The organism is Pseudomonas sp. 86_A (assembly GCF_017491705.1).
Lineage (GTDB): Bacteria > Pseudomonadota > Gammaproteobacteria > Pseudomonadales > Pseudomonadaceae > Aquipseudomonas > Aquipseudomonas koreensis.
This window is the reverse complement of sequence record NZ_JAFGYS010000002.1, coordinates 228,975-284,929: the sequence shown is the minus strand read 5'-3', so window position 1 is coordinate 284,929 and position 55,955 is coordinate 228,975. Positions and strand designations below refer to the sequence as shown.

Below are 55,955 nucleotides of genomic sequence, written 5' to 3'. Positions count from 1 at the left end.
CAGTCGAGGCGCAGGCCGATCTGATCCTGGTGCATCACGGCTATTTCTGGAAGGGCGAGAACCCGTGCATCACCGGCATGAAGCAGCGTCGCCTCAAGACCTTGCTCAAGCACGACATCAGTCTGCTCGCCTACCACTTGCCGCTGGACCTGCATCCGGAGGTCGGCAACAACGTGCAACTGGCGCGGCAGCTCGACATCACCGTCGAAGGGCCGCTGGATCCGGACAACCTGAAGATTGTCGGCTTGGTCGGCTCGTTGAACGAGCCCATGACGCCGCGTGATTTCGCCCGCAAGGTGCAAGACGTCATGGGTCGCGAACCGCTGCTGGTCGAGGGCAGCGCGATGATCCGCCGCGTGGGCTGGTGCACCGGCGGCGGCCAGGGCTATATCGATCAGGGCGTGGCGGCGGGGGTCGATCTGTTCCTCAGCGGTGAAGCTTCCGAGCAGACCTTCCACAGCGCCCGGGAAAACGACATCAGCTTCATCGCCGCCGGCCACCACGCCACCGAGCGCTACGGCGTGCAGGCACTGGGCGATTATCTGGCGAAGCGCTTCGCCCTCGAGCACATCTTTATCGATTGCCCGAATCCGATCTGAATCCACCGCATTTCACCTGTAGGAGTGAGCCTGCTCGCGATAGCTTTGTCACATTCAACATAGCGGTGACTGATACACCGCTATCGCGAGCAGGCTCACTCCTACACGGGGTGGGCGCCCAAACGGGTGGGCATATTCATATGCCCTTTCGATCTAGTAGGCGTCCTGATTAGAAGAGAGCGCTGTGCTAGGATTCCCCGCTCGAACACGGCCCGCTGGCCGTTCATAAGAAAGCTTTCGTGAGTAGCCATGGTCGACAAACTGACGCATCTGAAACAGCTGGAGGCGGAAAGCATCCACATCATCCGCGAGGTGGCCGCCGAGTTCGACAACCCGGTGATGCTGTACTCCATCGGTAAAGACTCCGCCGTGATGCTGCACCTGGCACGCAAGGCGTTCTTCCCGGGCAAACTGCCGTTTCCGGTGATGCACGTCGACACCCGCTGGAAATTCCAGGAGATGTACAAGTTCCGCGATAAGATGGTCGAGGAACTGGGGCTGGACCTGATCACCCACATCAATCCCGATGGCGTGGCGCAGAACATCAACCCGTTCACCCACGGCAGCGCCAAGCACACCGACATCATGAAGACCGAGGGCCTGAAGCAGGCACTCGACAAGCATGGTTTCGACGCAGCATTCGGCGGCGCCCGTCGCGATGAAGAAAAGTCCCGTGCCAAAGAGCGCGTGTACTCGTTCCGCGACAGCAAACACCGCTGGGACCCGAAAAACCAGCGTCCGGAGCTGTGGAACGTCTACAACGGCAAGGTCAACAAGGGCGAATCCATTCGTGTGTTCCCGTTGTCGAACTGGACCGAGCTGGACATCTGGCAGTACATCTACCTCGAAGGCATCCCGATTGTGCCGCTGTACTTCGCCGCCGAGCGTGAAGTGATCGAGAAGAACGGCACGCTGATCATGATCGACGACGAGCGCATCCTCGAACACCTGTCCGACGAGGACAAGGCACGCATCGTCAAAAAGAAAGTGCGTTTCCGTACCCTTGGCTGCTACCCGTTGACGGGCGCGGTGGAGTCCGAGGCCGAAAGCCTCACGGACATCATTCAGGAAATGCTCCTGACGCGAACTTCCGAGCGCCAGGGCCGAGTCATCGACCACGATGGCGCAGGCTCGATGGAAGACAAAAAACGTCAAGGCTATTTCTAAGGGGTTGTCATGTCGCACGCATCTGATTTGATCAGCGAGGACATCCTCGCCTACCTGGGCCAGCACGAACGTAAAGAGCTGCTGCGCTTTTTGACCTGCGGTAACGTCGATGACGGCAAGAGCACCCTGATCGGGCGCCTGCTGCACGACTCCAAGATGATCTACGAAGATCACCTGGAAGCCATCACCCGCGATTCGAAGAAAGTCGGCACCACCGGTGACGACATCGACCTGGCGTTGCTGGTCGACGGCCTGCAGGCCGAGCGTGAGCAGGGCATCACCATCGATGTCGCTTACCGCTATTTCTCCACCGCCAAACGCAAATTCATCATCGCCGACACCCCCGGCCATGAGCAGTACACCCGCAACATGGCCACCGGTGCGTCTACCTGTGACCTGGCGATCATTTTGGTCGATGCCCGTTACGGCGTGCAGACCCAGACCCGTCGCCACAGCTTCATCGCCTCGCTGCTGGGCATCAAGCACATCGTCGTCGCCATCAACAAGATGGACTTGAAGGACTTCGATCAGGGTGTGTTCGAGTCGATCAAGGCCGACTACCTGAAGTTCGCTGAAGGCTTGAAGATGAAGCCGACCAGCATGCACTTCGTGCCGATGTCCGCCCTCAAGGGCGACAACGTGGTGAACAAGTCCGAGCGCTCGCCGTGGTACACCGGCCAGTCGCTGATGGAAATTCTCGAGACCGTGGAAGTGGCGGGCGACCGCAACTTCACCGATCTGCGTTTCCCGGTGCAGTACGTCAACCGTCCGAACCTGAACTTCCGCGGTTTCGCCGGCACCCTCGCCAGCGGCATCGTCAAGAAGGGCGACGAAGTCGTGGTGCTGCCGTCGGGCAAGAGCAGCCGCGTGAAGTCCATCGTCACTTTCGAAGGTGAGCTGGAGCACGCAGGTCCCGGTCAAGCGGTGACGCTGACCATGGAAGACGAGATCGATATCTCCCGTGGCGACCTGCTGGTGCATGCCGACAACGTGCCGCCGGTCACCGACACCTTCGAAGCGATGCTGGTGTGGATGGCTGAAGAGCCGATGCTCCCGGGCAAGAAATACGACATCAAGCGCGCCACCAGTTACGTGCCGGGCTCGATCGCCAGCATCGTCAACAAGGTCGATGTGAACACCCTCGAAGAAGGCCCGGCGAGCGCGTTGCAGCTCAACGAAATCGGCAAGGTGAAGATCGCGCTCGACGCGCCGATCGCCCTCGACGGTTACGACAGCAACCGCACCACCGGCGCGTTCATCATCATCGATCGTTTGACCAACGGCACTGTCGGCGCCGGCATGATCGTCGCTCAGCCGCTGGCTCACGGCACGGCTTCGCACCACGGCAAACTGGCTCATGTCGCCACTGAAGAACGTGCCCAGCGCTTCGGCCAGCAACCGGCCACCGTGCTGTTCAGCGGTCTGTCGGGCGCGGGCAAGAGCACGCTGGCCTACGCGGTTGAACGCAAGCTGTTCGACATGGGCCGTGCGGTGTTTGTGCTCGATGGTCAGAACCTGCGTCATGACTTGAACAAAGGTCTGCCACAGGATCGCGCCGGCCGCACCGAGAACTGGCGTCGTGCCGCGCACGTGGCGCGTCAGTTCAACGAAGCGGGCCTGCTGACCCTGGCAGCGTTCGTTGCACCAAGCGCTGAAGGTCGCGAGCAGGCCAAGGACCTGATCGGCAAGGATCGTCTGCTGACCGTTTATGTGCAGGCCTCGCCGGCCGTGTGCGCCGAACGTGATCCGCAAGGTCTGTATGCCGCCGGTGGCGACAACATCCCGGGCGAATCCTTCCCGTACGACGTGCCGCTGAACGCCGATCTGGTGATCGACACCCAGTCGCTGTCGCTGGAAGAAAGCGTCAAGCAAGTGCTGGATCTGCTGCGCAAGCGTGGCGCGATCTAAGCGTTAGCTGCAAACCAAAAAGCCCGCCGATGAGTGATCATCGGCGGGCTTTTTATTTCGGGCCAACTCGGTCAACTGTAGGAGTGAGCCTGCTCGCGATAGCGGTGTGCCATTCAACATTGAGAGTGGCTGATCCACCGCAATCGCGAGCAGGCTCACTCCTACAGGGGATTAGCGCTTGGCTGGATAATCGCGGTGCATCTGTTCCAGCAACGCATCCTTGTCCTGCCACAGCTGATTGATCCAGCCCTGAAACTGCAGGCGATACTCGCCGTCCTGGTCGTAGTTCTTGCCGATGAATGCCGGCGGAATCTGCAGCTCTTCAAAGTGCACCACCACGTCCCGCACATTGCCGCACAACAGGTCCCAGAAGCCCGGACGCCCACCCGGATAGTGGATGGTCACGTTGACGATCGACTCCAGCTGTTCACCCATCGCATCCAGCACAAACGCGATGCCACCGGCCTTGGGTTTGAGCAGGTATTTGAATGGAGATTGCTGCTGCGCATGCTTGCCTTCGGTGAAACGCGTGCCTTCGACGAAGTTGAAGATCCCCACCGGGTTGTTGCGGAATTTCGCGCAGGTCTTGCGTGTGGTTTCCAGGTCTTTGCCTTTCTTTTCCGGGTGCTTTTCCAGGTAGGCCTTGGAATAACGCTTCATGAACGGGAAGCCCAGCGCCCACCACGCCAGTCCGATCACCGGGACCCAGATCAGCTCCTGCTTGAGGAAGAATTTCAGCGGTTGAATACGCCGGTTGAGCACGTATTGCAGCACCAGGATATCGACCCAGCTCTGGTGGTTGCTGGTGATCAGGTACGAGTGTTGGTAGTCCAGGCCTTGCAGGCCGCTGATGTGCCAGCGCGTGCGGCGCACCAGGTTCATCCAGGCCTTGTTGTTGCTGATCCACGCTTCGTGGGTGTGGCTCATCAGCCACAGCGAGGCGCGGCGGGCGAGGTCGAACGGCAGCACTTTGATCAGCGCCACGCAGAACAGGAACGAGCACAGCAGAATCGTATTGAGCGCCAACAACAGCGAGGCAATCACGCCGCGCAGCGGTGCAGGGAGAAAATCCAGCATTTACACATCCATAGGTCGGTTGGCGGCTTGAATCGCGGTCAAGGCAATGGTGTAGACGATGTCGTCGACCTGCGCGCCGCGCGGCAGATCATTCACCGGTTTGCGCAGGCCTTGCAGCATCGGGCCGAGGCTGACGCAGTCGGCGCTGCGCTGCACGGCTTTGTGGGTGGTGTTGCCGGTGTTCAGGTCGGGGAACACGAACACCGTGGCGCGACCGGCCACCTGGCTGTTCGGCGCCAGTTGCCGGGCGACTTCCGCGTTGGCGGCGGCATCGTATTGCAGCGGACCGTCGATCAGCAGCGAATGCTGTTGCTCGTGGGCGAGCAGGGTGGCCTCGCGCACCTTCTCGACTTCCTCGCCGCTGGCGGATTCGCCGCTGGAGTAGCTGATCATCGCCACCCGTGGGGTGATGCCGAATGCGGCTGCCGAGTCAGCGCTTTGCAGGGCGATCTCGGCCAGTTCCGCAGCACTCGGGTGCGGGTTCATCACGCAGTCGCCGTAGACCAGCACTTCCTCGGGAAACAGCATGAAAAACACCGACGACACCAGCGTGCAGCCCGGTGCCGTTTTAATCAGTTGCAGGGCCGGGCGGATCGTATTGGCAGTGGTGTTGATCACGCCGGAGACCAGTCCGTCGACTTCATCGAGGGCGAGCATCATGGTGCCGATTACCACGGTGTCTTCCAGTTGCTGTTCGGCCATCGGCGCGTTGAGGCTTTTGCTCTTGCGCAGGGCGACCATCGGCTCGATATAGCGCTCGCGGATCAGGTCCGGATCGAGAATCTCCAGCCCCGGCGGCAACTCGATGCCCTGAGCGCGGGCCACGGCTTCGACGTCCTCGGGTTTGGCCAGCAACACGCAACGGGCGATCCCGCGTTCCTGGCAGATCGCCGCCGCTTGCACGGTGAGCGGTTCGCTGCCTTCGGGCAGGACGATGCGTTTGTTCGCCGACTGCGCGCGTTGAATCAGTTGATAACGGAACACCGCTGGCGAGAGGCGCATTTCCCGTGGTGTACCGCAGCGCTGGTGCAGCCATTTGGCGTCGAGATGGCTGGCGACGAAATCGGTGATGATCTCCGCGCGTTCGCGGTCATCGATGGGGATTTCCTTGTTCAGGCCATTGAGCAGGTTGGCGGTGTCGTAGGAGCCGGTGCTCACCGACAACACCGGCAAACCGGCCTGCAACGCGCCACGGCACAAGTCCATGATGCGCGGATCGGGCAGGGTGTCGCTGGTCAACAGCAGGCCGGCCAGCGGTACGCCATTGAGTGCCGCGAGGCTGACCGCGAGGATGATGTCGTCACGGTCGCCCGGGGTCACCACCAGCACACCGGGCTTGAGCAACTCCACGGTGTTGCGCATGGTGCGCGCGCAAATGATGATTTTGGTCATGCGCCGGGTTTCGTAGTCGCCGGCGTTGAGCACCTGCGCGCCCATCAGGTCAGCGACGTCGCGGGTTCGCGGCGCGTTGAGTTCCGGCTGGAACGGAATGCAGCCGAGCAGGCGGAAATCCCCGCTGCGCAACAACGGCGAATGTTCCTTCAGTCGCGTGGCGAAGGCGTCCATGCTCTCGTCGGTCTTGACCTTGTTGAGGATCACGCCCAGGACCTTCGGATCTTTCGGGCCGCCAAACAACTGCGCCTGCAGTTCCACGCGACCGGAGAGTTCGGCGAGCACTTCGTTTTCCGGGGCCGAGACCAGAATCACTTCGGCATCCAGGCTCTTCGCCAGGTGCAGGTTGACCCGCGCGGCGTAGCTGGCGCTGCGGGTCGGCACCATGCCTTCGACCACCAGCACGTCTTTGCCAATGGCGGCTTGCTGATAAAGGGCGATGATTTCTTCGAGCAGTTCGTCGAGCTGACCGTCGCCAAGCATCCGCTCGACGTGGGCCAGGCCCAAGGGTTGCGGTGGTTTCAGACCATGGGTGCGCGCCACCAGTTCGGTGGAGCGCTCAGGGCCGGTGTCGCCCGGATGCGGTTGGGCGATCGGCTTGAAGAAGCCGACTTTCAGTCCGGCCCGCTCCAGGGTACGCACCAGCCCGAGGCTGATGGAGGTCAGACCCACGCCAAAATCGGTGGGCGCGATAAAAAAAGTTTGCATGCGAATTCTCTAAGGGTGCATGGCAATGGTGGCGATCTATACGTGACCGCCTACCGAAATTCAGTCGCCAAGGTTATCGCTAACCGAGCCTTGTGCGCACCAACCGCAGGCAAAGGGTTGGCCTATTTTTTCAATACGTTGCGCCGGGTCAAGGACCCAGGCGCGCGATTGCCATGGTGGCTGATGACGCAAGTGTTGAGTATGGCCACAGGAAAGCTCGGCCACCCAGTGACCGTCCTCGTCCTGATGGAAACCGGTGATCGTCGAATCCCGTTTGTCCGGGTTGTGTTCGCTTTCGCGCGATTGCTTCGCTAAACTTGGTCTTTCTATATTCTTCTGCAAAAGGTCTCGCCCCATGCTGATCGCCGCCAATAAGGCTGTCTCCATCGACTATACCCTGACCAACGACGCTGGTGAGGTCATCGACAGCTCCGCCGGCGGCGCTCCGCTGGTCTACCTGCAAGGCGCAGGCAACATCATCCCGGGCCTGGAAAAAGCTCTGGAAGGCAAGGCTGTTGGTGACGAGCTGGAAGTTTCCGTTGAGCCGGAAGACGCTTACGGCGAATACGCTGCCGAACTGGTCAGCACCCTGAGCCGCAGCATGTTCGAAGGCGTTGACGAGCTGGAAGTCGGCATGCAGTTCCACGCTTCGGCGCCGGACGGCCAGATGCAGATCGTGACCATCCGTGACCTGGACGGCGACGACGTCACCGTTGACGGTAACCACCCACTGGCCGGTCAGCGCCTGAACTTCAAAGTGAAGGTCGTTGATATCCGTGACGCCAGCCAGGAAGAAGTCGCTCATGGCCACGTCCATGGCGAAGGTGGCCATCACCACTGATTTTCTGCGCTAAGCTTCGAGTACTGGAGAGGCGCCTGCGGGCGCCTTTTTAGTCCGCGGCTGTCCTTGGTGCTCTCGCCAAGTGGCTGTTTCGAGTAGAACACGGGAATCCTGGAGTACGTCATGAGTGCTTTTCACGACCTTAAGTTGACAGCCCTGGATGGTCAGGAGCTACCGCTGGCGCCTTTCAAGGGCCAAGTCGTGCTGGTGGTCAACGTCGCCTCCAAATGCGGCTTGACCCCACAGTACGCAGCGCTGGAAAACCTCTATCAGCAATTCAAGGACAAAGGTTTCAGTGTGCTGGGCCTGCCGTGCAACCAGTTTGCCGGGCAGGAGCCAGGCAGCGAACAGGAAATCCAGGAATTCTGCAGCCTCAACTATGGCGTGACATTTCCGTTGTCGAGCAAGCTCGAAGTCAACGGGCATGATCGTCATCAGCTCTACCGCTTGTTGGCGGGCGAGGGCGCGGAGTTTCCCGGGGATATCACCTGGAACTTCGAGAAGTTTCTGCTCGGCAAGGACGGCCGGGTGCTGGCGCGGTTCTCGCCGCGCACCGCGCCGGATGATCCGACCATCGTTCATGCGATTGAAAAAGCGCTGAGCTGAAACAAAAAAATCGCAGCCATCGAGCTGCGATTTTTTTCGCCTGCCTTTTGAGCCTTAATCATTCTTATCAATAGTGCTATCGCGTGAGAACGGAGCTGCATATTATCGCCGTCATATAGATTGATGCCTGTCGATAACTTTTCGTGGAGCCTCCCGATGCCCGTTCAAGCCTTGTTCAAACCCTTCCACCTCGGTGCCCTCGAACTGCCGACCCGTGTGGTCATGGCGCCGATGACCCGCTCGTTTTCCCCGGGTGGCGTACCCAACTCCAAAGTCATCGAGTACTACCGTCGTCGTGCTGCCGCCGGCGTCGGCCTGATCATCACCGAAGGCACCACCGTTGGCCACGTAGCCTCCAATGGCTACCCTAATGTGCCCCAGTTCTTCGGCGAAGCCCCGTTGGCTGGCTGGAAAAAAGTCGTCGACGCGGTGCATGCCGAGGGCGGCAAAATCGTTCCGCAACTGTGGCACGTGGGCAGCGTACGCCGCATCGGCACCGAGCCGGACGCCAGCGTGCCGGGTTACGGCCCGTCGGAAAAACTCAAGGACGGTCAGGTCGTGGTGCACGGCATGGCCCGGCAGGACATCCAGGATGTGATCGCTGCGTTCGCCCAGGCCGCCAAGGATGCGCAAAGTATCGGCATGGACGGCGTGGAAATCCACGGTGCTCACGGCTACCTGATCGACCAGTTCTTCTGGGAAGGCAGCAACCAACGCACCGACGAATACGGCGGCAGCCTTGCCAACCGTTCGCGTTTCGCCATCGAATTGATCCAGGCGGTGCGTGCCGCGGTCGGCGAAGGGTTCCCGATCATCTTCCGTTTCTCCCAGTGGAAGCAGCAGGACTACACCGCGCGTCTGGTGCAAACCCCGGAAGCGCTGGGTGAATTCCTCAAGCCGCTGTCTGACGCGGGTGTGGACATTTTCCACTGCTCGACGCGGCGTTTCTGGGAGCCTGAGTTCGACGGTTCCGAGCTGAACCTGGCCGGCTGGACACGCAAGCTGACCGGCAAGCCGACCATCACCGTGGGCAGCGTCGGCCTGGACGGCGAGTTCCTGCAATTCATGGTCAACACCGACAAGGTCGCGCAACCGGCGAGCCTGGAGAAACTGCTGGAGCGTCTGAACAACGACGAGTTCGATCTGGTGGCGGTGGGCCGTGCGCTGCTGGTGGACCCGGACTGGGCGCTGAAAGTGCGTGAAGGGCGTGAACAGGACATTCTGCCGTTCAGCCGCGAGGCGTTGATGACGCTGGTTTAAGCGCTGTCAGTACCGACGCCATCGCGAGCAGGCTCACTCCTACACTGGAATGCGTTCCAAATTGTAGGAGTGAGCCTGCTCGCGATGGCTGTTTCAAAATCTGCAGAAACCTAAGGCAATGTCTGCGCATCCGGCAACACCTGCTCCCGTACACACGCCCCCCGCAAATGCTTTTCAAACTGCTCGATGATCGCCGCCCAGCCCTGACGACTGGCATGCTGGCGCGCATTCAGGCGCACGCAACGCAACGTCTCGTCCTCTTCCAACAACCACGCCGCCGCATCGCAGAACGCCTGTTCATCACCGGGCATCGCCAACACGCCGTTGTAGCCATGGCGGATGTGCTGCGCCGCTGCAGCCTGATCGTACGCCACCACCCCCAGACCGGAGGCCAAGGCTTCGAGCACCACATTGCCGAAGGTTTCCGTCATGCTCGGAAACAGAAAAAGGTCCCCGGAGGCATAGTGCGCCGCCAGCGCTTCGCCGCGTTGTGAACCGCAGAAGATCGCCTGCGGCAGCTCCTTTTCCAGCGCGAGCCGTTGCGGTCCGTCACCGACCACGATCAGCTTCAGGTTGCGCTGTGGGTACGTGCTGCACAGTTTGTCGAAGCAGCGCCTGAGCAGGCCCAGATTCTTCTCCGGGGCCAGGCGTCCTACGTGAATCACCGCAATGTCCTGCTCGCTCAGTCCCCATTGTTCACGCAATCCGTTCAGCCGCTTGGCCGGGTGAAACAACTGGCTGTCCACGCCTCGAGAGAGCAGGGCGAGGCGGTCGAAGTGCCGGCGCTCCAGTTCCAGACGTTGACTGACACTCGGCACCAGGGTCATCGCCGAACGGTTGTGGAACCAGCGCAGATAGTGGGTCAGCAAGCGCGTGAGCAAGCCCAGCCCGTATTGGTTGGTGTACTGCTGGAAATTGGTGTGAAAGCCGCTGACCACCGAGATCCCCAGCCGTCGTGCTGCGCGCAGGGCCGACAAGCCGAGCGGGCCTTCGGTGGCGATGTACAGCACGTCCGGCCGCTGGCGTTTCCAGCGCCGCAGCAGCTTGTGCATCGACGACTGTCCCCATTGCAGCCCCGGATACCCAGGCAGCGGCCAGCCCCGACACAGCAACAGCGCGTCATCCTCGGCGCGCTGCGGATCGCCGGCCTGGCGTGGCCGTACCAGTTCCACCTGATGCCCACGCGCGCGCAAGCCATCGCACAAGCGGCCAAGGGTATTGGCCACCCCGTTGATTTCCGGTGGGAAGGTTTCGCTGATCAGGGTGATATGCAGAGCTGTCGTCATGACCTCAGTGTCGGCTGAGGCCATGTCGTGCTTGTGACGTTCAGATGATGGATTTGTGACGCGATCTCAGCGTTGTGTCACCAGATTCTCGGCACCGCGCTCACGCACCCAGAACAAGGTCGCCCCGGCCACCGCCGCCGGCATCATCAGAATGTTAACCACCGGAATCAGCAGCACCAGATAGACGATGCCGCCGAAACTCATGCTCTGCCAGCGCTTCTGCCGCAGCCAGGCGAGCATTTCGTTCCAGCCCAGTTTGTGGTTGTCCGCCGGGTAGTCGATGTACTGGATCGCCATCATCCATACGCCGAACAGCAGCCACAGCGGCGCGGCGACGATGTTCACCACCGGGATGAACGAGAGGATGAACAGGCCGATCGCTCGCGGCAGGAAGTAGCCGAGCTTGCGCATTTCCCGGGCGAGGGTGCGCGGGATCATCGCGATCAGTTCGCCCCAGCTGAACGCCGGGAAATCATCCGTGCCGCGTACCACCACTTCGACTTTTTCCGCGAGAAAGCCGTTGAACGGCGCGGCGATCACGTTGGCGAGCATGGTGAAGGTGAAGAACACCATCAGCGCCACCAGCAGCACGAACAGTGGCCAGAGGATGTAGCTGAGGAAACTCAGCCAGTCGGGCAGTGACGGCATCAGGCTGTCGACCCACAGGCTGAACTGATGGCCGGCCAGATAGATCAATCCGACGAACAGCACCAGGTTGATTGCCAGCGGCAACAACACGAACAGGCGCAGGCTGGGGCTGAGGACCAGTTTGAGGCCTTCGCGCAGGTATTGCGGGCCGGACAGAACAGGGGCGGGCATAAGGTGCTCCGAGCAAGGGAAAACGCGCCGACCTTACCGACTTTGCACTACGCGGGAAAGCGCGGCAGAGCGATCGACATTCACTGTAACAAAGACGTTCATCTCGTCAGTGTCTGCGCATAGAGACCACCTATGAGCTGGATTGTTAAACCGTATTTCCTTAATCTTGCCCCCCTCGATACGCTGCACCCAACTTTTTACAGGACTGTCGAGTTCATGCCTTCCCCAAGGTTATCCACAGTCCTTTTTTATTCCCGCCGGCAGTCCGGCGTTCCGCGCCAGTCTTTCGGCGCGGTCAACAGGAGCAGGTCATGTCTGAAGTCCGTCATTCGCGAGTGATTATTCTCGGTTCCGGCCCTGCCGGTTACAGCGCTGCGGTCTACGCCGCCCGCGCCAACCTCAAGCCGCTGCTGATCACCGGCATGCAGGCCGGCGGTCAACTGACCACCACCACCGAAGTCGACAACTGGCCGGGCGACGTGCACGGTCTGACCGGTCCGGCACTGATGGAGCGGATGCGCGAGCACGCCGAGCGTTTTGAAACCGAGATCGTTTTCGATCACATCAACGCTGTGGACTTCGCCGCCAAGCCGTACACCCTGACCGGCGACAGCGCGACCTACACCTGCGACGCCCTGATCATCGCTACCGGTGCCAGCGCTCGCTACCTGGGCCTGCCGTCGGAAGAAGCGTTCATGGGCAAAGGCGTTTCCGCCTGCGCGACCTGCGACGGTTTCTTCTACCGCAACAAGCCAGTGGCTGTGGTCGGCGGCGGCAACACCGCGGTTGAAGAAGCGCTGTACCTGGCCAACATCGCCAGCACCGTGACCCTGATCCACCGTCGCGAAACCTTCCGCGCCGAGAAAATCCTGATCGACAAGCTCAACGCCCGTGTGGCCGAAGGCAAGATCATCCTCAAGTTGAACGCCAACCTCGACGAAGTGCTGGGCGACAACATGGGCGTGACCGGTGCGCGCCTGAAGAACAACGACGGCAGCTTCGACGAAATCAAAGTCGACGGCGTGTTCATCGCCATCGGCCACACCCCGAACACTTCGCTGTTCGAAGGCCAGTTGACCCTGAAAGACGGTTATCTGGTGGTGCAGGGCGGCCGTGACGGCAACGCGACGGCGACCAGCGTCGAAGGCATCTTCGCCGCCGGTGACGTGGCTGACCACGTTTACCGTCAGGCCATCACCTCGGCCGGCGCCGGCTGCATGGCGGCACTGGACACCGAGCGTTACCTGGACGGTCTGCAGAACGCTTCGTTCTAAATCGCAGACACAAAAAAAAACCGGCCAATCAGGCCGGTTTTTTTATGAGAATCAAAAGATCGCAGCCTCCGGCAGCTCCTACGGAGATCGGTGTAGGAGCTGCCGGAGGCTGCGATCTTTTGATCTTGAATCAGCGGCGGGTCAGCGGCTGTGATTCGAACTTCACACCGTCCAGACCATGCTTGATCAGCGCACGAATATTACCGTGGTCGCTGCCCTCAGGCGTCGCCACCACCGAGCGGTAATGCTCGCCGAACGCCAGCAGCGCCTCTTCATCGCTCAAGCCTTCCAGCAGTGCCAGACCCAATGTCTTGCACGAACCTTCGTTTTGCCCGGCAGCGTTTTCCACGCCACCGTTGTTGAACGCCTGAGGCTGGTAGTCGTAACCGGCGGCGATGAAGGCCAGGGTGTCGGCGAAAAGATGTTCGCCGCTCTTGAGGCTGGCGCGCAGGGTGTTCAGATCACTCATTGGATTTTCCTTTGGCGAACGCCGCCTGTTGTTCGGCGCTGGCTTCTTGCTGGTATTGGGCTTTCCACTCGGCGTAAGGCATGCCGTACACCACTTCACGGGCGTCGTCGAGGCTGACCTCGATCTGACGGTCGTCGGCGGCGGCCTTGTACCACTTGGACAGGCAGTTGCGGCAGAACCCGGCAAGGTTCATCAGGTCGATGTTCTGCACGTCCTTGCGGCTGTCCAGATGGGCGACCAGCCGGCGGAAGGCGGCGGCTTCGAGTTCGAGGCGTTGTTGCTCGGTCATGATGGGCTCTGTGCAGTCTATTCGTGGCGCGGATGATAAAAGTCTGGCGAGCAATGCGCCAGACACGCTCAGCGGCTGGCGGCGAGGGTGATCGACACCGATTCGGCAAACCGCAGCGCATGCGGCTTGTCGACTTCGACTTCGGCATACAGCACGGCGCTATTGCTCATCACCAGATCCAGCAATTCCTGGGTCAGGCGTTCGAGCAGCGCAAAACGGTTGCCCTCGACGTGGGCGATGATCGCCTTGGTGATGGTGCGGTAGTTCAGCGCGTGATCGATGTCGTTGTCGCGCACCGCTTCCTGCGCGGCATACAGGATGGTCAGGTTGATCAGCACATCCTGCTTGTTGAGGATCTCGTCCTCGTTGATTCCGATAAAGGTGCGCAAGCGCAGATCCTTGACCCGGATGCGCGCCATTCCCGGTTGAAGTTGTGACATTTACTTGCTCCGTCCAATCAATTGCAGGAACTCCTGACGGGTGTTGCTCGAGTCGCGAAAGGCGCCGAGCATGACCGAGGTGTTCATGGTCGAATTCTGTTTTTCGACACCGCGCATCATCATGCACATGTGCCGGGCCTCGATGACCACCGCGACGCCGGCGGCATCGGTGACTTGCTGCACCGCATCGGCAATCTGCCGGGTGAGGTTTTCCTGAATCTGCAGGCGCCGGGCGAACATGTCCACCAGCCGCGCAATCTTCGACAGCCCCAGCACCTTCCCCGTCGGAATATAAGCCACATGGGCCTTGCCGATGAAGGGCAGCAGGTGATGTTCGCACAACGAGTACAGCTCGATGTCGGCGACGATGATCATCTCGTCGCTGTCGGAGGCGAACAGTGCGCCGTTGACGATCTCATCCACACGCTGTTCGTAGCCGTGACACAGGTATTGCATGGCTTTGGCTGCGCGCACCGGGGTGTCGAGCAGGCCTTCGCGGTCAGGGTCTTCACCCAGGCCGATGAGGATCTCGCGGTAATTCTCGGGCAGGGTACGGCTCATGGGCGATCCTCGCGCAGCAGCTTATTTGACGTGCCGTCCGCCGTTGACGGTCAGGGTCGTGCCGGTGACATAGGGGTTGTCGAGCAGATAGCGCAGGCTCTGGTAGATCACTTCGCTGCCGGGCTCGATGCCCAGCGCAGATTTGGCCAAAGCCTTGGCGCGGTACGCCGCGTCGTCGTCGGGATTGAACAATAGCAGGGCTGGCGCGATGCCGTTGACCTTGATCGCCGGCGCGTAACGCGCAGCGAACGACAGGGTCAGGCTGTCGAGCCCGGCCTTGCTGGCGCAATAGCCGATGTGCTTGCTGCTGCCCTTGCGGGTGACGTCGTCACTGATGTGAATGATGTCCGCCGGGGTCGAGCGCTTGAGCAGCTCGGCGCAGTGCAGGTTGATCAGGTACGGCGCGAGCATGTGCACGTTGATCATGCGCACGAACGCGTCGGCGTCGTTGTCCGGGGTTTCCGCCAGCCATTCGGAGGCGTTGTGGACGATGGCGCGCAGGCGGTCGGTGTGGCTTTTCAATGCTTCGATGAAGGCGAGAATCGTGCTTTCGCTGGAAAAGTCCGCATACACCCCGACCGCGCCCAGATCACGCAGGGCTTGTACGCCCGGACGTTCGCTGCGGTAGCTGAAGATGACGCGATGGCCGTCTTCGAGCAGGCGTCGCGCGCAGTGCAGGCCGACCCGCTGGCCGGCGCCGGTGATGAGGATCGGGGCGGAGGAAGTGCTCATGAAGGGCTCGCGTCGCGGTTAGAGTAAAAACTATAACAGCGGCGCTGCCGAAAAGATCGCAGCCTTCGGCAGCTCCTACAGGGACGCATCGATCCTGTCGGAGCTGTGGCGCAATGAGGCTGCGATCTTTCAGCGATTTTGTGCGGAAGGTGTCACAGGCAAAGGACGTGTCGGCGTGCTGTTCAACCAGTTGGCCAGCAACCGCGTCGACAGCGGAATAAAGAAGTAGACCATCAGCGGCGTCAGGCACGCCGTGCTGATCAAAACCCGCGGCAGCAGGCTCATTTCGGCGAGCAAAGGCCCGAGGACAAAATTGAACAGCAATGACACCGGGAAGAACGCCAGCCAGATCGCTACGGCCTGTTTCCAGCGCGGTGGTCGTTGTCCTGCGGCACCGAACCAGCCTTCGATGCCACTGACCCGATGTTCCTTGGGATGTTCGAACAGGTCGCTGCCACGCGCCAGCCAGGCCGTGCGCGAGGCCGAGTATTCCCAGGCATGCAGGGTCTGCTCGTCGCCGAAGCGGAAAATGATCTGGAATTCGTTATCACCGGGCGGCGGAGCGAGCACGCCAGAGCCGAGATAACCGGGAAAGTCGGTGGCCAGCTGTTCGCCTTCGCGCAACCAGGCAATCATGTCCTGAAAGCGACCTGCAGCAACACGACGTGCGACCATCAATGTGACGGGGGAAGTAGACATTATGTATCTCCGTATTCCGAGAGCGGCACTCCGGGTAGGAGATTCGCCAGACGCAGAGCCGTGGGTAGAGGCCTGCGTTTTTCAACAAGCAAGGATTATTCCTGAATTTGATTACCGTTTCAGCGACTTTCGTCGTAGTTCATGCTTGAGCCGATAGAGGGCATCGGATGTAGAATGGGATCCAATTATTTCCAGCGGACTCACTACACCATGCCTGTCATCACGGACATCAAACCTGCTTCGCAGGCATCTGTCGCACTGGAGCGTGAAGAACTCTTTCCCATTCGTGAGGTGTCTCGGCTCACCGGCGTCAATCCGGTCACGCTGCGCGCATGGGAGCGCCGCTACGGATTGATCGAACCGGTACGCACCGAAAGTGGGCATCGCCTGTACTCGATGACCGATATTGAGCGTGTGCGCAGCATTGTCGAATGGATCGACCGCGGCGTGGCGGTCAGCAAGATCAGTAAGATCCTCGCTCGAACCGAGCCGTTGAAATCGCTGGCGCACATCATTTCCGATGACCTGGTAGCGGCCGATTATCAGCAGTGGCAGGACCAGGTGCAGCGTGCGGTCAGCGCTTTCGACGATGTAGAACTGGACCGCGTCTACTCGCAGATCTTTGCTTCGTACCCGTTGCCGGTGGTGTTTCAGGACATTCTGTTGCCGCTGTGGCGGCGTCAGCTGCAGCATCGCGACGCCTTCGGGCAAACCAGCGAATGGCTGTTTCTCGATGGCTTCCTGCGCACCCGGGTGCTGGGGCGGATCATGGTGTTGCGCAAGCCGCAGCCGCGCAAAATCATCGTCAGCGCCTTGGCCGGCCAGTGCCGTGAGCTGGAGTTGCTGGTGGCTGCGCTATTTCTCAGTGGCAGTGACATCGGTGTGCGCGTGCTGACCACGGGCCAGCCATTCGATGAACTCACCCTGGTCTGCGAAAAGATCAAACCTCAGGCACTGGTGCTGTTTTCCAATCATGCACCGACGCCGGAACTGCCGCGTCGTCTGAATCGACTGGCGCTGAGCCTGGATTGTCAGGTGTTGCTGGCCGGGGATGCAGCGGATCTGGCGCAAGACACGCTGGCCGGTTCGTCAATCGGCTGCCTGGGCAACGAAGGGGCGACGATGCAGCAGCGGCTGACGCAATTTCTCGCGGGCAAACTCGGTACCTGATACTCAGGTGTGCAGGGCAGGGTGGGTCAGGCGGTGCTGTTGCAGGATGAACTGGCGCAGGCGTTCGGTTTCATCGGGATCGGTCTGGCTCAGTTCGTAGGCGTAGAAACCGTGTTCGGTTTCACGCTCGAAATTGCCGCGCAGGGAAATCCGCTCATAACCTGAAGGGCTGAACCACAAGGCGAAATGCTTGGGTGGCTTGGTCTTGTTGCGCATTTCCAGCAGCACGCCTTTGTGCGACACCTCGTGCACCCACATCGTGCCAGGCTGACCCTTGGCATTTTCCAGCGCCACCGGCTCTTCCAGCGTCAGTCGCCAGGGACGAATCATCGGCCCGTCTTCGTAAATGCTCGGCACGCCCAGTCGCAGGTGCAACGCGTGGAATTCGTCTTCCACCAGATGCAACGGAAAGGTCATTTGCTGATTTTCGAAGTTGGCCTGGATCGTCACTTGTTCGTGAGCGGCCAAGCGCGTGAGCAAATCACGGATCTGCGAACCACCATTGACCAACAGGCTCGACGTCGCATCCCGCACATTGAGTTGCGGGTTGTGCTGCATGGTCTGGATGAAATCCAGCTCGTCCTGGGTCAGGAGGGCGTCGCGTTGCATGGTCTGGCTCGAAAAATATAGTTACAAAGTCATTGGTGATTGTAGTTACTGACACTTAGTTCGCATTTTTGTTTTCGCCGTTCGTCGCTTTCAGGGCCGCGAGTTCGGCTTGCAGGGCGGCGACCTCGCTTTCCAGTTGCACCACGCGCTGCTGCGCCTTGACCTGAGCGGTCACGTCCTTTTGCACACCGATGAAGTACGTCAGGCCGTCTTCGGTGTTTGTCACCGTCGACACCGACAGCTCATTCCAGAACGGCGTGCCGTCCTTGCGGTAGTTGCGCATGATTTCCCTGCACGAAGCATTGTTGCGCAGGGCCTCGCGAATTCGCGCCAGACTCGGCTGGTCACGGTCTCCCGCCTGCAGGAAACGGCAGTCCTGATAGAGCACTTCTTCACTGGAGTAGCCGGTCATGCGCTCGAAGGCCGCGTTGACATAAATCAGAATATTGTCCTGTTCGCCTTCTCTCTCGGCTATCACGATGCCATCGTTCGAGGCGTTGATCATCATCTTCAGGAGGCTGGCGTTGATCACGTATGAAACCTTTCAGCACTGTCGGTGGTGGCATTCTAGAAGATCATTGGACGCTGTCTATAGGCCTGCACTGTGCATTGAGAGCCAATCGCAACTTCGCCGTTCGGACTGGTACTATCGCCGCTCTTTTTTCGTTGCAGGATCCGTTTGATGAAAGTCGCCATTCTCTCCGGTTCGGTGTACGGCACCGCCGAAGAAGTCGCTCGCCGTGCTCAGAACCTGTTGAAATCCGCCGGTTTTGAAACCTTCTACAGTCCGCGCGCCAGCTTGGCGGAGCTGCTGTCTTTTGGCCCTGAAGCGCTGCTTGCGGTGACCTCGACCACCGGCATGGGCGAGTTGCCGGATAACCTCACGCCGCTGTATTCGACGATCCGCGATCAATTGCCAGCGGCTTGGCGCGGCTTGCCGGGCGCGGTGATCGGTCTGGGCGATGCCAGTTATGGCGATACGTTCTGCGGTGGCGGCGAGCTGATGCGTGAGTTGTTCGCCGAGCTCGGCGTGCATGAGGTGCAGGAGATGCTGCGTCTGGACGCCAGCGAAAGCGTGACACCGGAAACCGACGCCGAGCCTTGGCTGGCGCAATTGATCGCCACCCTCAAGGGCTGACCGCGCGCTCGCGCAGCAATGCCAGCCAGGCCTGGGCGGCTTTCGACAGGTAGGCGCCCTGCCGCCAGATGAACGCGATGTCCCAGCGCAGATAATCCGGTGCGCGCAAGGTCAGGCGCACCACGCCCGGACGCTCCAGTGCCCGGGCGACCACGCTGGGCAGCAGCACCACGCCTTGCCCAGCGGCCACCAGTGCCACGAGAAAATCCGCCTGGCCGCTGCGCCCGCCTTCCTTGGGGGTGAAGCCCAGTTGCTGGCAGGCTTGCAACAACCGATCGTTGAGCACGAAGCTGCGCTGATAGAGCAGGAACGGTGTCTCGGCCAATTCTTCCAGACCAATCTCGCCGCGTGCCGCCAACGGATGATCCACCGGCAGCAACGCATCGAGTTTCTCATCGCAGAACGGCTGAAAGTCGAACTGCGGGTCTTTCGGCAGCAGGCTGCCGCCCAACTCCAGTTCGCCACTGAGCACCGCTTGCTCGACGTTGCGACTGCCGCCCTCGAGCAACTGAATGCTGATGTTCGGATAGCGCCGCCGGTACTCGGCGAACAATCCGGCGAACAACGCATCACTCCCCAGCAGCGGCAGACCGAGGCGTAATTCGCCGCGCGCCAGTTGGCTCAGATCATCCAGCTCCATGAGCAATTCATTGCGCAGGCGCAACATGCCTTCGGCCCGCTGCAGCACGACGCTGCCCGCGGCAGTCAGGCGCAGTTGCGAACCCAGCCGCTCTAGCAGCGGCGTGCCCAGGCTTTGCTCGAGTTGCGCGACCTGTTTGCTCACCGCCGACTGGCTGATGTGCAGGGTTTTCGCCGCTTGGGTAAAGCCGCCCTGATGCATCACTTCGACAAAACTGCGCAGTTGTTTGAATTCCATGGCCTGATTCCGTTTTGGAATAGCTTTGAGTCTAACAATTCGCTTCGGGGATGGCAGTCGGCTTCGTAAAATAAGCGCCTGTCAGGAGCCAAAACCATGAAACCCACCCTCTTCAAGCATCTTGCCCGTCTGTTGGCCGAATTGGCCGTACTGCTCGGCCTCTACCTGCTCGGCTGCCAACTCGGCGCATGGCTGGCCTGGCCGATTCCCGGTGGAGTGATCGGCATGGCTTTGTTGCTGCTGGCATTCGCCTTCGGCTGGGTCAAACCGGCGGCACTGCAATTGGGCGCGGGACTGTTGATGGCCGAGATGCTGCTGTTCTTCATTCCGGCGTTGATGAGCCTGCTCGATTACGGCGCGCTATTGCGCCATGACGGCTGGCGGATCCTGCTGGTGATCGGCGCCAGCACCCTGATGGTGATGCTGGTGACCGCGTTCACCGTGGAACTGGCCGTGCGGATGAGGCGTTCCCATGAAGCTTGAACTGATGCCGATGTTCTGGCTGGCCTTCACCCTGGTGGCATACCTGTTCAGTCGCTGGATCTATCGACGCACTGGACGTTACTTGTTGTCGCCGCTGATTCTGGTGCCGGCGCTGCTGCTGGCGCTCGCGGTGCCGCTGCACACGGCGTATGCCGAATATGCCAGCAACACCCACTGGCTGATGCTGGTGCTCGGCCCGGTCACGGTCGCCTTCGCCGTGCCGATCTGGCAGCAGCGGCGTCTGCTGATGCAGCATTGGTCGGCGCTGCTGCTTGGGATGCTGGCCGGCAGCAGCGCTTCCATCGCAACCTCGTTCGGATTGGCAAAGGCCTTGGCGCTGGACAGCTCGGTGACGATGTCGCTGGTGCCGCGTTCGATCACCACACCGTTCGCCATGCCGCTGGCGCAGGACCTCGGCGGCGTGCCGGAACTGACCGCGGTGTTCGTGATGTTCACCGGGGTCTTTGGCGCGATGCTTGGCGGGGTATTGCTCAAGTGGTTGCCGCTGCGCAGTGCCTTGGCGCGCGGTGCGTTGTTCGGTGTCGGCGCGCACGGTGCCGGTGTCAGTCGGGCCCATGAAGTGGGCGGTGAAGAGGGTTCGGTGGCGGGGCTGGTGATGGTCCTGACCGGGTTGCTCAATCTGTTCGCTGCGCCTTTATTGGCGTCGCTGCTTTGACATGGATCCAAGCTGTCTGCATTGCTGACCCGCTCAGTCATCAAGCTGGCTGGCAATGCAACTACGTGAGCCCCGGGAGCTGACTAGACTGCTGACACGTGCCAGACAACAAGAACAGAGGTGCATACAGTGAGCGTAGCCCCCGTCCAATCGTCCCTTAATGTCAAAGACCAGGTCAGTGCCGCGGAGTGGCAGACCCGGGTCGATCTCGCCGCCTGTTATCGGCTGGTCGCGCTGCATGGCTGGGACGACCTGATCTTCACCCACATTTCCGCCAAGGTGCCGGGCACCGAAGATTTCCTGATCAATCCGTTCGGCTTGATGTTCCATGAGATCACTGCGTCGAGCCTGGTCAAAGTCGATCAGGCCGGCAACAAGCTCATGGACAGCCCTTACGACATCAATCCCGCCGGTTACACCATCCACAGCGCCGTGCACGAAGTGCGGCACGATGTGGTTTGTGTGCTGCACACTCACACCGCGTCCGGCGTGGCGGTGTCGGCGCAAAAGCAGGGGATTTTGCCGATCAGTCAGCAGTCGTTATTTGTGCTGTCGAGCCTGGCTTATCACGGCTATGAAGGCGTGGCGCTCAATCACGAAGAAAAGGCGCGCTTGCAGGCTGATCTGGGCGAGAACAATTTCCTGATGCTGCACAACCACGGGTTGCTGACCTGCGGCGGCACCATCGCCGACACCTTTCTGATGATGTTCACCTTCCAGCGCGCCTGCGACATTCAGGTCATGGCGCAGACCGGCGGTGCTGAACTGATTGCCATCGAACCGCAGATTCTGGCGGGCGCCAAAGCGATGATCGCCGGCGTCACCAAGAGTGCTCAAGGCATGGGTGGCGCGTTGGCCTGGCCGGCGTTGCTGCGCAAACTCGATAAACAAGACCCCGGATATAAACTCTAATGCCTCTTGCCGAGATTCCACTGTGTGTCTGGCGCAAGCACAGCCGGACGTTTGTCTTTCGCGGCCACTCGATCCGCTACTGGACGGCAGGGCAGGGCGAGCCGCTGCTGCTGATCCACGGCTTCCCGACCGCCAGTTGGGACTGGCATTACCTGTGGCAACCCTTGGCTCAGCGTTATCGGGTGATCGCCTGCGACATGCTCGGTTTCGGTGATTCGGCCAAACCGTTGAATCACAGCTACAGCCTGTTGGAACAGGCTGATTTGCAGCAAGCGCTGTTGGCAGATCTTCAGGTCGAGCAGCCGATCCATGTACTGGCCCACGATTACGGCGACAGCGTTGCCCAGGAACTGCTCGCCCGGCATTACGAACAGCGCATTGAAGTCGCCAGTTGCGTGTTCCTCAACGGCGGGCTGTTCCCGGAAACCCATCGCCCGGTGCTGATGCAGAAACTGCTGCTCAGCCCCTTGGGCTGGATGATTGGCCGAGCATTCAACCGCGACGGTCTGGTGAAAAGTTTTCGGCACATTTTCGGCCCGCAGACTGGCCCCTCTGAAAGCGAGCTGGATGATTTCTGGAGCCTGATCGAGACCCATCGCGGTCCGCGCATCATGCACAAACTGATCGGTTACATCCCCGAACGCCGGGTGCAGCGCGATCGCTGGGTGGCGGCCATGCAGCGCGATGAAGTGCCGCTGCGGGTGATCGACGGCGAAGTCGATCCGATCTCCGGCGCGCACATGGTCGAGCGTTACCGGCAGTTGATTGCTGGCGCGGACACCGTGCTGTTGCCGGGCATCGGCCACTATCCGCAGATCGAAGCACCGGTGCAGGTGCTCAAGCATTACCTGGCATTTCGGGATCGCCTGGCGCTGCCGCCGCGCAAAGTGGCGTGCTCCTGAGGGTTTGAGTTTTATCGAATCATTTGTGGCGAGGGAGCAAGCTCCCTCGCCACGCTAAAAAGTGGCTTTCATCATCCCCCAGCCTTATCGCCCACCATTCAGCCCCAACCGTGTTCGTTGTGACCGAAAGCCCCGTGCCTGACACTCGGGTCACTGTCCCTCGGCCTGCTGGAGTTGTCCCGATGAATGAGTCCGTACGTTTCGAAGATAAAGTCGTGATCATCACCGGAGCCGGTGGTGGCCTGGGCCGGGCGCACGCGTTGCTGTTCGCCCGGCACGGCGCCAGAGTGCTGGTCAACGACCTCGGCGGTTCGACCCAGGGCGAGGGCGCCAATGCCTCCGCCGCTGATCGCGTGGTGGCAGAAATTCGCGAGGCCGGCGGGATCGCCGAGGCCAACCACGACTCGGTCACCGACGGCGACAAACTGGTGCAGAACGCACTGGATGCGTTCGGCCGGGTCGACGTGGTGGTGAACAACGCCGGGATTCTGCGCGACAAGACCTTCCACAAGATGGATGACGCCGACTGGGATCTGGTCTATCGCGTCCACGTCGAAGGCGCCTACAAAGTCACCCGCGCCGCGTGGCCGCACCTGCGCGAGCAAAACTACGGCCGGGTGATCTTCACCGCCTCGACCTCGGGCATCTACGGCAACTTCGGCCAGTCCAACTACGGCATGGCCAAACTCGGCCTCTACGGTTTGACCCGCACCCTCGCCATTGAGGGGCGCAAGAACAACATTCTGGTCAACGCCATCGCCCCCACTGGCGGTACGCGCATGACCGAAGGACTGATCCCGCCGCAGGTGTTCGAACAGCTCAAGCCAGAACTGGTCAGCCCGTTGGTGGTGTACCTGGCCAGCGCACAGTGCGAGGAAACCTCTGGTTTGTTCGAGGTCGGCGGCGGCTGGATGGGCAAGGTGCGTTGGGAACGCAGCCTCGGCGCCGGCTTCGATCCGCGCAGCGGCTTTTCTCCGGAAGATGTCGCCGCACACTGGCAGCAAATCTGCGACTTCGAGGGCGCGGCGCATCCGAAGGACAATCTTGAGGCGTTGAAGGAGATGATGGGGAATTTGCAGAAGTATTCGTTATAAGACCTGATGGCCACCCGACGCCCAGATAACAGTCGGGTGGCTTTTTGATGATTACTCGTAGCGTTTTTCTTTCATGAATGGCGGTGACGTCCAATTTGGGCCTTTAACGGTTTTCCCGTTTTCGTCGCTGGACAATATCCCGTCTTTGAATAATGAAGTGTAAGTGTCTATCAGAACACCCTCCGATATTACTTCGTGGCGATATTGTCCATACATACTGTCAATGCGCATGGCTGGCCATATCAGAGCGAAGAGGGATAAAACATCGGCAACAGGTTCATTTTTGATGATCTTTTCGACAGTATTCATTGGCCGAAGCTCCTCATGTCTTGTTCGTACTCTCTCTGGTCTTGCGCATTCATTGCATTAATCGCTTCCTCGGTATAGAGAAGTGTCAGTTCATTACCGAGTTTGTAGTCTTCAAGTGTTGCCGTGTGAGCGTTGTTCCAAATGGGGATATCTTCGGGAGGTGATATGTTATCGCTGTAGCCGAATGCCCGATAACGTTCCAGCTCTCGTATTTCATGAGTGTAGTAGCGCAAATCGGTATCGGTAACTTCCGTGTACCCACCCAGTATTTGTTCCAAACGTTGAATCATGATGTCGTTTGCGTCCGATTGGTTTAAACGGACGGTATGCATCTTTACCGCATCGATACCCGCGCGGTTGATGACGGCCTTACGCCAGTCCAGATCAAGTATCGGTCCACCCGCCTGTTCCGGATTGAACAGGCGACCACTGTATTTGCCTCGGACAGTGGCCCCCTCATATGGACTGCTGAACACCACATACAGTGGTGCAATCCCCGAATCATCCGGGAAGACGATGATGAAACGTTCCCAGCCGTCCACCACGTTGGGGTGCAGGTCCAGGCGCCCCTCGATCGGTATGATCGATGCCCCGGTTAGAGGTGCGGTTCGGGTTTCGGTGGTCGGCAGGACAGTGGAGCTGTCACCCGGTGTGACTATCGGGGTCCAGGTCAGGAAGTCACCCGGCGATCCCGGCATGGCGATTTGGTAAAGGCCGGTTTGCTCGTTGTAGTCGGCGTTCACCACAGGAACGTCCGTTCGAAGATCGAAGCCATCTGTGGTGATGGCGAAGGCTTCTATGCCGCTGCTGATGGATCTGAAGCCCAGGCCCAACGGGAGATCCCCGGAGCCCTGACGGTCGGCGATTTCATTCAGGGAGGAGTGGTGTGCCGTTGTCAGTTCCGCCAGCGGCACGCTCATCACCCAGCGTTCGCCATTGCCCAGTCGTGACGGCATCAGCAGTGCGGCGAAACCGACCAGCGCTGACCCTAGCGCCGCAGTGCCGGCTGCCGTGACGACTTGCACCGCTGAGCGCAGCGCGCTGTGTATCGCCAGGACTTTGTCAGGTGAGAGCGCAATGACTGTGGAGGCCGCAGCGAAGGTCGGGACCGATGCTGCTGTGCCTGACGCGGGGAAAACACTATGGATCTCGGGCGTTGCCGGTCGCTCGTATTCCTGTCCTTCGGCTTGCGCTCGGAGAAGTTCGGCCTGACGCTCGGCTTCGGCCAGGCTTGCAAGGCGTTTCTGCTCTTCAGCCACTTGCCGGGCGGCTATCTCGGCAGCGATTCGTGCCTGTTCGGCGGCTTGTCGCTGCGCTTGCGCCAGTGCTGCCAGTCGCGCGTTTTCACGCGCCTGCAGCTGGGCGAGCGCTTCTGCCTGCGCTTTGGCTTGTGCCTGAATTTGCGCGTGTTCGGCGGCGATACGTTCGGCCGCCAAACGCGACTGTTCGGCAGCTTGCAGCACCGCCAGGATATTTTGCAGATCGGCCGTGCGCTGTTGGAGCGACTGCAGAAACCGGGCAGCCAACCGGGCATCGTTGGCGGCATGCAGCGATCTTTGCAGTGCTTGCATGGCGATGCCATTGGGACCCGGCCATTTTTCCATGGTCGTGGCCTTGGTCATGAACGCGTTGACATGCCGATTGAATGGATCGCCGCCATAAAACTCATTGGCTGCCAGCGTCTTGCTGTGAAACTCGTTCGCCTTGCGTTGGCTCAGTGTGTGCAGCACGCCAAGTTCCCGGACAACGGACTGCAGGGGTGGAAGTGGATGAGTGGCGCCTTCGGATCGGACGGTTGCAAGGTCGGCTTCGATGGCCTGGGGTAGTTGGCCGAGTCTGTTTTGAAAGTCCTGATCCAGCGCTTGAGTCGTTGTGCGGATTGTTTGCAGATTCTGGTTGTAGGCACTTACGCCGTGACCAAATGGACCCGCGCGATTGTCATTCGAAGTACGCGGGCCTGGCCGCATATGGTCAGGAGCAACGCCTTTTATTTCGAGCGGCGTGTCGATCTGCAGAAAACCTGGCCTGTTGGGTGGCCTCGGTGGGTTTTGCATATTCATATCCTTTTGAATGTGCGTGATGGCGTTATCGGCTTATGGAAAAAGTCATTGCTGTCGGCAATACGATCCTTCACCAGGCAATGCATGAGTCGTTTCAGGCTACAACAAAGCCTGAGTTCACAAGTCTGAGAACCCCGTAAGGCAATGCTTCTTGTGTTGAATGAACTTTCGAACGGTTTTTGATGCGCAGGGTTGCGTACTGCTATGCAACGAGAAATTTCCGATGGTTTTATCGGAGCTTTCCTGTGGGAAGGGACGTCTGCTTTTTCATCAGGCAAAAAAAGGCCGCTGCAAACGCTGCGGCCAAGGTAAGACGTTGGATCAAGGAGCTACAAATCAACGTCAGTGAACACCGGGGCGATCAATCGACAATTCGACTCATCTGAAATCGGTCAGCCATGGCGCGAATTGCTCAGTGGCCAAGGCTTCGTGCTGTGCGGCGTGTGCCGCGAAAGCCCGTGCAGAATAAGCACTTGAGCCCAAAGGAAAAATAGCGATTTCGGACATGCACTGTTACGGGGCATGCAACAGTCCGACGTCTCGATTACGTCAGCCTGCTCTGCGCGGGCGAATGTCTATGCTGCCGGTACCTTGTGCAGCAGGGCTGCGATTGACTGCGCCCACCGGTCAAGCGTGAACAGCAGTCGGGGGCTCACGATCTTCTAATCAATATATTGCCGACTTCCTACTGATAACTTTGCATGATGTGAAACTGTCGATCCGGTGCGGATGTGAAGTTATAGTTACGAATAAGCCAGGCAGGGCATTGGCAAGAAAAGTTAGTTAAATGGCTGTTGAGGTGGGCGATTTTTTGTTTCAGTGTGATTGCAGCGTCATATGCCGTTAAGTTTGTGGTTTTTTAGTATTGGTTATGATGTTTGATGCTTGTTTGTTCCGAATTAGATTGGTTGTCCAGTTCTTGAATTGGCTAATCAACTTTAATAGGGGTAATTAATGAACGTCATGAATGTAAACATTCCTGCTCAATGCACTTCGCCGACATGGCTGAACGATATCGGTGCCGGCGAAAAGCTTCAGTATTGCGAGCTGGAGCGGGAGTGGCTCGACAGTCAAGCGGAGTTGGACCGGCAACTGCAAGGCGCCAGCAGTTCGCGTGCTTACGCGCACTCACTGATGAGCCGTGCGCTGCAATTCGAGTTCGGCTATGCGCTGGATCCCGATTTGATCACCACTCACGAGCGCTATGTTTTCCAGGCGGCGGACCGCACGTACATTCAGGAGGACCGGCGTTCACTGGTGGATCTTTTACTGCATGGCCTGCATGAGTCGGGCAGGCGTGGGACCCTGACTTTTTCCGGGGACGGGCTGCCAACCGGTCTGAACCAGCAATGGCTGGAAGAGCACTTTACCTTCAGTTTTCGAGCGGCGTTCGCGACGGACTTGCGTAAAGCCTATGAACGCAAGGGCGTATTGGCGGCCATGAATGACCTCATACGTCGTCAACTGTTACTGAGCGGTTTTGCCGCCAAGTGTCAGGGGCATCTGGACGACCACAACTGGCAGCGGATTCAACGTGCCGTTGCCGGCGACCCGGCGCTGATCATTGCGCCGTTACTGCTGCAGGCTGACGCTCGCGCGCTCAAGGATCTGGTTGCCGTCGGCAATAGTGGTGAAAGCCAAGAGAGCTGGTTGCTGTATGCCCCGGGTTCGCCCGACGGTCGGGACTGGTACGAGAAGCCCTCCTTCAGGGTTCTGAGTCTTGAGATCGGGGCATGGACGGCCACGGCACGTGGGCGTGACTATCTGGCCTGGCAAAGCCATGCGCTGGATCGCGAGCGTATCACTGCTTACCTCAAGCAAGCGTCTCAGCGTGCCAACGCCTGGGTCGGCGTGGCATTGGCGCCGACACCCTATCAGGGTGACGAAGTCCTCCTCCCCTTGGTCAACAACGAGCGGGCGTGGCGCGTGTCGGAGGAAGAAAGTCAGACGCCTTACGGCTACCGCACCGCTGATGAAGAGCTGCGTCAGCAGTTCACCCGGATCAATGACGAGCTCAAGGCGCTGCAGACCGTGCAGGTGCGGCAAGGCGGATTCGCGTCCTATGAAAAATTCTGCCGTGACCTGATCAAGTCGCGCGTCGAAGAAGTCTTGCAGCAACGAGGCCATAAGGTTGACATCAACCCTGAGCTGATCGAAGTGCAGATCGACGAACGACAGAGGATGACCCTGCATGAGTTGATCGTTGGTGAAGTTGCTTTTTACGCCGATCAAACGGGGCAACCGCTGTACCCGCGCTTCGTGCTGCTCGAAGGGCACCCGCCGGTTACCGGCCTGGACATTCGTGATATCGCCAGTTGGTCCAGAACATTGCGGCCGGGAGAACAGTACATCGATCGGTTACGTTCGGTTGACCTCAACGCCTCCCATCCCGAAGGCCTGTTCAAGCGAGGTCTGGCTTTGGCCATTCTGCAACGGCGGATGCGGGTGGCAATCATGCAGGCGAAGTTCAATGGCCAACTTCCCCAGGCGGACTTTGCTGCGCTGTTGGGTGTAGTCGACCTTTACGCGGAAAATGATCGAAACCAAATCAACAAGAATGCCGATGCCTTCGGCAACGTGACGCACAGTGTTCTGCACCAGTTGTTTCTACTGTTACGGCCGGTGGAGGGTGTCTATGTGTTCCGGCTGAGGCTGGAAGGGCGCGTCGCTGAATACCTGTTCACGCCAGACGCTCCGGATGGACGCGAGCTGCGCCCGTTCAGCGAGTTCGTCAGTGCGGTCAAGACGCGAGGTCTGGGCGACTATCTTTATGATCGGCTCCATGTAAAACACCAGCCGCAGGTGGGCACCTATCTGCGTGATCTTGAAGAGTTGTCGCGCGTCACGAACCCTCCAACGCTGAACGGCAGGATTCACGTCACCGATTTCAATGACTGTTACAAAAACCTTTTGAACAAGGTGATTTCCGATGTGGATGAAAAGACCCGAAGCTTGCGGGAAATCGTCAATGGCCTGTTCTTCGACGCGGCCGTGGCGGCGGCGGGCGCCATCAGTATCGTATTCGCGCCTGTCGGAATTGCGCTGAGCGCCGTGTTGTTCACCAAAGCGATGGTGCAAGGTTTTGAAGCGCATGGACTCGGTGATCGGGCCAAGGCTTTGAGTCATCTCAAGGACGCGCTGATCGAGCTGGCATCGCTGGGCAAGGCCGGGTTTGCCAAGTCATCGGTCACTAAGACACAGAAAACCCTGATCGATCTGCTGGGTGATACGTACACCATCGAAAAGCTGGTCGCCGAGGCGTCTGGTCAGCCTCGACTGCATAAGCGGGTGCTGGAAGTGATTCAGGAGATCCTTGACGATCCGCAAGGCACCTCCAGTAAAACCACCCTGGTCTGATTGCGACCCATGGTCGGCGGCCCTTCAGGGAAGGCGGTCGTCGGCCTGATAACCCATGCGCCAACTTACGGCCTGCGCGGCTGCCAGCAATCGCTGCGCCGCCGGGCCGTTCTCGTCGGCGTGGAACAGCGAGGTCGGTCCGACAATGGTCAACACGGCGGCGATCTGCCCGACCGCGTTGAACACCGGCGCCGACAACGCGTCCACGCCCGGCATCAACAACCCGTGCACATGATGCAGGCCGCGCTCGCGGATCTGTTCGCACAAACCTGTGTAGGCCTTTTGCTCGGCCAGTGGATGTCCGGCGACGGCGATTTCCTGCTCACGCAATTCATCGGTTTCGCGATGCGGCAAGTAGGCGCTGAACACCAGGCCTGTCGAGGAGCTGAGCAGCGGCAATACCGACCCCAACTGAGTCACCACGGTCACAGCGCGCACCGCCGGCTCGATGTGCACCACCGTCGCGCCCTGATTGCCCCACACCGCCAGGAAGCAGGTTTCGTTCAACTCGTCGCGCAACTCGGACAGGGGCAGGGCGGCGACTTTCAGCACGTCCATACTGTTGAGGGCGGCCAGGCCCACGCGCAACGCTTCGCGACCGAGGCCGTAGTGGTTGGTGGCGGCATTCTGTTCGGCAAAGCCGCTGGCAATCAGTGCCTGAAGATAACGGTGCACCTTGCTCGCTGGCATCTGCACATGCTCTGACAGACGCGACAGCGAGGTGGAGGGCGACAACTCGGCCAACGCCTTGAGGATGTCGGTGCCGACTTCGGCGGAGCGGACTTTCTGTTTGCCGTTGCTGTCGCTGGTTTTTTCCATGGTGCGGCCGGGATCCGAAAACGAATGGGCGTCTTTATAGCTTGACGCTGGATAGCGAGCAAATTACGTTATGCGTAATCGAATTACGATAATAACAACCCCGGCGTGCCGAAACCTCTGAGCCAGAGCGATGGGCCACTGCCGACTCCCTGTTCAGGAGGCTCCATGAACCTCGATTCAAACGCGTCGGAGCTGGCGTACCAGTCCGGTTTCGGCAACGAATTCAGCAGTGAAGCGTTGCCCGGCGCCCTGCCCATCGGCCAGAACTCCCCGCAAAAAGCCCCGTACGGTCTCTACACCGAATTGCTCTCCGGCACAGCGTTCACCATGACCCGCAGTGAAGCGCGGCGCACCTGGCTGTACCGGATTCAGCCGTCGGCCAATCACCCGGCCTTCGTCAAACTGGAGCGGCAACTGGCCGGCGGCCCATTGGGTGAAGTGACCCCCAATCGCCTGCGCTGGAACCCGCTGCAGATCCCCGCCGAACCGACCGACTTCATCGACGGCCTGGTCGGCATGGTCGCCAACTCGGCGGCGGAAAAACCGGCCGGCATCAGCATCTACAACTATTGCGCCAACCGCTCGATGGAGCGGGTGTTCTACAACGCCGACGGCGAACTGCTGCTGGTGCCGCAACTGGGGCGGCTGCGCATTGCCACTGAACTCGGTGTGCTCGACGTCGCGCCGCTGGAAATCGCCGTGCTGCCGCGCGGTCTGAAATTCCGCGTTGAACTGCTCGATCCGCAGGCGCGCGGTTACGTTGCCGAGAACCACGGTGCGCCACTGCGCCTGCCGGATCTGGGGCCGATCGGCAGTAACGGTCTGGCCAATCCGCGGGACTTCCTCGCCCCGGTCGCCGCCTACGAAAACCTGCGGCAGCCGACCACGCTGGTGCAGAAATTCCTCGGCCAGTTGTGGGGCACCGAGCTCGATCATTCGCCGCTGAACGTGGTCGCCTGGCACGGCAACAACGTGCCGTACAAATACGATCTGCGCCGCTTCAACACCATCGGCACGGTGAGTTTCGATCATCCCGATCCGTCGATCTTCACCGTGCTGACTTCGCCGACCAGCGTGCACGGTCTGGCCAACCTCGACTTCGTGATCTTCCCGCCACGCTGGATGGTCGCCGAGAACACCTTCCGTCCGCCATGGTTCCACCGCAACCTGATGAACGAGTTCATGGGCCTGATCCAGGGCGAATACGACGCCAAGGCTGAAGGTTTCGTGCCCGGCGGCGCCTCGCTGCACAGCTGCATGAGCGCCCACGGCCCCGACGGCGAAACCTGCACCAAAGCGATCAACGCCGAGCTCAAGCCGGCGAAGATCGACAACACCATGGCCTTCATGTTCGAGACCAGTCAGGTGCTGCGCCCAAGTCGCTTCGCCCTCGACTGCCCGCAACTGCAATCCACTTACGACGCCTGCTGGGCTACGCTGCCCGCCACGTTCGACCCGACCCGGAGATAACCCATGACTCAGACTTCCATTACCCGCAGCTGGGTTGCTTCGGCCAACGGCCACGCGGATTTCCCGTTGCAGAACCTGCCGCTGGGCGTGTTCAGCCTCAACGGCTCGGCGCCGCGTGCCGGCGTGGCGATCGGTGAACACATCTTCGATCTGCAGGTGGCGCTCGAAGCCGGGCTGTTCGATGGCGAGGCGCGTCGTGCAGTCGAAGCCATGCAAGGCGGCCTGTTGAACGCCTTCTTCGACCTCGGTCGCGAGGCTCGCGTAGCCTTGCGCACCCGCTTGCTGGAATTGTTCAGCGAAGGCAGCACCCATCGCGGCGCCATCGAAGCCCAGGGCGCAACACTGCTGCCACTGGCGGCCGATTGCCAACTGCACCTGCCGGCGCGCATCAGCGATTACACCGACTTTTATGTGGGGATCGAGCACGCACAGAATGTCGGCAAACTGTTCCGTCCGGACAATCCACTGCTGCCGAACTACAAGCACGTGCCGATCGGCTACCACGGTCGCGCCTCCACCGTGCGCGCCTCCGGCACCGACGTGCGCCGCCCGAAAGGCCAGACCCTGCCGGCCGGCGCGAGCGAGCCAACCTTCGGCCCTTGTGCACGTCTGGACTACGAACTGGAACTGGGTATCTGGATCGGTCAGGGCAACGAAATGGGCGAGCCGATTGCCATCGGTGACGCCGCCGAACACATCGCCGGTTTCTGCCTGCTCAACGACTGGTCGGCCCGTGACATCCAGGCCTGGGAATACCAGCCGCTGGGGCCGTTCCTGTCCAAGAGTTTTATTACCAGTGTTTCGCCGTGGGTGGTGACCGCCGAGGCGCTGGAACCTTTCCGCACCGCGCAACCTGCGCGTCCGGAAGGTGACCCGCAGCCGCTGCCGTACCTGTTCGACAAACGCGATCAGGACGGTGGCGCTTTCGATATCGAGCTGGAAGTGCTGCTGCTCACTGAAGCCATGCGCGAGCAGAATCTGCCGGCCCATCGCCTGACCCTGAGCAACACCCGCTACATGTACTGGACGGTCGCGCAAATGGTCGCGCATCACAGCGTCAACGGTTGCCAATTGCAGGCCGGTGACCTGTTCGGTTCGGGCACCTTGTCCGGCCCGCAAAGCGGTCAGTTCGGCAGCCTGCTGGAAATCACCGAGGGCGGTAAAAAACCGATCGAACTGGCCTCCGGCGAAGTGCGCAAATTCCTTGAGGACGGCGACGAAATCATCCTGCGCGCGCGCTGCGCCCGTGACGGTTTTGCCTCCATCGGCTTCGGCGAGTGCCGTGGCAAAGTGCTGGCGGCGCGCTGACAGGAGCGGCTCATGGATCTCTACACCTACTACCGCTCCACGTCGTCGTACCGCGTGCGCATTGCCCTGGCGCTGAAGGGCCTCGACTATCAGGCGCTGCCGGTCAACCTGATCGCGGCGGCCGGTGGCGAACATCGGCAAGCGGCGTTTCTGGCAATCAATCCACAGGGCCGGGTGCCGGCCTTGCGCACCGATGACGGCGAGTTGCTGATTCAGTCGCCAGCGATCATCGAGTACCTGGAGGAACGTTATCCACAGCAGCCGCTGCTACCCGAAGACCTCACTGCCCGCGCCCATGTACGGGGTGTGGCGGCGGTGATCGGCTGCGACGTGCATCCGCTGCACAACGTCAGCGTGCTCAATCGCCTGCGTCAGTTGGGCCACGAAGAGCCGCAGGTGGTGGAGTGGATCGCGCACTGGATCGGTCAAGGCCTGGCGACCGTCGAGCAGTTGATCGGTGACAGCGGTTTCTGTTTCGGTGAGTGGCCGTGCGTGGCCGATGTCTACCTGATCCCGCAGTTGTACGCGGCCGAGCGCTTCAATGTGTCGCTGGAGGCTTACCCACGAATTCGTCGGGTGGCGGCACTGGCGGCTGAGCATCCGGCGTTCATCAAGGCGCATCCGGCCAATCAACCAGACACACCGTAATCCCCCTTGTTGGAGCGAGCAGGCTCGCTCCAACAAGGTTCGGCGTTGATCCACGCGAAAAAATCATAAAAACAAAACAGGTACCTTGCGATGCATAACCAGATTGCCAGCTTCCGCGCGGCACTCGACGCCCGTCCTGTGTCCCGCTATCAGTGGTTGCTCTTGATCCTGCTCGCCTTGTTGCTGGTCACCGACGGTTATGACGCCCAGGTGCTGGGTTACGTGGTACCGGCGCTGGCGCAGGATTGGGGGCTGGAGAAAGCCGCGTTCGGGCCTGTTTTCAGTGCCAACCTGTTGGGCCTCACCCTCGGTTCCCTCGCGGTCACGCCACTGGCCGATCGCTTCGGCGTGCGGCGGATACTGCTGGCGTGCGTGCTGATCTACGCCAGCCTGACGGTGCTGATGGTCTTCGCCGATTCCCTCAACACCCTGATGATCGCGCGCTTCATCTGCGGCATCGGCATGGGCGGGGCGATGCCCAGCGCCATGGCCTTGATGTCGGAATACTCACCGCCGCGTCTGCGCACGTTGATGGTGACCCTGGCCGCCTGTGGTTTTTCCTTTGGTGGTGCGGCGGGCGGTTTTGTCGCGGCGGGCTTCATCGACCGCTTTGGCTGGCAAGCGGTGTTCCTCGCCGGTGGCGTCACGCCGCTGCTGCTGTTTCCGTTTTTGTGGTGGATGCTGCCCGAATCGCTGCCACGGTTACTGCGTGACGCACCGCCCTATGCGCGCCTGCGCAAAGTCACCGCGCGGATGTTGCCAGACTGGCAACCGCCGGCCGCCTCGCTCGAACAGAATGAGCGCGAACAGGGCAGCACACTGACGGTGGTCGAGTTGTTCCGCAATGGTTATGCACGTCCGACACTGCTGATCTGGGCGACGTTTTTTGTCAGCCTGATTCTGTTGTATTTCATGATCAGCTGGCTGCCGACCCTGCTGCTGGAAAGCGGCCTGAAACTCAATGAAGCCAACCTGGTGACCTCGATGTTTCTGTTCGCCGGCACCTTGGGCGCCGTGTGCATGGCGTGGTTCGCCGACCGCTTGAAACGCAAGGTACGCCTGCTCTGCGCGGTGTTGGCCGGGGCGGCGGTGTGCACGATACTGTTGGGACTGAATCACGACAATCCGCGTTATCTGGTGGCCTGCGTGTTTGCGGCCGGCTTCTGCATCATTGGTGGGCAACTGACGCTGAACGCCTTCGCCAGTAACTTCTACCCGGCCCATGTGCGCGCCACAGGCACTGGGTGGGCGCTGGGGGTAGGGCGATTCGGTTCGATTCTCGGGCCGCTGTTCGGCAGCATGTTGCTGGCGATGCACATTCCGGTGGCGCAGATTTTCTTCTTCTGCGCGATCCCGGCGGTGATTGCGGCGTTGCTGATCATTCAGGTGCGTGCACCCTCCGAGTCCATCCCGTCGAATGCGGGAGCCAGCCTGCTGGCGAAGAACGATAACGCGGTCTGACAGGAAGATCGGCGTCGCCTGCATCGCGAGCAGGCTCACTCCGGCAAAAAGGCGTTTAGTGGACCACGGAATTTGGCGGTAAGTGACCAAGCCGTTCAGTCAGGCGCAAGCGCTGGATCGGATCGTCGCTGAGCAGCAAGGCGTGTTCCAGATCAAAGCGCTCGGCGTTGGGGCAGTCGAGGCGTTGGTAGAGGCTGGCGCGGGCCAGATAATCGGCGGCGCTGGCGCTGCCCAGTTCCAGCACCCGTTCGGCATCGATCAACGCGGCGATGTAGTCCTCGTGGCTCAGGTGCAACTGCCGCAGATTACGAGACAAGCGTTGCAGCATCTGCATCGGTGTGGCCGCTGCCAGGTGTTCGGCGTTGAGTTTCAGGTGCGCGCCGTATTGGCGCTGTAACAACTCGCGGCAATCGTTGGGATACAGCCGCCGGCCGCCGCAGGGATCAAGCAAGTGATCCGCACCGGGCACCCGCAGCAGGAAATGTCCGGGGAAGTTCACGCCCACCAGCGGAATTTCCAGCCCGCGCGCCAGTTCCAGGGCAATCAAGGACAGCGTCAGCGGCTGCCCTCGACGGGTTTGCAGCACCTTGTGCAGCAGCGCGACCTGCGGGCGTAGCGGCAGAAAATCATCCTGAGCAAACCCCAGATCATTCATGCGCCGCAACAACGGCTGCGCCAGTTCGCTGACCGGCAGCATCGGCAGACCGTAGCTGACGCGCTGTTGCAGTTCCTTGAAATCCTGTTGCAGTGCTTCGACATCCAGGCCTTTTTCGTGCTCGGCGGCCATCCACAGCGCGGCTTCGAACAGCGCGGGTGGTGATCGGTGCAGACACTCGAAAAAACGTTGGCGCGGGCTCATCTGAATCTCCGGGGAATGCCTCGTTTTAGCCCCGTCCGTGCCATTCGTCCAGTGCTGAGCCGTGACGGCCTCAGGTTATGCCGCAAAGTCGCCGTCAACGCGGGCGCTTATTCCGGCGCGCTTCAGCAATTTTTGGGCGCAAGCCTATACTGGCGTCTACCAGAAGTGATTCGGGAGCCTGCCGATGTTCGCTCTCATGCAAAGCACTCGCCTGGAATCGCTGCACCTCAGCGTTGACCCGATCACCGGGTTGAAGGCGGTCATTGCCATTCATAACAGTCGCCTCGGCCCAGCCCTGGGCGGTTGCCGTTATCTCGCCTATCCCAACGACGAATCCGCAGTCGAGGACGCCATTCGCCTGGCGCAAGGCATGAGCTACAAGGCTGCACTGGCCGGTCTCGACCAGGGCGGCGGCGTTGCGGTGATCGTGCGCCCGGCGCATGTGGAAAATCGCGCGGCGTTGTTCGAAGCCTTTGGTCGCTGCATCAATCAGCTCGACGGTCGCTACATCACCGCCATCGACAGCGGCACCTCGGTGGCGGACATGGATTGCATCGCCCAGCAGACCCAGCATGTCACCAGCACAACATCAGCGGGCGACCCGGCGCCGCATGCGGCAATGGGCGTGTTCACCGGGATCCGCGCCACGGCGATGGCGCGGTTGGGCAGTGACAACCTCGAAGGCCTGCGCGTGGCGATTCAGGGCTTGGGCAACGTCGGTTACGCACTGGCCGAGCAACTGCATGCGGCAGGCGCTGAATTGCTGGTCAGCGACATCGATCACGGCAAGGTGCAACTGGCCATGGAGCAGCTCAATGCGCACCCGATCGCCAACGATGCGTTGCTCAGCACGCCTTGCGACATTCTCGCGCCGTGCGGCCTGGGCGGGGTGCTCAACAGTCACACGGTGACGCAACTGCGCTGCTCGGCGGTGGCGGGCTCGGCGAACAATCAGTTGACGCATCTGGACGTGGCCGACCAGCTCGAGCGACGCGGGATCCTCTATGCGCCGGACTATGTGATCAACGCCGGTGGCCTGATCTACGTCTCGCTCAAGCATCGCGGCGAAGCGTTGGGGACGATTACCGCGCACCTGTCGAAGATTTCCTCGCGACTGACCGAAGTGTTCGCCCATGCACAGGCCGAGAAGCGCTCGCCGGCGCGGGTGGCCGATGAGTTGGCGGAGAAGGTTTTGTATCGCTGAAATGCAAAAGATCGCAGCCTTCGGCAGCTCCTACAGGGAATACACATTCCAAATGTAGGAGCTGCCGCAGGCTGCGATCTTTTGATCAGGCGACGATTACTTGGCAGCTTTCGCCGCTTTTGCCGGTTTGGCCGGCGCTTCATCGGATTCTGCCGACTCACCCACTTCAGCCACGGGTTCGGCCGGTGCGTTGATCAGCTCCGACAGCGCATCAGGCTGGCTCTTGAAGGCTTTGGCGAACACATCGCGGTTTTTCGCCATGTAGATCCCGACTTCTTCAACCTGTTGCTCGTTCAGCGACGGCACGGCTTTTTGCAACACTTCGGACAGCATCTCGGCCAGTTCGAGCATTTTGTCATGACGGTCAGCTTCGGCTTTATCCATGAACAAGCGCTCCAGATCTCGGCTGCTGCGGTATACCACTTCGACGGCCATTCACCACCTCACATGCCTTCACATTTAGTTGTCTTAGCGACTACTGTATTTATATACAGCGAAAGGATAAGCGAATCCCTGCGCTTTGGGTAGTGGCTTTTCAATGTAGACCGGATTCGGGGTTTGTTAGGGGATGATCGTTTGACGGCCATTCACGAACCGGCGCGCTCCCACCGGGTTGGGTGGCATGTGCGACCAAACGCCACGGCGCGGGTTTTGTGCCGGCTCGCCATGATGGCGTGGCCTCTTTTCTGCATGAAACTCAAAACGTGCAGAAAACCGTCACGTCCAACACGCATCATCCGCCCGAGTCGGGCTAAGGAACATCATCGTGAAAATAAACTGGGCCGAGAAACTGCGGCAAAACGTGCATCAACTGGCCGAGTCCTTGGGCAACCTGTTCGTCGAGACCTTCCACTACCTGGCGCTGTTCGCCATTGGTGCGGTCACCGCGTGGGCCGCGGTGATGGAATTTCTCGGCATGCTCGAAGAGGGCCATATCAAGATCGATGACATCCTGCTGCTGTTCATCTATCTCGAATTGGGGGCAATGGTCGGGATCTACTTCAAGACCAACCCACCTGAATCTAACATTTTTTCTTATGGGCAAAAAAAGGGCGAAACCCCTATGATTGCTGGTCTTTGGCGCGCTTAAGGCCAGCTAGGCAGTATTTTCCTTGATGGTAGGGGTGTGAGTGATGAGCGAAATACGTGGAGTAGAGAAGCTGCGCAAAAGCCTTCATGGTGGTGCAGATTCGCTTGGGAATTTAGTGGTCGAGGCTTTCCACTACCTCGCTCTGTTTGGCATAGCTCTGATTACGATTTGGGCAGCGATTAGCGCATTCATCGGAATGCTTGGCCAAGAGAAAATAAGCGTTGATGACATTCTGTTGCTATTCATTTATTTAGAGTTGTTAGCAATGAGCGGGATTTATTTTAAAACAAATCATATGCCTCTGCGTTTTTTGCTCTATATAGGCGTTACGGCACTGATTAGGCTTTTGATTAGCGATGTTTCTCACCACAACGCTCCAGACCTTGGCATTATCTATGTGTGCGGCGGTGTGCTTCTATTGGCATTTGCAATTCTGGTGGTTAGATTTTCGTCTTCTAGATTTCCATCTGTAAAAGACAAATCTGAGAATTGAGTCGATGAATCTATGGCTATGAGAAAGACTTTGCCGGAATAGCTTTAATTAAAAAAGTATCCTGGCGGATACTTGAGCGAAAAACGTATGATCTAACTGTTTGGGGCTTGCAGTGCTGAACAATTTCGCGCAGCGAGTGCCCAAACCTCTAAAAAGGAATGAGCTTCAAGGATCAATAAAAGTCATTGACCTGTCGAATGCATTTTCGATTCCAATGCATGATCCAATTTCCAACAATTGATTGCTAGATTTGCTGACGCCTTTAAGTTTTTAAAGAGTTCTAGATATTATAGGCGCGCTATACATTTTCAGTCCTTGATTTCCGTGGCCTGTAGAGTAGCTACAGTACAAAAAACTACACTGTAGGCATAACTTACAGTACAAAATACTGAGCTGTAAGTGGCATATTTTCCACCAAAACGTGTTTTTTACTAGCTACAGTACAAAATATTGCACTGTAGTTTTAGGTTGGTTTTCTGATATTAAAATATTTATTACACTTTTTGGTGTTTAAAACACGTTTTGGTGTTTTTAAATGGTATTGTATTAAAACAAACCATTAATAACTAAAATGAACTACTCTCAAAATAAGACTTACATTAGATTTCCTACCTCAAAAGCAGCTCTAAATGCTTTATCCAAGGTTGCCCTTGCGAGACATGCCGCACATTCTCTTTTAATCAAGCTCTGCACACTCGCGGAAAAAACAGAGAATGGGTATTTTGTCGTCTATACAAACAAGCCAGTATTAATGGAAATCATGGATTGTTCAGGTGAAAATATTCGCAGATGTATGAATATTTTAAGTGAGCAGAGAATGATTGCCGTTGAGCAAGACAAGGTTCACGTTGGAATGATATGGATAGAAGTTAAGTTCCTTAACCTTTAATAGATTTGCAGAAGAATAAAAAAGACTGCGCTAACAGTCTAATTAATGAGTTGAGGTTAAAATGAAAGAGAACCCTTTTAAAAGTATAGCATTTAATAAGCTTGAAAAAAACGTTTACGCGCCGATTTTTGTAAAAGCTATGCCATTCTTTATTGCAATAATAGCATTCGATAATGTAGCTGCACGAATAATGATGGCCGCGATTGAGAGCATGGATAGATTTAATGAATGTGAAGTAATTATTACAGAACTCGACTCCTATTTGGGTGTGAGCGAAAACACAAGAAAGCGAGCGTTGAATGTATTGAGGTATATGAATTTTATAGAAACCAAAAGAAATACAGTTAAAGGCGGAAAAACTAAATTTAAAATAAGTGTACAAGTTGCTTGCAAAGGTAACGTTGAAGCTAAAGTGAACATGGAAGGTGCTTTTGATGAGTATTTATGTCCTTCACTGCTGGTAGACGGGCAAATCTGTAAAGAGAGTTTTGAGAAATATAAGCAGTTCAAAGGTAAGACCAAACACAAAGACGGACTTCCGTTTTGATTTGACGATTTGTATTCCGAAAGGAGAGAAAATAACAAAAATACGAGAACAACATGACAACAACAAAAATAGCTAGAATCGACCATTTTAAAAATCAGTTAGCATCATTTGAAGCTGACAAGTTCCAAGTCATATTCAACCCAGCTACAGAAGCCTTGATTACGAAAGAGAAGGCGGCTTTCTGCCTGAAAGCCTACAACGCGCAAGGTGTGAAGGATCAGTTCTTCACTGCTGCTGACCTGCTGACCGACAAGCTTTTCAAGCTGATGAGCGCAAAAAACATCGAAGGGTATGACGTAACGATTGTCCCGAAGTCAAAGACCTTCCACTACCTCACAATCAGCTCTGTCACGTCCTTAAAGCTGAACGACCTGGCTAGCCTTGGCTTTGCCCCCACTCTGGTAACAACCATCAAGGGAAGCCTTCACAGCAAGCTCTATGACGTTGTGTGCAGGATCGGCAAGCATAAGGACGATGACCAGTACGCATTCAACGCACAGATGTTTGTGTGGGCTCTGAACAAGAGTGTCAGCACCTTGCGCGTACCTCGTCCAAAGAGCCTTGAAGCACCGATCCACGCTGCTGGATTCAAGTACCATGGCACAGGGTCATTCGTGACCTGTAATCGCTCGCTAAAGCGCTCCTGCACTGAATGTGTGGATCAGATACAGAAGGTGAGGGGGATGAAGCTCACAGCGCCTGCTGTTGGAGTTGGTAGCCCTGATGACGCCGCTTTCTACCTAAAGGCGTTACGTGAAACGCTCGTGTACAAATCAAGACTTCTTGGTGATTCCGTGATCGATGATGTGATCGACAGAAGGGTGGCTAGACAAGCATTTGCAGAGCATTACAGCGGTGATGACGTGTTGGCCTTCCTCATGAGCCAGGGCCACGTCAAAGCGAGGGAAAATGCATTGGAGCATGCTGTGAAGCTCATGACCTTCTGATGAATGACCACCAAAGAAAAAAGGCGGTGATTTTAAGGCACAAAAAAAGCCCCGTAGGGCTTCTATTGTTGCTTATCTTATTCAAATACCTTCACGGTGAAGCTGTAATGCGCAGGCGTAGGTTTTGAAAGAGAAACGTACTTAACAGTGACTGTGCCTTTATCAATGCTCGTTCCAGAAAGCGCTAATTTCTCTTTTGCAATTCTTGATTGTGTCAAACCATCTTGACCAATGTATTTATCTAGAGTGACCGGCGCGGACGCTAATTTCACGCTTGTAGATTGTGTGCCTAATTTCGCCTTGAAGGTTTTAACAAGGTTTGAAATTTTTGTGCTATCAAAAGCCCCAGCACTTAAGTCATCGGCACTGATATTCATGATGTAGGCTTTGCCTTCAATCTTTGATGTGTCAATTTTGTTGAGTTCATTGATTATTAAATCGCTTTTTGAAATTGATGTTGTAGTGAAACTCAAGTTTGAAAGAACTGAATCTTGCAAATGTTCAGCGCTTGGTGCGTTTATTTCATCGATTACCGAAATAGCAATGCAGGTATTTGAATCAAGAATTGGTGTGGTTCCGTATGGGTAAACCGTACCAGTGGAGCTTTCGGCCTTGATTAAATACTTTGTGATTTTTCCAAGGAAACCAGCAGGGCATTCTTCTTCTATGAGTTCTTTTGTAGTCGTAGTGATTTCTTTTACACACGATGTAGTGTCTTGGCTTTTCGCTTGAAACGTTGTGTTCGTCGCTCCTGAAACCGGGTCAAAAATTGTGATGTTGTCGCCGGTTTTTGAAACGTTACCTGTGTACGTTCCTTGCTCTGTGCCGTAGTAAGAATCACAGCTTACGGTTTCTGAACCCGGGTTGATTTCAACAGTAACAGGACCTGCTGCTTTACAAGTATTTTCTTTTTCAACGATGATAGACGACGAAACGTTTTGCCAATTGTCATAAAAAAATCTTTTAGTTTTTGTGTGTGTTTCTCTAATAATTTTTCCAGTTTGACCCGCAGGGCAAGAAGCTACATCAGTGCTCGCCACCTTATCTTCTAAATAATAGCAGTTGTCTTTTTTTACGGGATAAAAGGGATTCAAATACCATTCTGTTGGAATGCCGTTTTTTATTGTTCTAGTCCACGTTTCTAATGTAAATCCAAGGGGATGTGTTGGGGCTTTCGTTGCGCAATTGTATTTTTCAACGGTTTTTGTACTCATTAATTGGCAGCTATCTTGTGTTTTAACCCACGCCGAATAGTTGTTTTTTGTGCCGTCTAAATATAAATCATATGTTCTTTCGTTAACGATTTGACCCACGTAATCTGCTTGTGGGCATGCTTTCCACTCTGATTCTGTTTGCCTTGAAACGCAGGCATCCTGTGTTTTTGCCCAATCTGTATAGTTGTCTTTTGTTCCGTCTGAATATAAATTGTACGTTCTAGAATTTACGATTTGTCCAGTATAACCCGAAGGGCAATTCTGTTTTTGAGTTTCAAATTGCTGTGTAAATTCTGGTGCTTTGCAATTGTCGATTATTGAATATACGTCAAAGCCAGTTTTTAAATTGCTTGTTAATTTTTCACTTTTCCATTTTATGAACTTTCTGTACTTGGTTACGTTTCCAACCGCTTTTGGGTTATCGCATTTTGTAACTTGTGAATCGTACCCAACATCCCAGTCGCCTATATGTCCGGCTGTTAGGTCATAACAATCTACTGTCAGTTCATATCCATCATCATTTTTTGAAAAGCTTTGTGTGTATACTCCATTTCCTTTGTTGATATAATTTTTAGTGCCATCTGGGTTGTTTGTATATAAACGTCTGTATTGTTGTTGTCCATGCGGTTTGTTGAAGCATGTCACTGCGACAGATTCAGCATGCAATGATTCTTCGTAAAGCTGGCCTGCAGGCCATGTGTAAGCATTTGCTGTGTTTGTAAGTCCAATTATGGAAAGCGTGAGTAACGCAATAATTCGTTTTTGCATGATTCAAAAGGTTTGTTTATTAGCTTAATTATACCATTTTGCCGATTGCATATTTTTCTGTGGGCAAAATTAAAGCCTCTGATGAGGCACTAATTGATAAGTGGTTAATCAAGAAGCGTCTATATGAGCGTCGTAATCGTTTGTGTCTTCATAATCTTCAATAGGAATTCCTTTGAAGTCTGTGCTTAAAAAAGAACGTGACTGTGCATCCATATCAACGAAACCCTCTGAGTCAACAATTTGTCTTGTGGTCTCAATCAGATTTCGTTCAGCTATATTCTGTTTTCCTGATTGATGCTGCAAATCTTTAACGTCCTTTGCAAAGGATGGCATGGAAAATAAGGTTAGTGTTGTGAAGGTTATTATTGATAATTTCATTGTGGTAAAGGTTTGTTGTTCTTAAATCATAGCATTTGCATAACTAAAATCTAATTTTCTGAAAAAGAATCTTCGTTAAGGCTTCGTTTTAGGTTTTAAATGGTAAACTGTAAAAGCAAGCAGCATGTTGTTCTTCTTGTAGTAAAGTCCGCTGCTTGTAGTTAGGTTTGTTTTTAGAGAAGCCCGCAATCATGCGGGCTTTATGCTTTCTGTGATTACTAAGTGGCTTCGCTGCGAGATCTGGAGTTAGGATCAGATCGACTTCCTCCAGGGCGCCTTCACATGTCTCGACCGATACGCAACAGGTACAACCCTAGGGAGCGCATTCAGCTAGATTTTGACGTTGCTGCGTGTGTCCTGAACCTGAATCAGCACCTACAAGCTTTCCGTGAGTTCTCGGTCTCTGATGACCGCGAAGCCTTTCTACGGACACAAGGTGACACGGCGAGGAACGCTATGCACGTACACCAGATAATCGCTTGTTGGCTCGGGCTTTATGGTTTGGGAGAGGATGCGGAATGGCAGGAGTACTGCATGGCGTTTGTGGAGAAATTCGTAGAGGTTGATACTGGCTTTGCAGAGCTGGCTCTAGCTGATGCCGTCAGCTATTCACAGAGCCTTTTGGAATCACTCGATGCTGCTCGTAGTCAGCTTGCCGGTGGAGCAGAGAAGGGTCGTTAGGCTTCAACCAGCTCTAGGATTTCGCAACGGCTATCAATGATGAGCCTTCGGCCCTCAAGGTGGCCTATGGGCTCTCCGTACTGGAACAGAACCTTATCAACAAGGATTCCTACCTCTGCATGCTGGTTCTGCGCAGTAAGGCTGGAATCGAACCTGTAGAGCTTGCCATCCACCATTGCCCCAACGTCTTGGCCGTTGTGCAGCACAATGCAGGGAATTTGAGGGTTGTAGCTGAATTCCTTGTCCATCTGGTCAACTCCCTGAACCTGCGGTATGGGTGAGTATAACCGGCCCTGCGCTCCCTGGACTTGGACAGATTCTATCGAGTTGATAGAGGCATTCGGATTCTGTTCGGAATGGCCTAGGAACGGCCTAGGGAAGGTTGAGTACCTGGTGGAGCATTCGCTGACGCGAGAAGTGTCTGGTACGGATTTACGAACGAATTGGGGGTACTGCCCGTTGCTTGAATCGACCGTGAAAAATCCAAAGCTTTTATGAATTTCTGTAAGAGATATTCACAAAAGGGATAGCTATGGAAAATGGCCCGACATTTCTGGATCTACATTCGCCGCAGGCATTGAGCTTTATTTAATCCTACCTGCAAATTTATTGAATAGACCTTTCATTCCTGACGTGGTGAAGCGGCTAGCTACGATTCGTTTATAGTGATTGTACCGATTGACTTGTTTGTAATAGATGAGTTCTCTGATTAGCCACGCTACTTTTGAAATCTTCTGTGCGAACAATCCGATTGTCCATAAACAAATCGAACAGATGATTACTAAGTGGAAGGGGAATATGTCAGAGATAGGTGTGTTACGAACAGAAAAATAAGCATACCAAAAATAGATGTTTGCTGAAATGAACGTGATAACCAACAAAGTTGGCAGAATCATCCAATACCTAAAAAGGCTGTGATCTGCTTGCATTAGCCTTCGTATTGGAAAGAAAGTCGCTAATAATCCATATGGGAAAAATAGCGCTGTCAATTTAGCTATTTTGTAGAGGTTGTCTACTTCACAATATTGGCTCATTGCATAATCGAATTGTTGCTGAATAGCGCTTTTCTCTTCATCTGAATACTGAGATTCATTTTTTGATAATTTGATTGACATTATAGTGTTAGGTTGTTTTCCTAATTATAGCATCTGCACAATCTCAAATTGGCCATAAGGCCAACTTATATATTGTTTTTTCCGAATTTGCTTGAAGAAAATTCTATTCCTTGGGCGTGTTCAGGGAGATTTCTTTCCGTTGAATACAGAATCACTCCAATGAATTCTTTGATTTGGGTGGATCTGCGAATTATGTGAATGCATAACATCAAGACAATACAAAGGTAGATACTGATTCCCATCAAGGTTGAATAAATGTCACCAATTCCGGTGATTCTGTATCCGATATTTAAACTGCCGGTTATCTTTTCTATGTCGATAACCTTATAGATAAATAGCGCTTTTATGTACCATAAGGAGTGGTACAGCATCACGGCATAACAGGTTATTGAGAGAAAAAGTAAAACCAATTCTTGGATGAATTTAAACATATCCGTATGCTTGTCAACTGTTGTTCCATTGATGTTTTGAAGAATTGTAGTCGGTGCCGTGATAGAAAAACCAATCATGGATTTGATAGATGTATATATTACGCTCATAAAACTCAATGCAATTGCAATAGGAATTGCCCAAATCAATGCGTTTCCACCCAAAATCAGGGAGTTTGCAAAAGTGTCCAGGAAGTCAGCCATTTGAGGAACCTTGACGATTATTGCCAAGGCTATGAGAGCTTCAGGGCCAACGCTTAATCCTACGGGGTTGTAGATCTCATTGAAGCCTGTTGTGGCTGTTATACCTGTTGCAAGGATTGCAATCTTACCTGTGAATGATCCGAAGAAGCTTGATGCAAGCTCTATTACATTCTTGCTAGCGTTTAATCCTGCTGCCTCTTTGGTTCTGCTAAACGTGTTCTTTCTGATCGCATCATTTACTCTGAGTTCTGCTTTTATAATCATACCTACTGCAAGAAGATTTTGCCCAAAGCCTTCAATTTCTAAAAACACAGAACCATATTCTCTGCCGCTAGGCGACGTTGAGCTAGAGTACTGCAAGCAGTCAACAACTCTATCTATACTTAAAGGACCGTCATTTCCGATTGTAATGGATTTCAAAAATGCTGTGTCCCAATCCTTTGCAACTGGTGATAACTGGCTTGCATCAAGACTATTGTTTATGAAGTACTGTAAATTAATATTCGACTGAATCCTTTCGTATTCAACAGTAAAGGCTTCTTTGTCCTTAATTTCAGATGTAAGTATGCTTGATGATTGATACATGTCTAATTTTATCGTTGAAGCTAATTGCTCACCTGGGCCAGAGAATAGGGTGTTTTTGAAATCGGTATTCAATATCTTTGCAAAAAAAGTAACCATGTTGGGATTGGTCATGTATCTGTTTTTGAAATACAGGTTGTAAAAATTCAGTGAGTCAGCACAGTTCTTTGGGCTTGAGTCATTTGCGCAAGCCCTTTCTGCACAAGCTCTCAACGTAGATTCAAGAGTCGCATTGCTGGTAAAGGTTGTTGAGTTGGCATCACGATCTAAACTGGTTTCTGACCCGGCGCTGTGGTCAACAGTTGAGCAAACTCTTACCATTCGGTCTTTGGGCATCAACGCTTCTGTGTATCCTGGAACCCTATTAAGGTCGTCAATCACGCGCCCGTGCATGCATTTTGCGGCATCGTAGGCGTAGTCTTTGATGCTATTAGGGCTCATACCGCTAAGATTGAAATTCTCTTCGTCACTGCAAACGAGCTGACCTGATGTGTATGTGTCAGGTACTCCCAATCTAGGTTTACCTGCCTTGATTACGTTCTCAGCGATTCCTTGTGCCTTCTGAATATATTCTTCCTCAATGATTCGTTTCATTGTCTCAATCGAATTACTCACATAGCTGGGTAAGCCATACCGTTTTGCAATGCTTTCGGTATTCATGTCGATAGTGAAGCTGACATCAAGTATGCAGCTCCCCACTTGGTGAAATGCTGAGAATTCACCTGTAGACTCGTTAAAGTTGAAGATGATTTTTTGTTTTTTTGAGGCTTCTTGCTCTGACATACTCGACGTACACAATTGAAAGCTAATCGCGTTGTACTCGTTAGCTGGTCCACCTGAATTCACAGCGGGGATAAAGCGCTTTGGGTATTCAATTTTGGTTTGTTGAGCATCGTTGAATAAATAATATTCCGCTATGGAGTGAGCTTTGTAAAACGTCCCTATCGCTAACTTTGTAAATAGGTTGTATCTAATACCCTGTTCATTCACGAAAACGGGAAAAGCAAAAGCATAAAACAGTAAGGTGATTAATGTGGCCGTTAATGCAGAGTTTTTCTCGTTCATTTTTTGAGAGGCTGCGGCAAATACTTTAATATAAAACCACCTGCTAAGAATTAAAAACGCAAGAGTGGTAATCACTGTGAGCATTTTCCAGATAGACAGATTTACTATCTTGGATACGCCGCTATTAAATTTGTTGCTCTTTCCTATGCAGTTATATTTGCCAGTCTCTGTCCCTTGAGCAATGCTCTGTGTCATTTCACAGCCATACAATGAGTCTAATACTGGCTCTGTGAATCCAGACCTTCTTTCTTCATCTGTTTGAGATTGGATGTATGCAGTTGCTTTAGAGCCAATAGACTCTGCATTAGCAAATTGAGGGAATAGGGTTAATAGAAGCAGAAATGCATAAGTTGAGAATTTCATTAAAGGTGGGCTTGTTTTAAAGTATTATACCATTTCAAGCCCTTCCTAATGACGCGTAATCAGCTTCGTTTGTAAGATGTTAAAGAAGAAATAAAGCCTGTGCTTAACTTGTTAATCATACCTATTGAGCCGATTGATAAAACGTTTACGATTGTCATCATCCAACCTATAACCTTGATTACCGCTTCTGCAAACATCATGTGTCCTCCGAGTAATTTAAGGGTGTTTTGCATAAAGTGCAGACAAATGCTTGTCGAAACCAATGTCACTATGAACGTTCTTATACACTCAATAAAGAATCCAACAATGTTGTCAAAGATACCGCCTCTTTCATAATAGAACGATGCATCTGTGAATACTAAAACGACCCTGATTACCTCCCAATTTATTGTATATGCAATAAGAGGCAGTATAGGGAAAACTGCAATGCTCACTGCAAACGCAAAAATATTCTTGCGCATTGCGGCGAAATTGTCAGCGTCATTCAGCCTCATGAAAGCGAAAAGGAAAAATGGTGAGAATTTGATGAGCGCAATAACAAAGTATTTTTGTGTGACCGCCATTGTGTAGAACGGCAATATAGTTACTGAGATAAGCAAAAATCTGTAACCATTACTAATCATGTCAAGTGTCAGGCTCAAAGACACAATGCTTGAACCAATACCTGCTGCTATGAAAGTTACGGTCTGTGCTAATGAGCTTCCAGCTTGGATTTTATTCTGTTTACCAATGTTAGCTGCGCTATCAGTTTTAGGCATTTCAATTTTTGACTTGGCATAATCGTTAGCAATTTGCCCTGTAATAGCTAGGGTCAATCCGAACGCTCTCAAATCGCTAGCCGTATTGCTTAGGCTTGTTGCGTACAATTGATAACATTTGATTGGGTGAGTAACGGAAAGCTTGCAGCGTTTTAAGGCAGTAGAAGGCAATTCAAAGCCTATTCCTGCGCCCTGCTCAAAGTCATTGTGCATTCCAGCAGACGTACCATTATCGAAGATCAGCTTCTGAGTAATTGCTTCTGCATCAGTGATAGTTGGCAATGTTGCACGGTCAGTCTTTAAAAAGTAATTTCTGACGTATTGGCTAATGTTGACTCGGTTATTGTAGTCAGCTTCATATCCGTGCGCTCGTGCCCATTCATCATCTATGAAGAAATCCACTGCCTTTCTTTCTGAGATTTGCAAGACTTTAGTGTTGAAAAGGTTTTGATTGATGCTCGTGAAAGTAGTCTCTTCAACAAGATTCTGGTAATTGAAATAGAAATTTAGCTACCCCTCTTTAATCATTTTTTTCAACTGATCCAGGATCGAAGGGCTTTCCAAAGCCGTGCTGAACGCATCGTTGAAGGCTAAAATTCTGTCTCGATAAGTGTCTTCTAGTTTCTTTCTTGTTTCGTAGAGCTTTGTTTTGTATGTCGCTATTGGGTCTTCACCCATTACCTGCCAGTCGTTTCCAACGCATTCAATTGAACCTGTGCCTCTTGTCCCAATACCTTTATGTGCATCAATGTAGGTCTTTGCGGAAAGGCGCAGTTGTTTATTTTCGGCACATACCAGATTCAAAACTGTTACAGCCACATCGTCTGCTAGCTTAAAATCGTTTGGTAATTCTTTGAGATAAGTGTTCGCTCTCGTATCCTTATAGAACATCACCATTACGTTGTTTTTTATGTCTTCGTATTCGGCTTTCTTGTTTTCAAACGGGCCGTTACGCAGTTCATTTCTTAACTGGTTTGCAGTTGCTTCTACTGTGCGAATGTCAGCTTCGTCCCTAAACCTTTCGTTGTATCTGATTTCCTTCAAATAAGGTGTTGCTGCACCTGCATCAAGCTCTGATTTGAATACCGTCACAGGGTCAAGCTTAAACAATAGCTCTCCGTTATCACTAAATTTCTTAAATGTGAAGGTATTGTTTTCCTGTTTTGAGATGTCAGATAGCGAATTCGATACAACCCAATTCGATGAGTCACTCTTGTTGAAAATGTCGTTGTAGAGTTGACTTGTAAGCCTCGCGACAATGGCTTTTGAAATTAATTGGTTTGACAATGCTGAAGCCGTAAAGGCGGCTTGTCCCTTTGTCACATCATCTACAACGCCTGTTTCAGAGTCTTTAACGGTTGTTTCCAAATATCCTTTCTGTCTAACCCAACTTACCATTTGTATGAATTTCTGCTTTGCGATTTCAGATGTTACGTCAAGCCTTATAATTACTGCGTCTGCTATGGATAAAGAGTTTTTCTGTCCAACCATCCCTAGCCCAAATATCCCTACCGCCGCAATTGCTATGAATAGGTTATTCAAGAAGTTATATCTGGCTTTTACCTGTTCTCCATGATCATTTTTTGAGTCATGAAATTCACCCGTTTTCCAAGCTTTGAGCGCCATGATTAACCATATTATAATAAATATGGCAATTATTAGGTAGGAAGCTAAATCCCTTGTGTATTGCTTGTCTCTTATAAAATGATCTTGATTCGCTTCATCAAAGCGTAACTGTGAATCCGTTTTAGTTTCTTGAATCTTTGCGTATTGTGTATCTTGATCATTGCTTAGAAGAAGAACCCCTTCGCCAACGGAACTGCTCATTAGTTTCATGGCGATGTTTTCAGGGCAAAGCGTTGATGAATTAGGATCTACTGTTTTGTTATCTGATTTGAATCCACATTCTGCTGCAGATGCTTGTGACATATACAGAAATGGCAATAGAAGAATGGCGAGAGCTAATTGACGCATTAGTAATAGGTTTGGTTTTCTAAATTATACCATTTGGCTTCGTAATTTCGGCTGATAAGCCGATTGCCTTTTTACCCATTTACCATTCTCCTGGTGGATCTTCCACCGTCCTTGGATAGGCAGTGTGTAGCTCTGGCTCTGCTTCCTACCCCATCACATTGAATAGCTTGTGGCCTACTGTGCCGGGGAGACAAGCAAGCTTCTGGTGAGCTGTGCGAAAAATCAGACGTTGTTAGGTTGCTTTGTTCTCTGTTCTCAAGCTGTGATCCACATATTTTTTTAAATTCGTTTTAATCGACTTCCTTGTACCTGATCGAGTTTGACTATCAGAATTGGAAGGGGTGAACAGCATTTCCCAAGAAATCCGATTTTTATTTTTTTCCAAAAAAGTCATTTCATTTTCTTAAATGACCTCTAGCCCCGAGAAACTAAGAGCTGCAGCGATGTGTGAGCCTCTATGTGTTATTTATCAAAATAATCATTTTGGATTTAATATTTTTTGGCTAAATAAAAATCTGTTTTTTCTAGATTCTGGCTGTTTGACAATATTTTTAAAATCATTAAAGTTTGCTTCATCGAATCTTCTAGTAAGTTAATTGTACCAATCGCACTATCTGAAATAGACAATTTCTAAACGCTGATTGATTTCAGCAGTGCGAACCCGAAAAGTTAAAGTCTTTTCCACTGCTTTCATTTTGAAACAGTGCGCCGCTCTGTGCGCTTGTGAAATACCTTGGGTCTAAAACGAAGCTATTGGGCTTTATTGATTCTGTTGTTAATGAATGCGTTTCTACAATCTCAAAGCCATCAAATGAGATTGTTCTGTGTGACCTATTCAGCGGGTCAGGACGGGTAGCGAATCACTTCAAAAATCGTTTCAAGGTCGTAGCTAATGACTTGGAGTACTACTCATATGCGACCTTGGAAAACCTGCTGAACAATGATCCTTCGACCGTCTACGAATGTCAGCCGATCATCGTCTACATGAATCACTGTATGGATGGTGTGGAAGGCTTCATTTTTCAGAATTACAGCGAGTCTGGTGGCCGTACCTTCTTCACTAATGGCAACGCCATGAAGATCGATGCTGGGGTTGCGCTTGTGTATGGGATGTACGGACGGGGAGAGCTGACTGACGGCCAGTTCTACTACTGTCTTTGTTCTGTCTTAGAGGCTGCTGACAGGGTGAGCAACACCACTGGGCTGTACTCATCGTTCCTCAAGAAATTCACTGCTGCTTCGCTCAAACCCGTTGAGTTCAGAGGGTTTGACCTGAAGGAGCCCGTGGCAAGCAATGAGGTGTACCTGGGAGACGCTAACGAGCTGTTGCAGCGCGTTAGTGGTGACGTTCTGTACCTCGATCCACCTTACACCTCAATGCAGTACAGCAATGCTTATCACGTCCTCAACACTATTGCGCAGAACGAGCGCCCAACGATCCACGGGATCAGCGGTCGGCCCGAAGGCCGGAACGTCTCTGCCTGGGCTAGCAGGCCGAAGGTGGAAGGTGAGTTTAGGCGGCTGGTGGATTCTGCCAATTTTGAATACCTGGTCATGAGCTATTCAAACGAAAGCATCATGCCTATGGATCTGATTGTCGATGTGATGAGTTCGTATGGCAATTACGAAAGAAAGGAAATGCAGTATAAGAAATTCAAGTCTCGTACTGAAGCTTCGAATGAAGTTTACGTGACTGAATACCTACATCTGTTGCACAAGGCCAATTAATTAAGAGGATGCACTAAAAAACTGCAAAATCATAACGAGTTTTAGACGGAAAATTTATGTCCGCAATCCCGCTGGCAGTAATTTGTAAAGGTGATTTATGAGTGTCGATGAATTAGAGATAGACAGCTTTTGGGAGCTTATAAATAAGAAGATTTACATGGTACAACACTAGGCTTTGAAGTTGACGAAGACCCTTTTTAAGAATGAATGAACTACCTATCAGCAATTCTGCTGGTTGGTTTAAGATAAGGTGAATATATGTTGCAAGTGGAGTTTAGCTTTAATGGCGAGCAAGTAAAAATCGATGAATTCGTTTTTGATAATTTTCCTCAATGGGACAAGGTTTCGGATATCAGTCAGTATAGAGGTGAAGTTTCTGAATTAATCGATCAAATGGGTTCTGTTTATCATATGAATCTTTCAAACCCGGAGACATTGATTTTTTGTTATGAGTGTTATGGCTTTGATGACGATTTTCTTCAAGAAACATTTGAAAAGCTTATTGCATCAGGTATGACCGAAGTTTACTTAAATTATGCAGACAATGACGGTGAATTTGCGGGTTACGTGGATTTCAGTTCTGGAGTAATGGTAGGAGAGGAATTCAACGGGGGCGACATAGCTGATGTTAGCGAGCAACTGCGTGCTGTTCTTGAGTCGTGGGACACAATGAATCATTTATTTAATGATGATGATTGAATAATGCCATTCAGAAATTCCGCTGATTGGATGATAAAAATGGTGGTTTTATGATGCTAATAGAAACAATTTCTCTTGAGGTAAGCGAAAGCAAAAGCAAGGTTTTTCAAGGATTTTGCATGTTTGTTGAAGAAAACAAATTTCGATTAATGGTTGATAATGGGAGATTTGAGAGAAAGGTTACGCGGGTTGATGTGATCGATAGTGAATGTGTTCAAATCTATTTAACAGATGAAACCTGTGTCTTCATTTATGTAGATACTATTGAATATGTTTATATTGATTGGGTTTTTGGACAGGTTTCTAATTTGAGATCGGATGGGATAAAGCAGTGGAATGTGGCTAGTAAAAGATATGAGCTGGAGTATGAGGATGAATTCAAGACTCTATCTTTTTATTTTGATTGACCTGTGAATGGTGCACATCGTTATTTTGTTATTTCAAAATGTTATAATTAACTCTATGAAGGCAATTACGCTTTCGTATCAAATGGTGAAGAATAATGAAATTTAAAAATGAAGCTGATAAATTTACGGCTGTTTTGGTGGAGGTAATGAGAAGAACAAAGGAATTAAATGCGGCCGAGAATGATGATTGTTTCAAGAGAACATTTTCAGAGACGTATGTTCAAGAAAAGGGAGAAATATTAAAAGGGTTAGGGTTGAATGCTAGTTTGATGGGTAATTTTCGCGCGACTGATTGGGCGGTTGATCGTGCCTTGGGTCAGGCTCAAATTCTTGACTTGATTATAAATAAACCCGCGCTAAAGGTTTTAAAGGATCGAGTTGCATCAGGTGTTATTGTAGTTGACAGGACTACGGAGTATTATCCAACTGTAAAATTCGAAAGCAATATATATTTCTCAAAATCTTTGGGAGACTCTATTTTGGAGTTGATTCCAAGTGATGGTCCAAAAGGATTATTAGGAAAAGGTGCAAATGTTTTTGTTAAGCACAATTTTGGAAGACAAGATGTATTTGTTCCAGATTTGATGAGCGGCCTTATAGAGGCTCAAGGAATCGTTGAATCCGTCGAAAAGAATTTTGGTGTAGATGCAAAGCCAACCAAAAAGTCTAGGCTCAAAATGTGATGAACCATGCTGTACAAGGAAACGACCGCCCGCATAGGCGGTTTTTTTTCGGTCAAAAATAAAACCCTATCAAGGGCTTTACAGTGATAAATCAACCCTTTGATTTCGTAGGATCAGTGCTGGGAGGGTACGTGCGTTCTTCCTGAATGGTCCCATCTTCTTTATGGATTTTCAGGGATGCGGTTTTGCCTTCTAAAAACTCGACCGCGAGCTTGATGATTTCTGCCTTGGTATCAGCAGTCTTCGACGCCCGTTCAGCACCTTGCTTCTTGAGAATCCAATGGTCAGCCGACTTTGTGATGTGATAGTTAGGGGAGATGGAAGAAATCCTAGCAACGATTTCTGAAGCCACGGGTGAGATTCCCAAGCTGTGATTTGAAGGAGAAGGTTTATGTGTGGTCGATTCGTGATGTTTAGAAGCCTTGATGAGTATGTGCAGGAGCTTGATCCACAACGCGACCTCTTCACAAGCGCTGACACCACGCCTGTTGAGCGATACAACATCGCCCCTTCAACTGATGTGCCAATCATCCATGCCGAGCCTGACGGCCCGCAGATCTCGCCAGTGCATTGGGGTTGGAAGAGGGAGGTGTCTTGGCCGAAGCCGAAGGTTGTGCAGCCGATAAACGCACGCATAGAGACCATTGCGAAGGGTGTGTTCTACAAGGATCTGTTCCCTGACCACCGGGCCTTGGTAATGGCTGACGGCTGGTACGAATGGGTCAAAGAACCGGGTGATGAGAAGAAGCAGCCGTTCTTCATCAGGTTAAAGAGCCACAAGCCTATGTTCTTCGCTGGACTTGCCCAGGTAGAGCCAGGTAAGTCACCTGATGAGCCACCGGGTTTTTTAATTATCACTGCCGATGCTGATGGGGGCATGGTAGACGTACATGACCGTAGGCCAGTGGTTCTTTCTCCCGAGCTTGCGCGGGAATGGCTTTCCCCTGAACTGACGAAGGATCGGGCCAAGGAAATTGCCCGCGATCTTGGGCAACCTGCAGAAGATTTTGAGTGGTATCCGGTCAGCAAGGACGTGGGAAACGTGAAGAACAAAGGGGCTTATCTCATAAAATCGATAACCTAAATGCTAGAATCAGCACATAACAAATAAAAATATGTATGCAAAACCTAAAATCAGAATACCGCGCACAGGTTCAAAGCTTCATCAAAGCTTTGGATTACGCCAACAACGTCAGTCCTGACGTTGATTACAAAATGTCGAAAATCAAAGAAGAAGCGTTTCTACCGCGCTGGTTAACAGCTTTGGTTGCAGAAGAGGTTCGTGCGCAAGGTGAGAAAGCCCCGAACGTTCTTAATTTTGGTAGCCCTGTTTTCACCAACACGGTGATTCAGAAGGATGGAGAAGACTACTATGGCTTTGACATGTGCAATGTCTATACACAGAAAGACCATGCTCCAATGACCATCAATGCCTTAACCAAGACTGTCGATAACTACG

At 54.3% G+C, this 55,955-nt stretch carries 56 protein-coding genes and 2 pseudogenes (2 of these 58 cut by a window edge); 32 read left to right on the top strand and 26 right to left on the bottom strand.

Annotation, left to right across the window (positions count from 1 at the left end; genetic code table 11):
- From J5M57_RS04665 to cysN, 3 genes are all read left to right on the top strand, one after another.
- Positions 1 to 599, top strand: partial view of a Nif3-like dinuclear metal center hexameric protein gene (locus J5M57_RS04665; RefSeq protein ID WP_169843111.1) — the 3' portion only. It extends 160 nt beyond the left edge of the window; 599 of the gene's 759 nt are visible here — the last part of the coding sequence; its start codon lies off the left edge, out of view; its stop codon occupies positions 597 to 599.
- 249 nt (positions 600 to 848) lie between these two features.
- Positions 849 to 1,766, top strand: coding sequence for a sulfate adenylyltransferase subunit CysD (gene cysD / locus J5M57_RS04660; RefSeq protein WP_007912374.1), 918 nt, complete (start codon positions 849 to 851; stop codon positions 1,764 to 1,766).
- A gap of 9 nt (positions 1,767 to 1,775) precedes the next feature.
- On the top strand, positions 1,776 to 3,674 hold the full coding sequence (cysN, locus tag J5M57_RS04655; protein ID WP_207847736.1) for a sulfate adenylyltransferase subunit CysN: 1,899 nt from the start codon (positions 1,776 to 1,778) through the stop codon (positions 3,672 to 3,674).
- A gap of 171 nt (positions 3,675 to 3,845) precedes the next feature.
- Here cysN and J5M57_RS04650 read toward each other — a convergent pair whose 3' ends face one another.
- From J5M57_RS04650 to J5M57_RS04640, 3 genes are read right to left on the bottom strand one after another with little or no spacing between them, the layout of a single operon-like run.
- Positions 3,846 to 4,751 carry an acyltransferase gene (locus J5M57_RS04650; RefSeq protein WP_207847734.1) on the bottom strand — a complete coding sequence of 302 codons (906 nt, stop codon included), beginning with the start codon at positions 4,749 to 4,751 and terminating at the stop codon, positions 3,846 to 3,848.
- A complete protein-coding gene (gene pta, locus J5M57_RS04645) occupies positions 4,752 to 6,851 on the bottom strand; it encodes a phosphate acetyltransferase (RefSeq protein WP_083366997.1) in 2,100 nt (699 codons plus the stop codon).
- A gap of 60 nt (positions 6,852 to 6,911) precedes the next feature.
- The gene (locus J5M57_RS04640; RefSeq protein ID WP_045122156.1) at positions 6,912 to 7,238 is read right to left on the bottom strand and encodes a DUF3565 domain-containing protein; all 327 of its coding nucleotides are present in this window, start codon (positions 7,236 to 7,238) and stop codon (positions 6,912 to 6,914) included.
- Between J5M57_RS04640 and J5M57_RS04635 the strand changes: the two genes are divergently transcribed.
- The 3 genes from J5M57_RS04635 to J5M57_RS04625 all read left to right on the top strand — a co-directional run bounded on the left by J5M57_RS04635 (position 7,207) and on the right by J5M57_RS04625 (position 9,558).
- Positions 7,207 to 7,692, top strand: a complete 486-nt coding sequence (locus tag J5M57_RS04635; protein WP_064586001.1) for a peptidylprolyl isomerase — start codon at positions 7,207 to 7,209, stop codon at positions 7,690 to 7,692. The genes J5M57_RS04640 and J5M57_RS04635 overlap by 32 nt on opposite strands.
- A gap of 123 nt (positions 7,693 to 7,815) precedes the next feature.
- Positions 7,816 to 8,298, top strand: a complete 483-nt coding sequence (locus J5M57_RS04630) for a glutathione peroxidase (protein WP_064586002.1) — start codon at positions 7,816 to 7,818, stop codon at positions 8,296 to 8,298.
- 156 nt (positions 8,299 to 8,454) lie between these two features.
- The gene (locus J5M57_RS04625) at positions 8,455 to 9,558 is read left to right on the top strand and encodes an NADH:flavin oxidoreductase (protein ID WP_207847732.1); all 1,104 of its coding nucleotides are present in this window, start codon (positions 8,455 to 8,457) and stop codon (positions 9,556 to 9,558) included.
- Between the two features lie 110 nt (positions 9,559 to 9,668).
- Here the strand turns inward: J5M57_RS04625 and J5M57_RS04620 are convergent, their stop codons facing one another.
- Both J5M57_RS04620 and cysZ read right to left on the bottom strand, forming a co-directional pair.
- Positions 9,669 to 10,868 carry a glycosyltransferase family 1 protein gene (locus J5M57_RS04620; RefSeq protein WP_207847730.1) on the bottom strand — a complete coding sequence of 400 codons (1,200 nt, stop codon included), beginning with the start codon at positions 10,866 to 10,868 and terminating at the stop codon, positions 9,669 to 9,671.
- 42 nt (positions 10,869 to 10,910) lie between these two features.
- Positions 10,911 to 11,663: a sulfate transporter CysZ gene (gene cysZ, locus J5M57_RS04615; protein ID WP_207847728.1), complete on the bottom strand. Its 753-nt coding sequence runs from the start codon at positions 11,661 to 11,663 to the stop codon at positions 10,911 to 10,913.
- A 311-nt stretch (positions 11,664 to 11,974) separates the two neighbouring features.
- Between cysZ and trxB the strand changes: the two genes are divergently transcribed.
- Entirely contained in the window at positions 11,975 to 12,937 is a 963-nt protein-coding gene (trxB, locus tag J5M57_RS04610; protein WP_003221727.1) for a thioredoxin-disulfide reductase, read from the top strand.
- Positions 12,938 to 13,067: 130 nt separating this feature from the next.
- On the opposite strand, the gene J5M57_RS04605 is transcribed toward trxB, so the two are convergent.
- From J5M57_RS04605 to J5M57_RS04580, 6 genes are all read right to left on the bottom strand, one after another.
- Complete coding sequence (locus J5M57_RS04605) at positions 13,068 to 13,406, bottom strand: HopJ type III effector protein (protein ID WP_169843117.1); 339 nt, start codon at positions 13,404 to 13,406, stop codon at positions 13,068 to 13,070.
- Positions 13,399 to 13,695, bottom strand: coding sequence for a DUF1244 domain-containing protein (locus J5M57_RS04600; protein WP_207847726.1), 297 nt, complete (start codon positions 13,693 to 13,695; stop codon positions 13,399 to 13,401). The genes J5M57_RS04605 and J5M57_RS04600 overlap by 8 nt, the downstream gene beginning before the upstream one ends.
- A gap of 68 nt (positions 13,696 to 13,763) precedes the next feature.
- Positions 13,764 to 14,135: a dihydroneopterin triphosphate 2'-epimerase gene (gene folX, locus J5M57_RS04595; RefSeq protein ID WP_064586009.1), complete on the bottom strand. Its 372-nt coding sequence runs from the start codon at positions 14,133 to 14,135 to the stop codon at positions 13,764 to 13,766.
- Positions 14,136 to 14,696: a GTP cyclohydrolase I FolE gene (gene folE / locus J5M57_RS04590; protein ID WP_064586010.1), complete on the bottom strand. Its 561-nt coding sequence runs from the start codon at positions 14,694 to 14,696 to the stop codon at positions 14,136 to 14,138. It abuts the gene before it with no gap.
- A gap of 21 nt (positions 14,697 to 14,717) precedes the next feature.
- A complete protein-coding gene (gene folM, locus J5M57_RS04585; protein WP_207847724.1) occupies positions 14,718 to 15,428 on the bottom strand; it encodes a dihydromonapterin reductase in 711 nt (236 codons plus the stop codon).
- A 129-nt stretch (positions 15,429 to 15,557) separates the two neighbouring features.
- Complete coding sequence (locus J5M57_RS04580) at positions 15,558 to 16,127, bottom strand: hypothetical protein (RefSeq protein ID WP_064586012.1); 570 nt, start codon at positions 16,125 to 16,127, stop codon at positions 15,558 to 15,560.
- Positions 16,128 to 16,337: 210 nt separating this feature from the next.
- Between J5M57_RS04580 and J5M57_RS04575 the strand changes: the two genes are divergently transcribed.
- Entirely contained in the window at positions 16,338 to 17,297 is a 960-nt protein-coding gene (locus J5M57_RS04575; protein ID WP_169843119.1) for a MerR family transcriptional regulator, read from the top strand.
- A gap of 3 nt (positions 17,298 to 17,300) precedes the next feature.
- Here the strand turns inward: J5M57_RS04575 and J5M57_RS04570 are convergent, their stop codons facing one another.
- Both J5M57_RS04570 and J5M57_RS04565 read right to left on the bottom strand, forming a co-directional pair.
- Positions 17,301 to 17,906 (bottom strand): hypothetical protein, encoded by a 606-nt coding sequence (locus J5M57_RS04570; RefSeq protein ID WP_064586014.1) that lies wholly within the window; start codon positions 17,904 to 17,906, stop codon positions 17,301 to 17,303.
- Positions 17,907 to 17,961: 55 nt separating this feature from the next.
- Complete coding sequence (locus J5M57_RS04565; protein ID WP_169843120.1) at positions 17,962 to 18,438, bottom strand: PAS domain-containing protein; 477 nt, start codon at positions 18,436 to 18,438, stop codon at positions 17,962 to 17,964.
- Positions 18,439 to 18,588: 150 nt separating this feature from the next.
- On the opposite strand from J5M57_RS04565, the gene J5M57_RS04560 reads away from it, so the two are divergent.
- The gene (locus J5M57_RS04560) at positions 18,589 to 19,044 is read left to right on the top strand and encodes a flavodoxin (RefSeq protein ID WP_207847722.1); all 456 of its coding nucleotides are present in this window, start codon (positions 18,589 to 18,591) and stop codon (positions 19,042 to 19,044) included.
- Here the strand turns inward: J5M57_RS04560 and J5M57_RS04555 are convergent.
- On the bottom strand, positions 19,034 to 19,921 hold the full coding sequence (locus J5M57_RS04555) for a LysR family transcriptional regulator (RefSeq protein WP_083366987.1): 888 nt from the start codon (positions 19,919 to 19,921) through the stop codon (positions 19,034 to 19,036). The two genes, J5M57_RS04560 and J5M57_RS04555, sit on opposite strands and share 11 nt — an antisense overlap.
- Positions 19,922 to 20,017: 96 nt before the next feature.
- Here J5M57_RS04555 and J5M57_RS04550 point away from each other — a divergent pair, with 96 nt between their 5' ends.
- From J5M57_RS04550 to J5M57_RS04530, 5 genes are all read left to right on the top strand, one after another.
- Complete coding sequence (locus tag J5M57_RS04550) at positions 20,018 to 20,404, top strand: CidA/LrgA family protein (protein WP_083366986.1); 387 nt, start codon at positions 20,018 to 20,020, stop codon at positions 20,402 to 20,404.
- On the top strand, positions 20,394 to 21,080 hold the full coding sequence (locus tag J5M57_RS04545; RefSeq protein WP_064586019.1) for an LrgB family protein: 687 nt from the start codon (positions 20,394 to 20,396) through the stop codon (positions 21,078 to 21,080). The genes J5M57_RS04550 and J5M57_RS04545 overlap by 11 nt, the downstream gene beginning before the upstream one ends.
- Positions 21,081 to 21,209: 129 nt before the next feature.
- Positions 21,210 to 21,992, top strand: a complete 783-nt coding sequence (locus J5M57_RS04540) for a class II aldolase/adducin family protein (protein ID WP_064586020.1) — start codon at positions 21,210 to 21,212, stop codon at positions 21,990 to 21,992.
- A complete protein-coding gene (locus J5M57_RS04535; protein WP_207847720.1) occupies positions 21,992 to 22,894 on the top strand; it encodes an alpha/beta hydrolase in 903 nt (300 codons plus the stop codon). The genes J5M57_RS04540 and J5M57_RS04535 overlap by 1 nt, the downstream gene beginning before the upstream one ends.
- A 182-nt stretch (positions 22,895 to 23,076) precedes the next feature.
- Entirely contained in the window at positions 23,077 to 23,988 is a 912-nt protein-coding gene (locus tag J5M57_RS04530; RefSeq protein ID WP_207847718.1) for an SDR family oxidoreductase, read from the top strand.
- Between the two features lie 51 nt (positions 23,989 to 24,039).
- On the opposite strand, the gene J5M57_RS04525 is transcribed toward J5M57_RS04530, so the two are convergent.
- Positions 24,040 to 24,297, bottom strand: a complete 258-nt coding sequence (locus J5M57_RS04525; protein WP_207847716.1) for an immunity protein — start codon at positions 24,295 to 24,297, stop codon at positions 24,040 to 24,042.
- Positions 24,294 to 26,351 carry an S-type pyocin domain-containing protein gene (locus J5M57_RS04520; protein WP_207847714.1) on the bottom strand — a complete coding sequence of 686 codons (2,058 nt, stop codon included), beginning with the start codon at positions 26,349 to 26,351 and terminating at the stop codon, positions 24,294 to 24,296. The genes J5M57_RS04525 and J5M57_RS04520 overlap by 4 nt, the downstream gene beginning before the upstream one ends.
- Positions 26,352 to 27,311: 960 nt before the next feature.
- Between J5M57_RS04520 and J5M57_RS04515 the strand changes: the two genes are divergently transcribed.
- Positions 27,312 to 29,714, top strand: coding sequence for a DUF6543 domain-containing protein (locus J5M57_RS04515; protein WP_207847712.1), 2,403 nt, complete (start codon positions 27,312 to 27,314; stop codon positions 29,712 to 29,714).
- Positions 29,715 to 29,738: 24 nt separating this feature from the next.
- Here the strand turns inward: J5M57_RS04515 and J5M57_RS04510 are convergent, their stop codons facing one another.
- A complete protein-coding gene (locus J5M57_RS04510) occupies positions 29,739 to 30,533 on the bottom strand; it encodes an IclR family transcriptional regulator (RefSeq protein ID WP_207847710.1) in 795 nt (264 codons plus the stop codon).
- Between the two features lie 165 nt (positions 30,534 to 30,698).
- Here J5M57_RS04510 and hmgA point away from each other — a divergent pair, with 165 nt between their 5' ends.
- From hmgA to J5M57_RS04490, 4 genes are all read left to right on the top strand, one after another.
- Positions 30,699 to 32,003: a homogentisate 1,2-dioxygenase gene (gene hmgA / locus J5M57_RS04505; protein WP_169843131.1), complete on the top strand. Its 1,305-nt coding sequence runs from the start codon at positions 30,699 to 30,701 to the stop codon at positions 32,001 to 32,003.
- Between the two features lie 3 nt (positions 32,004 to 32,006).
- Positions 32,007 to 33,311, top strand: coding sequence for a fumarylacetoacetase (gene fahA, locus J5M57_RS04500; RefSeq protein WP_207847708.1), 1,305 nt, complete (start codon positions 32,007 to 32,009; stop codon positions 33,309 to 33,311).
- Positions 33,312 to 33,323: 12 nt separating this feature from the next.
- Positions 33,324 to 33,959, top strand: coding sequence for a maleylacetoacetate isomerase (maiA, locus tag J5M57_RS04495; RefSeq protein WP_207847699.1), 636 nt, complete (start codon positions 33,324 to 33,326; stop codon positions 33,957 to 33,959).
- A 90-nt stretch (positions 33,960 to 34,049) separates the two neighbouring features.
- A complete protein-coding gene (locus J5M57_RS04490) occupies positions 34,050 to 35,420 on the top strand; it encodes an aromatic acid/H+ symport family MFS transporter (RefSeq protein ID WP_207847690.1) in 1,371 nt (456 codons plus the stop codon).
- A 55-nt stretch (positions 35,421 to 35,475) separates the two neighbouring features.
- Here J5M57_RS04490 and J5M57_RS04485 read toward each other — a convergent pair whose 3' ends face one another.
- Entirely contained in the window at positions 35,476 to 36,279 is an 804-nt protein-coding gene (locus J5M57_RS04485; protein ID WP_064586029.1) for a transglutaminase family protein, read from the bottom strand.
- 184 nt (positions 36,280 to 36,463) lie between these two features.
- Between J5M57_RS04485 and J5M57_RS04480 the strand changes: the two genes are divergently transcribed.
- Entirely contained in the window at positions 36,464 to 37,483 is a 1,020-nt protein-coding gene (locus tag J5M57_RS04480) for a Glu/Leu/Phe/Val dehydrogenase dimerization domain-containing protein (RefSeq protein ID WP_064586030.1), read from the top strand.
- Between the two features lie 195 nt (positions 37,484 to 37,678).
- Here the strand turns inward: J5M57_RS04480 and J5M57_RS04475 are convergent.
- A pseudogene (locus J5M57_RS04475) lies at positions 37,679 to 37,918 on the bottom strand (YebG family protein); the annotation flags it as partial.
- A 331-nt stretch (positions 37,919 to 38,249) separates the two neighbouring features.
- On the opposite strand from J5M57_RS04475, the pseudogene J5M57_RS04470 reads away from it, so the two are divergent.
- From J5M57_RS04470 to J5M57_RS04450, 5 genes and pseudogenes are all read left to right on the top strand, one after another.
- A pseudogene (locus J5M57_RS04470) lies at positions 38,250 to 38,495 on the top strand (phosphate-starvation-inducible PsiE family protein); the annotation flags it as partial.
- Between the two features lie 121 nt (positions 38,496 to 38,616).
- A complete protein-coding gene (locus J5M57_RS04465; protein WP_073451568.1) occupies positions 38,617 to 39,066 on the top strand; it encodes a phosphate-starvation-inducible PsiE family protein in 450 nt (149 codons plus the stop codon).
- A gap of 571 nt (positions 39,067 to 39,637) precedes the next feature.
- Positions 39,638 to 39,955, top strand: a complete 318-nt coding sequence (locus J5M57_RS04460) for a hypothetical protein (RefSeq protein ID WP_207847688.1) — start codon at positions 39,638 to 39,640, stop codon at positions 39,953 to 39,955.
- A 61-nt stretch (positions 39,956 to 40,016) separates the two neighbouring features.
- A complete protein-coding gene (locus tag J5M57_RS04455; RefSeq protein WP_207847686.1) occupies positions 40,017 to 40,502 on the top strand; it encodes a hypothetical protein in 486 nt (161 codons plus the stop codon).
- A gap of 53 nt (positions 40,503 to 40,555) precedes the next feature.
- Positions 40,556 to 41,449, top strand: a complete 894-nt coding sequence (locus tag J5M57_RS04450) for a hypothetical protein (RefSeq protein ID WP_207847684.1) — start codon at positions 40,556 to 40,558, stop codon at positions 41,447 to 41,449.
- A gap of 77 nt (positions 41,450 to 41,526) precedes the next feature.
- Here J5M57_RS04450 and J5M57_RS04445 read toward each other — a convergent pair whose 3' ends face one another.
- Both J5M57_RS04445 and J5M57_RS04440 read right to left on the bottom strand, forming a co-directional pair.
- Entirely contained in the window at positions 41,527 to 43,431 is a 1,905-nt protein-coding gene (locus tag J5M57_RS04445) for a hypothetical protein (protein WP_207847682.1), read from the bottom strand.
- Between the two features lie 108 nt (positions 43,432 to 43,539).
- On the bottom strand, positions 43,540 to 43,809 hold the full coding sequence (locus J5M57_RS04440; protein WP_207847680.1) for a hypothetical protein: 270 nt from the start codon (positions 43,807 to 43,809) through the stop codon (positions 43,540 to 43,542).
- A gap of 282 nt (positions 43,810 to 44,091) precedes the next feature.
- On the opposite strand from J5M57_RS04440, the gene J5M57_RS04435 reads away from it, so the two are divergent.
- The gene (locus tag J5M57_RS04435; protein WP_207847678.1) at positions 44,092 to 44,490 is read left to right on the top strand and encodes a hypothetical protein; all 399 of its coding nucleotides are present in this window, start codon (positions 44,092 to 44,094) and stop codon (positions 44,488 to 44,490) included.
- Here J5M57_RS04435 and J5M57_RS04430 read toward each other — a convergent pair.
- The 4 genes from J5M57_RS04430 to J5M57_RS28915 all read right to left on the bottom strand — a co-directional run bounded on the left by J5M57_RS04430 (position 44,487) and on the right by J5M57_RS28915 (position 50,979).
- Positions 44,487 to 44,738 carry a hypothetical protein gene (locus J5M57_RS04430; protein WP_065948963.1) on the bottom strand — a complete coding sequence of 84 codons (252 nt, stop codon included), beginning with the start codon at positions 44,736 to 44,738 and terminating at the stop codon, positions 44,487 to 44,489. The genes J5M57_RS04435 and J5M57_RS04430 overlap by 4 nt on opposite strands.
- A 932-nt stretch (positions 44,739 to 45,670) precedes the next feature.
- Complete coding sequence (locus J5M57_RS04425; RefSeq protein ID WP_243435065.1) at positions 45,671 to 48,247, bottom strand: hypothetical protein; 2,577 nt, start codon at positions 48,245 to 48,247, stop codon at positions 45,671 to 45,673.
- 59 nt (positions 48,248 to 48,306) lie between these two features.
- Positions 48,307 to 49,407, bottom strand: coding sequence for a hypothetical protein (locus tag J5M57_RS28920; protein ID WP_243435064.1), 1,101 nt, complete (start codon positions 49,405 to 49,407; stop codon positions 48,307 to 48,309).
- Between the two features lie 108 nt (positions 49,408 to 49,515).
- The gene (locus tag J5M57_RS28915) at positions 49,516 to 50,979 is read right to left on the bottom strand and encodes a hypothetical protein (protein ID WP_243435063.1); all 1,464 of its coding nucleotides are present in this window, start codon (positions 50,977 to 50,979) and stop codon (positions 49,516 to 49,518) included.
- A 723-nt stretch (positions 50,980 to 51,702) separates the two neighbouring features.
- Between J5M57_RS28915 and J5M57_RS04415 the strand changes: the two genes are divergently transcribed.
- The 4 genes from J5M57_RS04415 (at position 51,703) to J5M57_RS04400 (ending at position 54,496) form a co-directional block, all read left to right on the top strand.
- Positions 51,703 to 52,707, top strand: coding sequence for a DNA adenine methylase (locus J5M57_RS04415; protein ID WP_207847670.1), 1,005 nt, complete (start codon positions 51,703 to 51,705; stop codon positions 52,705 to 52,707).
- Between the two features lie 258 nt (positions 52,708 to 52,965).
- Entirely contained in the window at positions 52,966 to 53,406 is a 441-nt protein-coding gene (locus J5M57_RS04410; protein ID WP_207847669.1) for a hypothetical protein, read from the top strand.
- A 26-nt stretch (positions 53,407 to 53,432) separates the two neighbouring features.
- Positions 53,433 to 53,813, top strand: coding sequence for a hypothetical protein (locus J5M57_RS04405; protein ID WP_207847668.1), 381 nt, complete (start codon positions 53,433 to 53,435; stop codon positions 53,811 to 53,813).
- A 95-nt stretch (positions 53,814 to 53,908) separates the two neighbouring features.
- Positions 53,909 to 54,496 carry a hypothetical protein gene (locus tag J5M57_RS04400; RefSeq protein ID WP_207847667.1) on the top strand — a complete coding sequence of 196 codons (588 nt, stop codon included), beginning with the start codon at positions 53,909 to 53,911 and terminating at the stop codon, positions 54,494 to 54,496.
- 91 nt (positions 54,497 to 54,587) lie between these two features.
- On the opposite strand, the gene J5M57_RS04395 is transcribed toward J5M57_RS04400, so the two are convergent.
- Entirely contained in the window at positions 54,588 to 54,848 is a 261-nt protein-coding gene (locus tag J5M57_RS04395) for a DUF2188 domain-containing protein (protein ID WP_347709552.1), read from the bottom strand.
- 39 nt (positions 54,849 to 54,887) lie between these two features.
- On the opposite strand from J5M57_RS04395, the gene J5M57_RS04390 reads away from it, so the two are divergent.
- The gene (locus J5M57_RS04390; RefSeq protein ID WP_207847666.1) at positions 54,888 to 55,580 is read left to right on the top strand and encodes an SOS response-associated peptidase family protein; all 693 of its coding nucleotides are present in this window, start codon (positions 54,888 to 54,890) and stop codon (positions 55,578 to 55,580) included.
- A 35-nt stretch (positions 55,581 to 55,615) separates the two neighbouring features.
- A protein-coding gene (locus J5M57_RS04385; protein WP_207847665.1) for a hypothetical protein crosses the window boundary here: on the top strand, positions 55,616 to 55,955 show its 5' portion. 392 nt of this gene lie beyond the right edge of the window; only the first 340 of its 732 coding nucleotides appear in the window; its start codon is at positions 55,616 to 55,618; its stop codon lies beyond the right edge, outside the window.

Excerpts from the sequence above, each read along its gene's own strand:
- J5M57_RS04480 (WP_064586030.1), top strand. The coding sequence starts at position 36,464 with ATGTTCGCTCTCATGCAAAGCACTCGCCTGGAATCGCTGCACCTCAGC.
- J5M57_RS04605 (WP_169843117.1), bottom strand. The coding sequence starts at position 13,406 with ATGAGTGATCTGAACACCCTGCGCGCCAGCCTCAAGAGCGGCGAACAT.
- J5M57_RS04450 (WP_207847684.1), top strand. The coding sequence starts at position 40,556 with ATGACAACAACAAAAATAGCTAGAATCGACCATTTTAAAAATCAGTTA.
- fahA (WP_207847708.1), top strand. The coding sequence starts at position 32,007 with ATGACTCAGACTTCCATTACCCGCAGCTGGGTTGCTTCGGCCAACGGC.
- J5M57_RS04390 (WP_207847666.1), top strand. The coding sequence starts at position 54,888 with ATGTGTGGTCGATTCGTGATGTTTAGAAGCCTTGATGAGTATGTGCAG.
- J5M57_RS04640 (WP_045122156.1), bottom strand. The coding sequence starts at position 7,238 with ATGGAGACAGCCTTATTGGCGGCGATCAGCATGGGGCGAGACCTTTTG.
- pta (WP_083366997.1), bottom strand. The coding sequence starts at position 6,851 with ATGCAAACTTTTTTTATCGCGCCCACCGATTTTGGCGTGGGTCTGACC.
- J5M57_RS04575 (WP_169843119.1), top strand. The coding sequence starts at position 16,338 with ATGCCTGTCATCACGGACATCAAACCTGCTTCGCAGGCATCTGTCGCA.
- J5M57_RS04630 (WP_064586002.1), top strand. The coding sequence starts at position 7,816 with ATGAGTGCTTTTCACGACCTTAAGTTGACAGCCCTGGATGGTCAGGAG.
- cysZ (WP_207847728.1), bottom strand. The coding sequence starts at position 11,663 with ATGCCCGCCCCTGTTCTGTCCGGCCCGCAATACCTGCGCGAAGGCCTC.
- J5M57_RS04525 (WP_207847716.1), bottom strand. The coding sequence starts at position 24,297 with ATGAATACTGTCGAAAAGATCATCAAAAATGAACCTGTTGCCGATGTT.
- J5M57_RS04550 (WP_083366986.1), top strand. The coding sequence starts at position 20,018 with ATGAAACCCACCCTCTTCAAGCATCTTGCCCGTCTGTTGGCCGAATTG.
- cysN (WP_207847736.1), top strand. The coding sequence starts at position 1,776 with ATGTCGCACGCATCTGATTTGATCAGCGAGGACATCCTCGCCTACCTG.
- J5M57_RS04580 (WP_064586012.1), bottom strand. The coding sequence starts at position 16,127 with ATGTCTACTTCCCCCGTCACATTGATGGTCGCACGTCGTGTTGCTGCA.
- J5M57_RS04570 (WP_064586014.1), bottom strand. The coding sequence starts at position 17,906 with ATGCAACGCGACGCCCTCCTGACCCAGGACGAGCTGGATTTCATCCAG.
- J5M57_RS04445 (WP_207847682.1), bottom strand. The coding sequence starts at position 43,431 with ATGCAAAAACGAATTATTGCGTTACTCACGCTTTCCATAATTGGACTT.
- J5M57_RS04515 (WP_207847712.1), top strand. The coding sequence starts at position 27,312 with ATGAACGTCATGAATGTAAACATTCCTGCTCAATGCACTTCGCCGACA.
- J5M57_RS04545 (WP_064586019.1), top strand. The coding sequence starts at position 20,394 with ATGAAGCTTGAACTGATGCCGATGTTCTGGCTGGCCTTCACCCTGGTG.
- J5M57_RS04530 (WP_207847718.1), top strand. The coding sequence starts at position 23,077 with ATGAATGAGTCCGTACGTTTCGAAGATAAAGTCGTGATCATCACCGGA.
- cysD (WP_007912374.1), top strand. The coding sequence starts at position 849 with ATGGTCGACAAACTGACGCATCTGAAACAGCTGGAGGCGGAAAGCATC.
- J5M57_RS04600 (WP_207847726.1), bottom strand. The coding sequence starts at position 13,695 with ATGACCGAGCAACAACGCCTCGAACTCGAAGCCGCCGCCTTCCGCCGG.
- J5M57_RS04485 (WP_064586029.1), bottom strand. The coding sequence starts at position 36,279 with ATGAGCCCGCGCCAACGTTTTTTCGAGTGTCTGCACCGATCACCACCC.
- J5M57_RS04400 (WP_207847667.1), top strand. The coding sequence starts at position 53,909 with ATGAAATTTAAAAATGAAGCTGATAAATTTACGGCTGTTTTGGTGGAG.
- folE (WP_064586010.1), bottom strand. The coding sequence starts at position 14,696 with ATGAGCCGTACCCTGCCCGAGAATTACCGCGAGATCCTCATCGGCCTG.
- J5M57_RS04625 (WP_207847732.1), top strand. The coding sequence starts at position 8,455 with ATGCCCGTTCAAGCCTTGTTCAAACCCTTCCACCTCGGTGCCCTCGAA.
- J5M57_RS04510 (WP_207847710.1), bottom strand. The coding sequence starts at position 30,533 with ATGGAAAAAACCAGCGACAGCAACGGCAAACAGAAAGTCCGCTCCGCC.
- J5M57_RS04490 (WP_207847690.1), top strand. The coding sequence starts at position 34,050 with ATGCATAACCAGATTGCCAGCTTCCGCGCGGCACTCGACGCCCGTCCT.
- J5M57_RS04435 (WP_207847678.1), top strand. The coding sequence starts at position 44,092 with ATGTCTCGACCGATACGCAACAGGTACAACCCTAGGGAGCGCATTCAG.
- J5M57_RS04460 (WP_207847688.1), top strand. The coding sequence starts at position 39,638 with ATGAACTACTCTCAAAATAAGACTTACATTAGATTTCCTACCTCAAAA.
- J5M57_RS04650 (WP_207847734.1), bottom strand. The coding sequence starts at position 4,751 with ATGCTGGATTTTCTCCCTGCACCGCTGCGCGGCGTGATTGCCTCGCTG.
- J5M57_RS04555 (WP_083366987.1), bottom strand. The coding sequence starts at position 19,921 with ATGGAATTCAAACAACTGCGCAGTTTTGTCGAAGTGATGCATCAGGGC.
- J5M57_RS04635 (WP_064586001.1), top strand. The coding sequence starts at position 7,207 with ATGCTGATCGCCGCCAATAAGGCTGTCTCCATCGACTATACCCTGACC.
- trxB (WP_003221727.1), top strand. The coding sequence starts at position 11,975 with ATGTCTGAAGTCCGTCATTCGCGAGTGATTATTCTCGGTTCCGGCCCT.
- J5M57_RS04455 (WP_207847686.1), top strand. The coding sequence starts at position 40,017 with ATGAAAGAGAACCCTTTTAAAAGTATAGCATTTAATAAGCTTGAAAAA.
- J5M57_RS04425 (WP_243435065.1), bottom strand. The coding sequence starts at position 48,247 with ATGAAATTCTCAACTTATGCATTTCTGCTTCTATTAACCCTATTCCCT.
- J5M57_RS04430 (WP_065948963.1), bottom strand. The coding sequence starts at position 44,738 with ATGGACAAGGAATTCAGCTACAACCCTCAAATTCCCTGCATTGTGCTG.
- J5M57_RS28915 (WP_243435063.1), bottom strand. The coding sequence starts at position 50,979 with ATGCGTCAATTAGCTCTCGCCATTCTTCTATTGCCATTTCTGTATATG.
- J5M57_RS04620 (WP_207847730.1), bottom strand. The coding sequence starts at position 10,868 with ATGGCCTCAGCCGACACTGAGGTCATGACGACAGCTCTGCATATCACC.
- J5M57_RS04560 (WP_207847722.1), top strand. The coding sequence starts at position 18,589 with ATGAAAGTCGCCATTCTCTCCGGTTCGGTGTACGGCACCGCCGAAGAA.
- J5M57_RS04465 (WP_073451568.1), top strand. The coding sequence starts at position 38,617 with ATGAGCGAAATACGTGGAGTAGAGAAGCTGCGCAAAAGCCTTCATGGT.
- J5M57_RS04520 (WP_207847714.1), bottom strand. The coding sequence starts at position 26,351 with ATGCAAAACCCACCGAGGCCACCCAACAGGCCAGGTTTTCTGCAGATC.
- J5M57_RS04535 (WP_207847720.1), top strand. The coding sequence starts at position 21,992 with ATGCCTCTTGCCGAGATTCCACTGTGTGTCTGGCGCAAGCACAGCCGG.
- J5M57_RS04410 (WP_207847669.1), top strand. The coding sequence starts at position 52,966 with ATGTTGCAAGTGGAGTTTAGCTTTAATGGCGAGCAAGTAAAAATCGAT.
- folM (WP_207847724.1), bottom strand. The coding sequence starts at position 15,428 with ATGAGCACTTCCTCCGCCCCGATCCTCATCACCGGCGCCGGCCAGCGG.
- folX (WP_064586009.1), bottom strand. The coding sequence starts at position 14,135 with ATGTCACAACTTCAACCGGGAATGGCGCGCATCCGGGTCAAGGATCTG.
- hmgA (WP_169843131.1), top strand. The coding sequence starts at position 30,699 with ATGAACCTCGATTCAAACGCGTCGGAGCTGGCGTACCAGTCCGGTTTC.
- maiA (WP_207847699.1), top strand. The coding sequence starts at position 33,324 with ATGGATCTCTACACCTACTACCGCTCCACGTCGTCGTACCGCGTGCGC.
- J5M57_RS04440 (WP_207847680.1), bottom strand. The coding sequence starts at position 43,809 with ATGAAATTATCAATAATAACCTTCACAACACTAACCTTATTTTCCATG.